This is a genomic window from Lichenifustis flavocetrariae, from assembly GCF_026130545.1.
Lineage (GTDB): Bacteria > Pseudomonadota > Alphaproteobacteria > Rhizobiales > Beijerinckiaceae > Lichenihabitans > Lichenihabitans flavocetrariae.
Map to the genome: position 1 here is coordinate 1 of NZ_JAMOIM010000032.1, position 53042 is coordinate 53042.

Annotated in this window: 40 protein-coding genes and 1 pseudogene; 22 read left to right on the forward strand and 19 right to left on the reverse strand. The window is 62.8% G+C overall.

What is annotated here, in order from left to right:
- Positions 1-609 precede the first annotated feature (609 nt).
- The 9 genes from M8523_RS27690 to M8523_RS27730 form a co-directional block, all read right to left on the reverse strand.
- Positions 610-1734 (reverse strand): ABC-type transport auxiliary lipoprotein family protein, encoded by a 1125-nt coding sequence (locus M8523_RS27690; protein WP_282588118.1) that lies wholly within the window; start codon positions 1732-1734, stop codon positions 610-612.
- Positions 1734-2522, reverse strand: a complete 789-nt coding sequence (locus tag M8523_RS27695; protein WP_282588119.1) for an ABC transporter ATP-binding protein — start codon at positions 2520-2522, stop codon at positions 1734-1736. The genes M8523_RS27690 and M8523_RS27695 overlap by 1 nt, the downstream gene beginning before the upstream one ends.
- A 3-nt stretch (positions 2523-2525) precedes the next feature.
- Entirely contained in the window at positions 2526-3668 is a 1143-nt protein-coding gene (locus tag M8523_RS27700; protein ID WP_282588120.1) for an ABC transporter permease, read from the reverse strand.
- A 72-nt stretch (positions 3669-3740) separates the two neighbouring features.
- On the reverse strand, positions 3741-4754 hold the full coding sequence (cydB, locus tag M8523_RS27705) for a cytochrome d ubiquinol oxidase subunit II (RefSeq protein ID WP_282588121.1): 1014 nt from the start codon (positions 4752-4754) through the stop codon (positions 3741-3743).
- Positions 4751-6142: a cytochrome ubiquinol oxidase subunit I gene (locus M8523_RS27710; RefSeq protein WP_282588122.1), complete on the reverse strand. Its 1392-nt coding sequence runs from the start codon at positions 6140-6142 to the stop codon at positions 4751-4753. Before M8523_RS27710 ends, cydB begins: the two co-directional genes overlap by 4 nt.
- A gap of 73 nt (positions 6143-6215) precedes the next feature.
- A complete protein-coding gene (locus tag M8523_RS27715; protein WP_282588123.1) occupies positions 6216-7850 on the reverse strand; it encodes an oleate hydratase in 1635 nt (544 codons plus the stop codon).
- Positions 7851-7873: 23 nt separating this feature from the next.
- Complete coding sequence (locus M8523_RS27720; protein WP_282588124.1) at positions 7874-8524, reverse strand: BON domain-containing protein; 651 nt, start codon at positions 8522-8524, stop codon at positions 7874-7876.
- A 781-nt stretch (positions 8525-9305) separates the two neighbouring features.
- Complete coding sequence (locus tag M8523_RS27725; protein ID WP_282588125.1) at positions 9306-10289, reverse strand: zinc-dependent alcohol dehydrogenase family protein; 984 nt, start codon at positions 10287-10289, stop codon at positions 9306-9308.
- Between the two features lie 63 nt (positions 10290-10352).
- Positions 10353-11846, reverse strand: a complete 1494-nt coding sequence (locus tag M8523_RS27730; protein WP_282588126.1) for an NAD(P)H-hydrate dehydratase — start codon at positions 11844-11846, stop codon at positions 10353-10355.
- 357 nt (positions 11847-12203) lie between these two features.
- Here M8523_RS27730 and gnd point away from each other — a divergent pair, with 357 nt between their 5' ends.
- Together gnd and M8523_RS27740 are read left to right on the forward strand one after the other, a co-directional pair.
- Positions 12204-13229: a phosphogluconate dehydrogenase (NAD(+)-dependent, decarboxylating) gene (gene gnd, locus M8523_RS27735; protein ID WP_282588156.1), complete on the forward strand. Its 1026-nt coding sequence runs from the start codon at positions 12204-12206 to the stop codon at positions 13227-13229.
- 102 nt (positions 13230-13331) lie between these two features.
- Complete coding sequence (locus tag M8523_RS27740) at positions 13332-14258, forward strand: LysR family transcriptional regulator (RefSeq protein WP_282588127.1); 927 nt, start codon at positions 13332-13334, stop codon at positions 14256-14258.
- A 182-nt stretch (positions 14259-14440) separates the two neighbouring features.
- Here the strand turns inward: M8523_RS27740 and M8523_RS27745 are convergent, their stop codons facing one another.
- Positions 14441-18874 (reverse strand): chemotaxis protein CheB, encoded by a 4434-nt coding sequence (locus M8523_RS27745; protein ID WP_282588128.1) that lies wholly within the window; start codon positions 18872-18874, stop codon positions 14441-14443.
- A gap of 509 nt (positions 18875-19383) precedes the next feature.
- Here M8523_RS27745 and M8523_RS27750 point away from each other — a divergent pair.
- The 9 genes and pseudogenes from M8523_RS27750 (at position 19384) to M8523_RS27790 (ending at position 31961) form a co-directional block, all read left to right on the forward strand.
- Positions 19384-20241 (forward strand): slipin family protein, encoded by an 858-nt coding sequence (locus M8523_RS27750; RefSeq protein ID WP_282588129.1) that lies wholly within the window; start codon positions 19384-19386, stop codon positions 20239-20241.
- A gap of 73 nt (positions 20242-20314) precedes the next feature.
- Positions 20315-21061: pseudogene (gene tpiA / locus M8523_RS27755) on the forward strand (triose-phosphate isomerase).
- A 180-nt stretch (positions 21062-21241) separates the two neighbouring features.
- Positions 21242-24139, forward strand: a complete 2898-nt coding sequence (locus M8523_RS27760) for a plasma-membrane proton-efflux P-type ATPase (RefSeq protein ID WP_282588130.1) — start codon at positions 21242-21244, stop codon at positions 24137-24139.
- Positions 24140-24216: 77 nt separating this feature from the next.
- Positions 24217-25086: an ADP-polyphosphate phosphotransferase gene (locus M8523_RS27765; RefSeq protein WP_282588131.1), complete on the forward strand. Its 870-nt coding sequence runs from the start codon at positions 24217-24219 to the stop codon at positions 25084-25086.
- A 160-nt stretch (positions 25087-25246) separates the two neighbouring features.
- Complete coding sequence (gene tal / locus M8523_RS27770; protein WP_282588132.1) at positions 25247-26329, forward strand: transaldolase; 1083 nt, start codon at positions 25247-25249, stop codon at positions 26327-26329.
- A 15-nt stretch (positions 26330-26344) separates the two neighbouring features.
- On the forward strand, positions 26345-27967 hold the full coding sequence (gene pgi / locus M8523_RS27775) for a glucose-6-phosphate isomerase (RefSeq protein WP_282588133.1): 1623 nt from the start codon (positions 26345-26347) through the stop codon (positions 27965-27967).
- Complete coding sequence (rpiA, locus tag M8523_RS27780; RefSeq protein ID WP_282588134.1) at positions 27964-28680, forward strand: ribose-5-phosphate isomerase RpiA; 717 nt, start codon at positions 27964-27966, stop codon at positions 28678-28680. Before pgi ends, rpiA begins: the two co-directional genes overlap by 4 nt.
- Positions 28681-28920: 240 nt before the next feature.
- Positions 28921-29664, forward strand: coding sequence for an HAD family hydrolase (locus M8523_RS27785; RefSeq protein ID WP_282588135.1), 744 nt, complete (start codon positions 28921-28923; stop codon positions 29662-29664).
- The gene (locus tag M8523_RS27790; RefSeq protein ID WP_282588136.1) at positions 29661-31961 is read left to right on the forward strand and encodes a glycoside hydrolase family 65 protein; all 2301 of its coding nucleotides are present in this window, start codon (positions 29661-29663) and stop codon (positions 31959-31961) included. Before M8523_RS27785 ends, M8523_RS27790 begins: the two co-directional genes overlap by 4 nt.
- On the opposite strand, the gene M8523_RS27795 is transcribed toward M8523_RS27790, so the two are convergent.
- From M8523_RS27795 to M8523_RS27810, 4 genes are all read right to left on the reverse strand, one after another.
- Positions 31954-32985 carry a class I fructose-bisphosphate aldolase gene (locus M8523_RS27795; RefSeq protein WP_282588137.1) on the reverse strand — a complete coding sequence of 344 codons (1032 nt, stop codon included), beginning with the start codon at positions 32983-32985 and terminating at the stop codon, positions 31954-31956. The two genes, M8523_RS27790 and M8523_RS27795, sit on opposite strands and share 8 nt — an antisense overlap.
- Positions 32982-35411, reverse strand: a complete 2430-nt coding sequence (locus M8523_RS27800; RefSeq protein WP_428351466.1) for a phosphoketolase family protein — start codon at positions 35409-35411, stop codon at positions 32982-32984. The genes M8523_RS27795 and M8523_RS27800 overlap by 4 nt, the downstream gene beginning before the upstream one ends.
- A 349-nt stretch (positions 35412-35760) precedes the next feature.
- The gene (locus M8523_RS27805) at positions 35761-36648 is read right to left on the reverse strand and encodes a PRC-barrel domain-containing protein (RefSeq protein WP_282588138.1); all 888 of its coding nucleotides are present in this window, start codon (positions 36646-36648) and stop codon (positions 35761-35763) included.
- Between the two features lie 112 nt (positions 36649-36760).
- Complete coding sequence (locus M8523_RS27810; protein WP_282588139.1) at positions 36761-37297, reverse strand: general stress protein; 537 nt, start codon at positions 37295-37297, stop codon at positions 36761-36763.
- A 397-nt stretch (positions 37298-37694) separates the two neighbouring features.
- On the opposite strand from M8523_RS27810, the gene M8523_RS27815 reads away from it, so the two are divergent.
- The 6 genes from M8523_RS27815 to M8523_RS27840 all read left to right on the forward strand — a co-directional run bounded on the left by M8523_RS27815 (position 37695) and on the right by M8523_RS27840 (position 41407).
- Positions 37695-38195, forward strand: a complete 501-nt coding sequence (locus M8523_RS27815) for a BON domain-containing protein (protein ID WP_282588140.1) — start codon at positions 37695-37697, stop codon at positions 38193-38195.
- Positions 38196-38639 (forward strand): hypothetical protein, encoded by a 444-nt coding sequence (locus M8523_RS27820; protein WP_282588141.1) that lies wholly within the window; start codon positions 38196-38198, stop codon positions 38637-38639.
- Positions 38640-38828: 189 nt separating this feature from the next.
- The gene (locus M8523_RS27825; protein ID WP_282588142.1) at positions 38829-39335 is read left to right on the forward strand and encodes a hypothetical protein; all 507 of its coding nucleotides are present in this window, start codon (positions 38829-38831) and stop codon (positions 39333-39335) included.
- A gap of 28 nt (positions 39336-39363) precedes the next feature.
- Complete coding sequence (locus tag M8523_RS27830) at positions 39364-39633, forward strand: DUF6894 family protein (RefSeq protein ID WP_282588143.1); 270 nt, start codon at positions 39364-39366, stop codon at positions 39631-39633.
- The gene (locus tag M8523_RS27835) at positions 39630-41045 is read left to right on the forward strand and encodes a sugar porter family MFS transporter (protein ID WP_282588144.1); all 1416 of its coding nucleotides are present in this window, start codon (positions 39630-39632) and stop codon (positions 41043-41045) included. The genes M8523_RS27830 and M8523_RS27835 overlap by 4 nt, the downstream gene beginning before the upstream one ends.
- Before the next feature lie 125 nt (positions 41046-41170).
- Entirely contained in the window at positions 41171-41407 is a 237-nt protein-coding gene (locus M8523_RS27840; protein WP_282588145.1) for a hypothetical protein, read from the forward strand.
- Between the two features lie 70 nt (positions 41408-41477).
- Here the strand turns inward: M8523_RS27840 and M8523_RS27845 are convergent, their stop codons facing one another.
- Positions 41478-42302 (reverse strand): Cof-type HAD-IIB family hydrolase, encoded by an 825-nt coding sequence (locus M8523_RS27845; protein WP_282588146.1) that lies wholly within the window; start codon positions 42300-42302, stop codon positions 41478-41480.
- A gap of 123 nt (positions 42303-42425) precedes the next feature.
- Positions 42426-42857 carry a hypothetical protein gene (locus tag M8523_RS27850; RefSeq protein WP_282588147.1) on the reverse strand — a complete coding sequence of 144 codons (432 nt, stop codon included), beginning with the start codon at positions 42855-42857 and terminating at the stop codon, positions 42426-42428.
- A gap of 434 nt (positions 42858-43291) precedes the next feature.
- Here M8523_RS27850 and M8523_RS27855 point away from each other — a divergent pair, with 434 nt between their 5' ends.
- The 4 genes from M8523_RS27855 to M8523_RS27870 all read left to right on the forward strand — a co-directional run bounded on the left by M8523_RS27855 (position 43292) and on the right by M8523_RS27870 (position 47392).
- Complete coding sequence (locus M8523_RS27855; RefSeq protein ID WP_282588148.1) at positions 43292-43564, forward strand: hypothetical protein; 273 nt, start codon at positions 43292-43294, stop codon at positions 43562-43564.
- Positions 43565-43689: 125 nt separating this feature from the next.
- Positions 43690-44457 carry a general stress protein gene (locus M8523_RS27860; protein WP_282588149.1) on the forward strand — a complete coding sequence of 256 codons (768 nt, stop codon included), beginning with the start codon at positions 43690-43692 and terminating at the stop codon, positions 44455-44457.
- 240 nt (positions 44458-44697) lie between these two features.
- Positions 44698-45138 (forward strand): hypothetical protein, encoded by a 441-nt coding sequence (locus M8523_RS27865; protein ID WP_282588150.1) that lies wholly within the window; start codon positions 44698-44700, stop codon positions 45136-45138.
- A gap of 85 nt (positions 45139-45223) precedes the next feature.
- A complete protein-coding gene (locus M8523_RS27870) occupies positions 45224-47392 on the forward strand; it encodes an amylo-alpha-1,6-glucosidase (protein ID WP_282588151.1) in 2169 nt (722 codons plus the stop codon).
- A gap of 49 nt (positions 47393-47441) precedes the next feature.
- Here M8523_RS27870 and M8523_RS27875 read toward each other — a convergent pair whose 3' ends face one another.
- The 3 genes from M8523_RS27875 to M8523_RS27885 all read right to left on the reverse strand — a co-directional run bounded on the left by M8523_RS27875 (position 47442) and on the right by M8523_RS27885 (position 51615).
- Positions 47442-49019, reverse strand: coding sequence for an ATP-binding protein (locus M8523_RS27875; RefSeq protein ID WP_282588152.1), 1578 nt, complete (start codon positions 49017-49019; stop codon positions 47442-47444).
- A 39-nt stretch (positions 49020-49058) separates the two neighbouring features.
- Positions 49059-49817: a PRC-barrel domain-containing protein gene (locus M8523_RS27880; RefSeq protein WP_282588153.1), complete on the reverse strand. Its 759-nt coding sequence runs from the start codon at positions 49815-49817 to the stop codon at positions 49059-49061.
- A 268-nt stretch (positions 49818-50085) separates the two neighbouring features.
- Positions 50086-51615 carry a Do family serine endopeptidase gene (locus M8523_RS27885; protein WP_282588154.1) on the reverse strand — a complete coding sequence of 510 codons (1530 nt, stop codon included), beginning with the start codon at positions 51613-51615 and terminating at the stop codon, positions 50086-50088.
- Between the two features lie 505 nt (positions 51616-52120).
- Between M8523_RS27885 and M8523_RS27890 the strand changes: the two genes are divergently transcribed.
- Positions 52121-52435 (forward strand): hypothetical protein, encoded by a 315-nt coding sequence (locus tag M8523_RS27890; protein WP_282588155.1) that lies wholly within the window; start codon positions 52121-52123, stop codon positions 52433-52435.
- Positions 52436-53042 lie beyond the last annotated feature (607 nt).

The following is a 53042-nucleotide window of genomic DNA, read 5'->3' on the forward strand; positions in this document are numbered from 1 at the left end:
GAAGACGGAAAATGGCAGCGTGGAACAACCAATACATGGAGCAAATCCTCACAGGCGTCTTTCATGCGTAACCCCTGCAGCAGTTCGCAACCGATCGACGGGAGAGCATCATGAGCGTCCGCTGGCCTTGACAAAGTGCCCGTGCCTCGACCCTGCGGAGTCCCGGTAGATGCCGCAGGCCTTGATCTCGGCACCGCATCGACGCTCATTGGTGTCGTCAAGGCCGATTACCAAGGGTCCAGAAGCCGCGAACCGACCGACCAGCGTCAGGAACAGGATGCGGGCGGCCGCCAAGGCGGACCAGTGGCACCGGTTCAGCACGGCATGGTAGAGGGCGAAACCGCATCGGTACTTTTGCCGGTGGCGCGGAGTGCTATACTGATGATGCGCCGATGGGGCGTCAAAATTGCGCCCTCGACCAGAACGCGGACGCGCCGTCATGTCGGATGCGTGAACAGAACAGTACCTGAAAGGGAACCAGCCAGTCCGCTGATCGGATCACAAGCAGGGCCGATCATCGCCGTCACTCCCAGATGAGGTTACCTCTTGGGGAGTCGAAAGCCGTCGGAATCGACTCAGCGACGGTCTTCAAAATGCGCAAAGTCGAGCTCAGGATCCAGCTGAAATCCACAAGGCCAGCTCGCCGACGGTCGTCCCGAATGCGGTATCGAGCGCCTCGACCGAGGTGGCGGCGTCTTCGGACGGACAGGGCACCTTGGCTTCGAAGAGCTTTGTACTCAGGACGCGCCCATCGGCGGACAGAAGCTTGGCCGAAAAGGCGACCTCCGCCATTCCGTCCGGTTTGGGTGTAAGATTGAACGCCCGTAGGTCGATCTGCAGCTGGCGATCATCCTTCCCGAACGTGGCCGGCGCGGTCAGGGTCGCGGCCAACCCTGCATCGTCAAAACTTTGCAGGATCTTGGCCTGAATCAGGGTCGGGAGCGCGTCGCTCCACTGCATCTCGCCGACCGTGGCGAGCTGACCGTCGGGAGAGCGGATGAGGAGCCGTTGCGTTTGCAAGGCGACGACGGCGGTTGGATTGACGACGAAAATTTGGCCCGGCGGCTTTGCGGCCGCCAAGCCTGACAGTTTCGGCGCGCTGAGATCGTAGAGCGGCGGCAGCACCTTGGCGGGACCGCCTCCGGTCATGCGCTCGAGGCCCGCCACCAAGCCGTCGACCTTGCCAGCGTTGCGGGCGAGCGCCCCCGTAAAAGTCTTCAAGCTGTCCATCGTGGATTTGATGGCATCGGCATTGTCGCCGAGGATTGTGTCAACCTGTTTCAGGGTGTCGCGCGCCATGTCGGTAAGGCTGCGGCCGGCTGCGGGGTCGGCGACGAGGGTGCCGAGCTCCGCGCCTTGACGGACCAGCGGCAGCGCCGACGGGCTTCCGCCCTGGAGCGACACGGCTGCCGTTCCCATCAGACCCTGGCTCTCGATACCGGCCACCGTGTCCTGCCGCACAGGCGTGCCTGTTGCGACCGCAATGGTCGCCAGCACGTGCCGGGGATCCTGGGGGTCGAGCGAGACGCGTGACACCGCGCCGACCCGCATGCCGTCGAACAGCACAGCCGCGCCGGGCTGCAGCCCGGACACCGATCCACCGAACCGCACCTGATACGTGTCCTGCACCCCGAAACCGTTCGTGCGATTGAGCCAGAGCACGAAGCCGAAGACCGCCACGATGACGGCAAGCGCGAAGGTGCCGATCGTGAGATAGCGCGCGTTGGTTTCCATCAGGGTTGCTCCGGCGATGGCTGCGGACCGCCGGCTCGCGCCCGCTTGCCGCCGAAATAGGCCTTCACCCAGGGGTGTTCGCAGGCCAGCATGGTGGCCATGGGTCCGAGCGCGACGATTCTGCCGTCCGCCAGCGCCGCAATGCGGTCGCAGACGGCTTCCAGGCTGTCGAGATCGTGCGTGGCCATGAAGACGGTCAGGCCGAGAGTCTTCTGGAGCGTCTTGATCAGGGCATCGAACGCGCCGGCCGCGATCGGGTCGAGCCCGGAGGTGGGCTCGTCCAAAAATACGATGTCGGGTTCGAGCGCCAGCGCGCGAGCCAGAGCCACGCGCTTGGTCATGCCGCCCGAGAGTTCGGCCGGGTATTTCTCCGCATCATCGGGGCTGAGGCCGACCATCCCGAGCTTGGTCAGCGCGACCTCGGTCCGCAGCCGGTCGGGCAGATCAAGATATTCGCGCATGGGAAATTCGACGTTCTGGCAAACCGTCAAGGCGGAGAAGAGCGCGCCTTGCTGGAATAGAACGCCCCAGCGGCGCTCGACGGTGCGCATTGCCTCGGGGCTGATTGCATCGCGATCCGCGCCCAGAATGTCGATACGTCCGCTCGTCTTCGGCAACAGCCCGAGAATGGTCCGCATCAGCACGGATTTGCCGCCCCCAGAGGCGCCGACGAGCCCGAGCACCTCGCCGCGGCGAACATCGAGGCTGAGGTGGTCGAGGACGATCTTGTCGCCGAAGCCGACGACAAGATCGTGGACGCTGATGGCCGGGGTCGTGGGAGCGTCCATCCCCTACATTCCGATCGCGGCGAAGATCATGGCGAACAAGCCGTCGAGGACGATCACCAGGAAGATCGATTCGACCACGGAGGCTGTTGTGCGGAGGCCGAGCGACTCGGCGCTGCCTTGCACCCGCATCCCCTCAGCGCAGGCGACGACGCCGATCACCAGCGCCATGAACGGCGCCTTGAGGAGCCCCACTTCGAGATGCGTGACCGAGACGGCTTCCCGCAGCCGTGCGAGGTAAATGCCCGGATTCATGCCGCCGTAGAACCAAGCCACCAGCCCGCCACCCAGGAGCGCCGCCATGGCGCCGATAAAGGCGAGGCACGGCAGCGCCACCACGAGCGCGATGATGCGCGGCAGGATCAGCACCTCGACGGGATCGAGCCCCATGGTCCGCAAGGCGTCGATCTCCTCGCGCATCTTCATGGACCCGAGCTCGGCCGTGTAGGAGCTGCCGGAGCGACCTGCCACCATGATGGCGACCACCAGCACGCCAAGCTCCCGGAGCACCAGGATGCCGACGAGGTCGACGACATAGCTTTCGGCGCCGAACTTGCGGAAATTGAAGATGCCCTGCTGGGCCACGATGGCGCCGATCAGGAGCGTGATCAGCGCGATGATCGGGATCGCCTGGAACCCGACGCGATCGAGTTGATGGACGGCCGAGGTGAGGCGGAAGCGTCGGGGGTGTCGGATCAGGCGTCCCGCCGCGGCGCTGATCGCGCCGAGCATGGTCAGAAAGACCGTGACATCATGGGCCGTGTTGCTGAGACCGCGGCCGAGCCCTGCGACGGCGGCAAAACGATCGGCATTTTGGGGTGCTGCGGGCTCACGCAGACCGACGCGCTCGACGGCCGCCAACAGGCCGCTGTAGCCCTTAGGCAACCCTGATATGGACACCGTCTGCCCGCGCGCTCTCGCCGTCGCGATCAGTCGGTCCAGAAGACATGCACCGAAGGTATCGACAGTGCTCACCGCATGAAGATCGACCGCAACCGCTCCCGAACGCGACGCATCGCTGGCGGCCTGAACCAGCGGATCGAGGCCAGCCACAGTGGCGACAGTCCAGGATCCCTCCGCCACAATGGACGTCGACCCGCCGGCGAGGGCCGTCCAGCGGAGATGGTCCCCCGATGCTGAGACGGTCACCGGCGATTGATCCGCTGCGGCTTTCCGGCCCTGTCTTTCGTCAGGCCGGACCCGCCGAGCGTTGTCGAACGATTAATGATATCCAATGTCGGCCCGAACCTTTCCGCGGAACACCCAGTAGGACCAGCTGGTGTAGAGCAGGATGACGGGCAGCAGGATGAGCGTGCCGACCAGCAGGAAGGCCTGACTCTTGGGCGAGGAGGCGGCCTCCCACAGCGTGTAGCGGTAGGGCACGATCATCGGCCAGAGACTGATGGCGATCCCGAGATAGGACATCAGGAACAACCCGACCGTGCCCAGGAACGGGCCAAAGCTCGATGCCGCGTGGTCGAGCGATCGCCACACCGTCCAGGCCAGGAGCGCGGTGACGATCGGGATCGGCAGCAGCAGCGCGGTGTTCGGCCACGAGAACCAGCGCTCGGCGATCTGCGCCTGCGCGAGCGGCGTCCAGATGCTGACAGTGGCGATACAGGCCAGCACGCCGATCAGGCACCAGCGGCCATGTCGCCGCGCTGCGCGCTGAAGGTCGCCCTCGAGCTTCATGATCAACCAGCCGGCCCCGAGGAGGCCGTAGCCGAAGACGAGGGCGATGCCGGTGAGGATCGAGAAAGGCGTGAAGCAATCCAGGCTGGTGCCGACGAATTGCCGCCCGTCGATCTTGAACCCCTGGATGAAGGCACCCAGCACGACGCCTTGAGCGAAGGTTGCGACGATCGACCCATAGGCGAAACCGTGGTCCCAGAAGGTTCGGTGCGCCGCGTCCCGATAGCGGAACTCGAAGGCCACGCCGCGAAACACCAGCGCCAGCAACATGATGGCGACCGGGAAATAAACCGCCGGGATGACGATCACGAAGGCGAGCGGGAAAGCGGCCAGCAAGGCGACGCCCCCGAGGATCAGCCACGTCTCGTTGCCGTCCCAGACCGGTGCGATGCTGCTCATCACCAGATTGCGGGATCTCGTGTCGGGCGCCAGACCGTAGAGCATGCCGACTCCGAGATCGAAGCCGTCGAGCAGCACGTAGAGGAACACGCCGACGGCCAGGATCACGGTCCAGATCGGCACAAAGCTTTGGACGAAGGTCATGGCGCACTCCCCTCGGCGAGGGGCAGCGCGGCCACGGGTTGCATCGGCCGACCGCTCTCGATCGTGGCGTCGCCGAGGGCCGCAGGCCCGTGCCGGACGATCTTTGCCATGACCCACAGGCCGCCTGGATAGATGATGAGGTAGACCAGGATGTAGCCGATGAAAGTGACGAGCACGTCCCATCCGGTGAGAGAGGGCGTGACGGAATCCGCGGTTCGCATCAGCCCATAGACCGTCCAGGGCTGGCGGCCGACCTCGGTCGTGGTCCACCCGGCCAGGACGGCGACGAAACCGAGGATCGAGGCGCCCTGACAACTGCGAAGAAACGCGACGCTGGTGACGAACCGATCGCCCCGTCGCAGTACGGTGCCCCAGATCACCAGGGCCAGCATCAACAGGCCGCACCCGACCATGATGCGGAAGGCGAAGAACGGCGGGCCGACCGGTGGCCGCTGATCGACGGGCCAGTCCTTCAGCCCTTTGATCTCGCCGCGGAGGCTATGCGTGAGCAGCAAGCTGCCGAGCCAGGGGACCGCCACCTCGTTGTGCATCACTGCATTCTTGCCGTCCGGGATGCCGAACAGCGTCAGCGGAGCGGGCGAAGCGGTGTCGTAGCGCCCCTCGATCGCGGCCAGTTTCGCGGGCTGATGTTCGAGCGTGTTGAGCCCGTGCAGGTCACCGAGCACGATCTGCAGGGGCACCAGCGCAAGCAGCAGCCACAGCGTGGTCGACAGCATCAGCCGGCCCTCGACCACGAATGTGCGCCGCCGGATCAGCCAGGCCGCCACGCCGAGAACCACGAAGCCGGTTGTGATGTAGAAACCGCAAACCGTGTGGGCGAGCCGATAGGGGAAGGACGGGTTGAAGATGACCTGCCACCAGTCGGCGGGGAAGAACCGGCCGTCGACCACCTCGTAGCCGGCCGGCGTCTGCATCCAGCTGTTGACGGCGAGAATCCAGAACGAGGAGAACAGCGTTCCGAAGGCCACCATCAGGGCGGCGACGAAATGCGCCCAGCGCGGCACGAGGTTCCGGCCGAACAGCAGCACGCCGAGGAAGGCCGCTTCGAGAAAGAAGGCAGTCAAGCCCTCATAGGCCAGCAAAGGTGCGACGACATTTGCGGTCGCATCCGAGAAGCGGCTCCAATTGGTGCCGAACTGGAACGGCATGATGATGCCGGACACGACGCCCATGCCGAAACTGACCGAGAAGAGCTTGATCCAGAAGCCCGAGACCTGGAGGTAGATCTCCCGCTTTGTGACAAAATGCATCCCCTCCATGACGGCGATGAACGAGGCGACGCCGACCGTGAAGGCGGGCAGCAGGATATGCCAGGCGATGACCCACACAAACTGCAGGCGTGACAGGATCAGCGGGTCGAGATGCATGGCTTTTGCCTTCGCACGGAGGTCATCGCGGCGGCAGACATGCCCTGGATGTCGAAACGAAAGTGAAGCGCGCTCACGCGGGAATGTCGTGCAAGGCTAGAAACGCCTTGGCGAGCACGCGCGGGTCGAAGCGGCCCTGATAGACAGGAGGTGGCTCGCGATTAAGACCGAGCAGGGCGTAGGTCGCCGTCTGGGCCGAGCGGATCGAATATTCGACCGTGAACACCACATCGTCGGCTTGCTCGCAGAACTGGCCGATGAAGGCGAAATTCTTGGTGCCTTCGGGAGTGATCTGCGGGCGATCACCTTTTTCACGCCGGAGAAACTGGCTGGTGATGAAAGGCATCATGCAGGGGATGCAAATGCAGCTCTCGATGATTTCATGCGCCTCGGCGGTGATTCCCAGATGCCCGAGGATCTCCATCATGATCTCGCGGCCCGTGCAGTCCGACATCGGCTTGCCGACGAAATCTCCCGGTCGATCGACAACGAGACCGTAGCCCCAGCAGACGCCGACATCGGTCGGCTGACTGATGAAATGCGGCTGATGCGGGATGACGATCGAGGCGAGCCAACTGGATTCGGGAAAAGTGATGAGGCCGCCCTCGCCGGGCACATTGCCGGTGATCTCACGCACCCGCGTCAGAAACGTCTCGCTATGAAGGGTTGTGGTGAAAGACACCCATTTCGACTCGTCGACGTGGCCGGCGAAGACCGAGGGACGACCGAAAGCAGGGCGACCTTCGGCCATGTCCTCCCAAAGCGCCCAGGCGCCGCCGTCGTATTTGCCCTTGAGCTCAGGAACCTGATCCATGCCGCCGAGACTGGAGGCCTCCGTCATGGAGCCGAGCGTCACAAGAACGAGATCGTCCGGGCCGATGGCGATATCCTCGGGTTGCGTCCCGCGGCGGCAGACGATGGCCTCGACTCTCTCGGCGTCGCCATCGTCGCAGAACTTGAGTTTAGTAACCTGAGTGCGAAGTTCGAAGTTCACGCCCCGCTCGACCAGCCATTGCTGCAGCGGGCGGATCATGGAATCGTACTGGTTGTACACCGTCCGCATGATGCCCTCGAGCCGGCTGAAGCCCGAGACCATATGGGCGAACCGGACGAGATAGCGCTTGAACTCGATCGCGCTATGCCAGGGCTGAAACGCGAAGGTGGTGCACCACATGAACCAGAAATTGGTTTTGAAGAACGCCGGATCGAACTGATCCGCAATGCTCGTGCCGTCGAGCATGGCTTCAGGTTCCAAGGCGAGACGCTCGATCGTGAGGATGTGGGTCTCGCTCAATCCGAAGTCGGGCGCCGTTTGCCGTTTCCTATCGCGAACGAGCCGCGATTTCGACGACGTCTTCATCGTCTCGTTCCAGGTGAAGATTTCCTGCGTCACGGTCCGGCAGCCGTCGAGGGTGGGAATCGAGGCGAACAGATCGTAGGTGCAGAGATATTTGCGCTCGATCATGCGCCCGCCACGCAGGACATAGCCATCCCGTGCCGATCCCGCGCCGTCGAGACTGCCGCCGATCTTGTCCGATTCTTCGAGGAGGGTGATCGACTGTCCGAGAATATCGCCGTCGCGGATCATGAAGGCCGCCGCCGCCATGGATGCGATGCCGCCGCCCACCAGGTAGATCTTCGCTGCGTCCGGGTCGGCGCGCCGCCTGAGCGGAGTGTTGACCACCATGTCTCGACTGGAACCTTCCATGCGGCGCCCTTCCTTACAGCTGCTCAGACGATCGACAAATTGTTCTCGACCATGGTGACGCCTGGCGCGGCCCATGCGGTTTGGGCGGCGAGTTTTCTTTCATGAGATGATCGAACCGTCCCATTCAGCCGGATCGTTCCGGCTTCGGCGCTGACGTCGATGGTCTTCGGGTCGAAGAACCAGGAGCGATGCAGCGCATGGGTGATGTCATCGCTGACATTCGACACGATGACCCGCGGCTTGATCGTGATCTGATTGTCCAGGCCCACGACGCCCGGGAGGCGGCGGATCTCGGATTCAGTGGCTTCCTTCTGAAAATGCCACTCGACTTGCCCTGAGAGGGTCATCCAGCCTTTCTCGACCTTGATGGCGACCTTGTATTCAGGGTCCACCACATGCCAGGCGAGCCTGCCAATGGCTTCCCTTGCGATGTCATCGTCGTTGAGGAGACAGTCGGACTTCAGCCGGACTTCGAGCTCTTCCACCACGGCCTTCACGCCCTTGACCCGGCGCGTGGCAGCCTCCGCGGCGTGCTTCTCGCCGTAGCTTTCGACATGTCCGGAAAGCGAGACCACCCCCTGGTCGGCGGTGACGCCGATATGCGCCGCCGTCACGCTGGGGTCCCAGCTCAGTTCGGCGAGAACGGATTTCTGCAAGTCACGATCGTGGATCATGTCACCCTCGTTGAACATCGGCCAATCGTGTCGGGCAAGACCATGTCAGATTTGGAAATGGCGTGCCCGACCGAACAAGCGGACGTAGTCGTACAAACATCGCCAAGCTAGAATTGACCGGGGCGATGCCAAAAGCCGCGTCGACGCTCTTCGTTCTTTTGCTGTTTGGTGTCCCCCAACCCCTTGCAACCTAGTCTACGGACTCAGAACGGGCTTAGAAAGATTCGGAAACTACTCAGGCCATAGTTCGCGAAGGCATTGCGCTGGTTTGTTTGGTGTAAGTCAGTTGACTTGCGGGACCCGGATCGTGATCGTCATGGCATGTCACCCTTCGATCGTTGCTTTTCGCGCCTCCAATCGCTTGTAGAAGGCAAGCATGAGAGTGCCGTCGTGATGGCGGAAAGCTCGCTCGAATAGCTTCTGCAAGCATCGCTCGGCGGCCGCGTAGACTCGGCCCGGATCCGGGGTGAATTATAGTCCCTGCTCCTGTGCCGAACTGTGAGGTGGCTCAGTTTGGCTAAACGACGTGCGACATCGGTTCCGCAACGATGTCGAGGTTCGGAAACTACCTATGGCGCCTGGGCACGCTTGGCGGCATCCGGATAGGACAGCGCCGTCTCCAATCCGGCACGAAAAGCCTCAAAGTTGACCGCCATCACGAACGCCACCAGTCGACCGTCGAGCTCTTCACCCGCGCCGCCTGACTGGGCCGCGATCGGCCAGAGTTGCGATTAGGTCTTTTCGTGTCTCTGGGCAGGCGGGGCGCCACATTTGCGGTTGTTCACGGCACGAGCACTGCGGCGCCATCGAACCGGCCAGCGCGCAGGTCCTCAAGCGCTTTGTTGGCTTGTTCGAGCGGGTAGACCGTCGTTTTGACGACAATGCCGATCTTCGGAACCAGCCCGAGGAAATCGATTCCATCCTGGCGGGTAAGGTTGGCAACTGACAGCAGTTGGCGCTCTTCCCAAAGAATTTGGTACGGAAAGCTTGGGATGTCGCTCATATGGATCCCGGCGCAAACCACGCGCCCGCCCTTGCGGACTGCCTTCAGCGCCTGGGGAACGAGGTCACCCACGGTTGCGTAGATGATTGCCGCGTCGAGCGGCTCCGGGGGCATCTCATCAGAGCCGCCTGCCCAAGTGACGCCCAGGGTGCGAGCAAAGATCTGCGTGCCTGTATCCCCGGGCCGAGTGAAGGCGAAGACCTCCCGGCCCTGCCACTTGGCGACCTGGGCGACGATGTGGCCAGCGGCGCCGAACCCGTAGAGTCCCAACCGCTTACCGTCGCCGGCGATCTTCAGGGAGCGCCAGCCGATCAGGCCGGCGCAAAGTAGCGGCGCCAGTGACACGTCGCTGCCGGTCTCGCCGAGCGGAAAAGCAAAGCGCGCGTCGGCGATGACTGCGGTCGCGAAGCCTCCGTCACGTGTGTAGCCCGTGAACAGCGGCGCGTCGCAAAGATTTTCCCTATTTGCTTCGCAATAGGGGCAGACGCCGCAGGTATGGCCGAGCCAGGGAATTCCCACCCGCTCACCCATGGCGAGCCCTGCAACGCCTGGTCCGATCGCATCGATACGGCCAACGATCTCGTGGCCGGGGATGACCGGTGACTTCGGGTCGGGCAATTCACCGTCCAGAACGTGCAGGTCGGTGCGACAGACGCCGCATGCGAGGACCTTGATCCGCACCTCGCCGTCCCCGGGCTGTCGGTCAGGCAATTCCGTCCATTTGAGCGGGGACCCCGGCCTGTTGAGCACCATCGCCTTCATGGTTTCGTCCTTGGTCTGATTGGGCGAGTGGTCGCTGGCAACAGTGAAATGCTTGTCAGCTGACTATGCATCCAATTGCGCCCTGAGCTTTTGCAGCACCCGTGGCAGAACCCCTTGTAGATCCTCTGCGACGAGCCCCAGCCCGAATTCCGCCGCTGCCGCGCCGTGAATCCAGGCGCCAGCCGCGGCGGCCTCGAACCCGGTCATTCCCTGGGCCAGCAGCCCGCTGATAAAACCAGTCAGGACATCACCGCTCCCGCCGGTCGCGAGCTGCGGCGGCGCATTGGAATTGATGATCGCGCGCCCGTCCGGTGCCGCGATGACGGTATCCGACCCCTTGAGCAGGACAATGGCTCCGCTTTGCCTGGCGGCTGCGCGCGCGCGCTCCAGTTTGTCGCCCTCGAAATGAAACAGGCGCATGAACTCCCCATCGTGCGGGGTCATCACGCAGGGCCCATCGATCGCACGAAACAGATCCTCTGGCGCTTCGGCGAAAGAGGTCAGCGCGTCGGCATCGAGCACTGTCGCCCGTTTCATTGCCAGCGCGGCGGCGACGTAACGACGGGTCAGCGTTCCGACGCCCGCGCCCGGGCCGATTGCGATGACCGTACGACGCTTGTCAGCCAGCAAAGCCTGCCAGCCCGAGACTCCCTCAAAGCTGTCCACCATCACATTGGTCAAGGCCGTGGCGTAGATGCTCCACACCGCCTTTGGCGCCGCCAGCGTCACCATGCCGGCGCCGGCGCGGGACGCGGCCAAGGCGGTCATTCGACTGGCCCCCGTTATCGCCTCTCCACCGAGGACCAGGACCTCGCCGCGCTTATACTTGTAGCTTTCGGGCTCTGGCCATGGATAGCCGCCCAGCCAAAGGCCGGGACCGTTCTCCCAGGTGTTCGGGCCGATGGCGTCAAGCACCGACACTGGAGTGCCGATGTCGGCCACCAAGATGTCGCCGCACAGCGCTCGTCCCGGATAGAGCAGGTGCCCGGGCTTCTTGCGAAAAAAGGTCACCGTCAGGTCAGCCGGCGCCGCCGCACCGCGCACTCTCCCGGAGGCGCCGTCGAGGCCACTCGGGACATCGACAGCACAAATGGGAACACGGCGCGATTTCATGGCCTCAACGAGGATAGCCGCTTGGCCGTCCAAAGCACGAGACAGTCCAGCACCGAAGAGTGCATCGACGATCACCCCAGCGCCATCGAGACTGTCTGGTGTGAATGGCGCCAGCTCGTCTTTCCACATGCTGGCGACCCGAGCAGCGTCTCCAGATAGCTTTTCGCGTGAGCCAAGCAAAGCCACTTTCACCGGCCACCCCGCAGCGCTGAGATGGCGGGCAACGACGAAGCCATCGCCACCATTGTTGCCGGGGCCACACAGAACCGTAACCGGTCGCATCTGCCAGCGCTCGCCAACCGCGACTGCGACAGCGCCGCCGGCCGCCTCCATCATCGCAGCGCCGCTTACGCCGGCCGCCTCAGCTGCGCGGTCGGCGTCACCCATCTGGGTGGGCGTCAGAAGCGAGAGTTCGCTGTGTTCAAACTTAAGTTCGGTGATCATGTCCGTCCGCCAGCGAGAGTCACGATGGGCACCATCGATCCTCGCGGGACAGGATCGGAATTTACTCAGTAGAAGCCGTCTGAGTATTTTCCGATCCTACCGAACAGACATGAAATCGGCATTCTCACCAAGACTACCAGGAGGATCCAGGGGGGCCGATGATTGCTGTAAACGGCAACTTGCATGGGTCAAGGCTCCAGGTGGAACCTGTCACAGCCGTCCTAGCCTCGTCGCAAGGCTCGGCCGTCGCTTGCAGACGTCCTCATCCGCAACCCGCTGGAATTCCTCGCCAGCGTTCAGCCAGTCTCTTGGGTGAGAACACCAACCTGGGCACGCCGCAAAAGGAAGGCGATGACGATGCAAATAGGAATGATAGGCCTTGGACGGATGGGCGGAAAGATGGCCATCCGCTTGGTCAAGGCAGGCCACGACTGCGTCGTCTATGACCATGACAGCAGCGAGATCGCGACCGCTGCCGCCGAAGGCGCAAGGAGTGCGAAGAACCTTCCTGACTTGGTGAAGCTGTTGGAACGACCGCGGGCGGTGTGGCTCATGGTGCCGGCCGCTGCGGTCGATGCGGTGATCTCGACGCTGACGCCGCTTCTTTCGCCGGGTGACGTCGTGCTCGATGGTGGCAATTCCTACTACCATGATGACATCCGGCGCGCGGGCGAGTTGCGCACGAAGGACTTGCACTATGTCGACGTTGGCGTAAGCGGCGGCGTTTGGGGCCTGGAGCGTGGCTTCTGCCACATGATCGGTGGCGATACAGACATCGTGCAGCGGCTCGACCCGATCTTTCGTGCATTGGCGCCAGGCGTCGACGCCGCATCGAGAACCGTCGGCGCGACCGGCAAACCGTCGAATGCAGAGATGGGTTTCCTCCATTGTGGGCCGACCGGCGCCGGGCATTTCGTGAAGATGGTCCACAACGGGATCGAATACGGGATGATGGCCTCTTACGCCGAAGGCTTGAACATCCTCAAACACGCCAATGCCGGGCTTCTTGCCCCGGCGAAGACAGATGCCGAAACCACGCCGTTACGTCGGCCCGATCTCTACAAATACGACATCGACCTGCCGCAGGTTGCCGAGATGTGGCGGCGCGGCAGCGTTATCTCCTCATGGCTGCTGGACCTCGCTGCGGCGGCACTCAGGGAAAGTCCAGCGCTGGATGGCTATGCCGGGCGGGTATCCGATTCTGGTGAAGGCCGGTGGACCCTGCAGGCAGCCATCGACGAGAGCGTGCCGGCGCCGGTGATCTCGGCCGCCCTGTTCGCCCGCTTTGGTTCCCGCGGCGAGGCCGACTACGCCGACCGGGTCCTTTCAGCACTCCGCTTCGGGTTCGGCGGCCATCTGGAAAAGACCGATGAACGACATTGAGGCACGCTTCATCACCCGCGATCTCTACAACGTGACCTTGAGGCTGTGTACCGGGTCGACCGCCATCCGCCGGAGGCCATCGTTCTGCATTGGGAGGGGCCTATGATGGATTGGGACGATCTCCGCTTCTTTCTCGCGATCGCCCGCACCGGCGGCCTGTCCGGAGCCGCCAAGAGCTTGCACGTGGCCCAGTCAACGGTGGGCCGCCGCCTCGCGTCGCTCGAGGCGAACCTCGGCGTTCGCCTCCTGAACCGGACTCCAAACGGCTACGTGCCCACCTTGGCCGGCAGCGACGTTCTCAAGCAGGCCGAACGCGTCGAGGTGGAGGCCCGTGCGCTGGAGCGGCAAGTTGTCGGACGCGACTTGCGCATGGCGGGCTATGTCCGTGTCACCTGCGCGGAGACGATCGCCAGCAACCTCGTCGCGCCCTGCCTCGGGACACTGTACGAAACACAACCCGACATCCTGATCGAATTGATCCCCAACCCGAAGGAACTAAGTCTCGCAATGCGTGAGGCCGACATTTCCATCCGGCTCCGACCGCCCCTCCAGCACGATCTGGTTGTCCGCCGCATCGGGACACTCGCCTTCGGGCTCTACGCCAGCCCCGGCTACTTCGAACGGCACGGCGAATGCGATTACGATGCGGGCTGTCCCGGCCACCGCCTGATCACCCAGCTCGAAGGCATGCAGGACGCGACCCAGACGGACTGGCTGGCAGAGCTTGCGCCCCGGGCACGCATTGCCATGCAGACCACCAGCCACGCCGCAGCACTGGCGGCCGCAAAACAGGGCGGAGGCTTGGCCTGCCTCGTTCGCTTCTGCGCGGACGCCGACGTTGGGCTCGTTCGGCTCAAGTCACCGCCGGTTCCGGTCCCGAGCACCGGCATTTGGCAGGTCGTGCACAAGGACAATCGCGATACCCCTCGCATCCGGGTCGCCCTCGATCACATCACAAAATGGGTCCGCCAACGCGGCGACGAACTCGATCCCGCACAAGACCGACCCCAATGCGCGTCGGCAGCATGACGGCGCGTTATCCGATGTCGATAGAAGGGCTGCCAGATTCTGCATGATAGAAGGGCCGCGCGGCCTTCTCGGGGCGGAGGCAGGGTCGACCAACGTGTGAACAGTTCGCCCCATTCGCTGCTCGGCATGCGAATGGGACTTACGTAAAATGCGAAAAACGGTGGGTGGCCCCGATCGGCGCGCTACTCGGCAGCAATCGGCTCGAAAGGTGGCTCCTCCGCATCGTCCGCCGCCGCCGCCAGGGCCAGGCGCGCGAGGGCTGGCATAGACTTCGAACCCGTTCGCTTCATGATCGACGCCCGGTGGTTTTCGACGGTGCGTTGACTGATGCCAAGGTCCGCAGCGATGTTCTTGCTGGGCTGGCCCCCGAGAACGAGATCCATGATCTGGTGCTGGCGCGGCGTGAGGTCGGCCACTTGGCGGGCGGCCTTTTCCCGCCAGGCGAACAGCTTGCTCTGATCGCGTGATTGGTCGAGGGCGCGGTTGACGGCGGCAAGCAGCTCGTCGCGCCCGACCGGCTTCTCGATGAAGTCCGACGCGCCCGCCTTCATGGCCCTGACCGCCATGGGCACGTCGCTGCGCCCGGTGATCATGATGGCCGGGAGGCGATGTCTCTCGGCCCTCAGCCGCCGCAGGAGTTCAAACCCGTCCATGCCGGGCAGGTAGGCATCGATGAGGAGGCACGTGCCGTGTCCGGGATGGTAGGCTTCGAGAAACGCCTCGCATGAGGCGAATGCCTTAACGCGATGGCCGGCCTCCTCAAGGACGATTTGCACGGCATCGCTCACCGTCTTGTCGTCGTCGACGACGAAGATGGTTGGAGGCGCAGCACCGTTCGCAGGCGCGGAGGTTACTTGCGGGCGTGGAAGCGAGACCAATGGACCATGAGGCAGCAGACGCCGTACGGCTTCCATCAAGGCCTCTAATTTCACCGGCTTTGTGAGCAGGACGCATTTGCTGAGGGAGATGTCCCGCAGGGTTTGCGTCGATATATCCCCGGTCAAAACGATGACCGGGATCTCGCGCTTGAGGACTTCGCCAAGCTTGAGACCGGCTTCGAGCCCGTTAGGCCCGTTCGGAAGATTGTAGTCGGCGAGAAGGAGATCTGGATGGATCTCGCCCCGGGCCACGAGTTCAAGCGCCATGGGGACGTCGGACGCTGTCGTCACCTGGTAACCATCGTCCTTGAGGAACAGGGCTAGGGCGTCCCGGACTGTCGGATCATCTTCGATAACCAGGATCATTGTCTTGCGGACACCATCGGCAGCCTCCTCGCGCCGACGGGGCGGCGGAGCGGACGCCGGCCTGGCCGTTCCGTTAGGCACGATTCGGACTTCGATCATGAAGGCCGATCCCTTGCCGGTCGTGGAGCGGACGCGTACCGGATGACCGAGCATGCTTCCGAGACGCTGCACGATGGAAAGCCCGAGCCCGAGCCCCAGATGACGTTCCCGCGCCTTGTTGTCGATCTGGTGATATTCGTCGAAGATGGCCTGCAGCTCATCTTGGGGGATCCCGATGCCGGTGTCCCAGATCTCGATGGAGAGCGTCGCCCCATGGCGTCGGCATCCGATCAGGACTTTGCCGCGCTTCGTGTATTTCAGAGCGTTTGACAACAGGTTGCGGATCATCTGCTCAAGCAGATGCGGGTCGGTTTCGACCGCGAGGCTGCACGGGACCACGTGAAACCCGAGATCCTGCTCGCCGGCGTGCCAGCTGAACTCCGCCCGCAACCGGTCGAGGAGATCGTTCATGGCAAAGGCCGTGACCGCCGTGTCGACCGTGCCGGCCTCGAGTTGGTTGATGTCGAGCATCGTGTTCAGCATCGTCGACATTGAGGACGCCGTGTCATCGAGCTTGGCGACGAGTTCCAAGGCCTGCTCGGTGCGCCGCTCCAAAATCCGTTTGGCCAGAACCCCGCGGATCAGCTTGAGCGCCTGCAGTGGTTGACGAAGATCGTGACTGGCAGCCGCGAGAAACCGGGATTTCGCGATATTGGCCGTCTCGGCCTGCTGCTGCGAGGCCTCCAGCGACTTGGCCACGCGCTTTCGCTCGGTGATGTCGGTGAAGGTGATCACCACCCCTTCCACTCCTCTGTCCGAGGTGTGGTAAGGCAGAATCCGACGTACAAACCATAACCCTTGCTGCCCCTCGATTTCGCGCTCGAGGGTCGAGCCATCCCGCAGCACCGCATGCGCGTCGGCCACAAGGGCGCCGTCCATGGCCAAAGCATGAAGGTCCGTGAGGGGCCGGCCGACGTCACTGGGGATGATACTGAACAGCGACTTGGTGGCCGGCGTGAAGAAGCGGATGCTCAGCTCGGTGTCGAGGAAGAGCGTCGCGACATCCGTGCTGTAGAGCACGTTCTGGAGATCGTTCGACGTCGTGCGCTGCCGCTCCAGGGTCTCCTGAAGCTGGCTGTTCAGAGCCGTCAGCTCCTCGATGAGCGCCTGCAACTCCTCCTTGGAGGCGAGCAGTTCCTCGTTGGTCGACTGATATTCTTCACGCACCGAGGAGGCTTCCTCGTTGATCGCCTTCTGCTCTTCGGCGGAGGCGTCGAGACTCCGGGTCACATCCTGGAGCTCCTGTCGTGCGGCATCGAGTTCGCGTTCGAGATCGGCGATGCGCGGCGACCCGCTCGCAGCCACGGGATGGCCGTCGTCGTGCCCATGGCGCGGCGTATCGACGAAGCAGACAAGCAGGAGATCTTCGCCCTCGCTGATGAGGGGCTGGACGTCGATGCTGAACGATGTCGTCTGGCCGTCCTGCTTGAGCCGACCGCCTGCCAGGACGACCCTGCCATTCTCGCGCGCGGCCCTCTGGAGGGCCGACCGGAGCTTGGTCCGCACGTCTGGGCGCGCCATGACGAGAAGATCCTGACTTGGCTGACCCAGGGCCACCTGCAGGAATCGATCGATCGGTCCGAGCGAAAACAGACACTCGTGCCGACGGTTCAACAGCACAGTTGCCGGCGCATGCGCATCCAGCACGGTCGTCCGACAGAGTTGCGCAAGGACGCTCTGGCGGGATGGCACTGCCGGCGCTTCGACGCGGGCAATCGATTTCACCCCGTCGCCTGCCCCCCGCAGAAAGGCGAACTCCCCCATCCGGTTGCGGCCGACGCGCCGATAGAGGCGTTCCGTCTTCGCGATCACCTCGAACCGCCCCTCAGCCCTGCCGACCGTCTCGGCGCTGCCGAGCAGCAGGATGCCGCCTGGGCGAAGCGCGAAATGGAGGAGCGCAACCACATTCGCCTGCGCTTCAGGACCGAGATAAATCATCAGGTTTCGGCAGGAGACGACATCGAGCCGCGAGAAAGGCGGATCGGACAGGAGATCCTGGACCGTGAACACCACGAGGGCGCGGAGGTCTGGAAGCACCCGATAGTGACCGTCCTCCTTGGCGAAGAAGCGGGTCAGTCGGCGTCGCGAGACATCCGCCTCGATGGTCTCGGGATAGAGCCCTTCGCGCGCCAGAGCGACGGCATCAGGGTCGACATCGGACGCGAAGATCTGCAGCTTGATCTCCCGCTTCGCGGCCGTGATCGCTTCCCGAAACAGCATGGCGAGCGAATAGGCCTCCTCGCCCGTGCTGCACCCGGCGATCCAGATGCGAAGGAGTTGGTCCGGCGGGTGGGTGCGGAGCATGTCGGGGACCACGTCCTTCGCCAGTTTGGCGAAGACCGCCGGGTCGCGGAAGAAGCTCGTGACGTTGATCAGGAGATCCTTGGCTAGCAGCTCGACCTCGTCAGGATCGACGCGCAGTCGCTCCAGATAGCGGCCCATGTCGAGTGTCTCGATCGAGGCCATGGCCATGCGACGCTCAATCCGCCGCTGTAGCGTTCCCGTCTTGTAGGATGTGAAATCATGCGAGGTCCGCGTTCGCAGGAGTTCGACGATCTCCGGCAGCCGATTGGTCGAAGGCGGCGTCGGCGCCGTCTGCGTCGGCTCATGCATCTCGCTTTGTCGGCTATGCGAGAGAAGAGCTGCGGCGATCTTGGCGACCGGAAGCACGAGATCGACGGCGCCCGTCGCGATGGCGCTCTGCGGCATGCCGTCATAGCCGGCTTCGCGCGGGTCTTGAGCGATGATGAGCCCGCCTTTCTCCTTGATGGTGGCAAGCCCCAGGCTGCCGTCGCTCCCGGTCCCCGACAGGATCACGCAGACCGTGCGTTGACCGCAGTCCTCCGCCAGCGAATGCAGAAGCACGTCGAAGGGCAGGCGCGGGCCGCGTTGGGTCCGTGGCTTGGCGAGGTGCAGAGTGCCCAGGCGCACAGAGAGATATTGCCCAGGCGGAATGACATAGAGGTGGTCGGATTCGAGCCGCACCCCGTCGGCCGCCTCTTGCACGACCATCGACGTATGGGTGGCCAGCAGATCCACCATCATGCTGGCGTGGTTTGGCTCGAGATGCTGGACAAGGATGAAGGCCATGCCGCTTTTGGCCGGCATGGCTTCGATCAGCTTGGTGCAGGCATCGAGCCCGCCCGCGGAAGCCCCGACACCGACGATCGGGAAGTCGCCGGATGATGGGGTCGGCGGCCCGCGCGCCAAGATTGACCGCGGGTTCGACTGAGTTCCGTCCGCTTCGCCGCGCAGAGCACGCTTCTCTGACATGATGGAGGCTTTCGTTCGACGCGCAGCTTCAGCGTAGCATAGGCCAGCGGGCTCGTCGCGATCCATCGCGCCGTCCGGCTTTTCAAATAATATCAAAGCATAGAGGAGTCCTGATCGTGCAATAGACGTTCAGAATAAACTCTTCTCAAGTCTGCCGGTCGGTTATCGTCTTCAACAGCGACAAAGCGACGATGCGGGATCGTGTCCTAAGCTGGCAAGAGCATGATCTCGTGACGGATTGCTCAACCGGTTCCCCGCATGGCGCACCACCAGACCCGACGGGTGGCCGATTGCGACGGAAATCGCTTGCCACCTGATCTCCACGCCGTGGGACGCATAGGTAATTTCCGACCCTACCGCCTCGGCCTTTCGGCGTGCTCTACAAATCAGGAACCGTTTATGAGCGCCTCCCAATCTGCAACGGCAGACCTTGAAGGTGCCAGACCGATCTGCTCGTCGAACTTCAGCACTTACGACGAGCAACTCTTTCCCTTCCGCGGACGAATTCAATGATTACCCTCTCATATTACCTCTTACCCACCCTGGTCGTTGTCGCTTTGATCTTGCTCGGCATGAGCATCAGGATTCTCCGGCAATATGAGCGGGCGGTCGTGTTTACCCTCGGCAAATTCCAGCGCGTCAAAGGGCCGGGCCTCGTCCTGCTGATCCCCTTCGTCCAGGAAATGGTCCGCGTCGATCTGCGCATCCAGGTCGTCGAAATTCCAAGCCAGGATGTGATCTCCCACGACAACGTGTCGATGAAGGTCGATGCGGTGCTGTACTTCAATGTGATCAATCCCGAACGGGCGATCATCCAGGTTCAACGCTATTTGTCGGCGACGACGATGCTGGCCCAGACGACGTTGCGGGCGGTGCTCGGTCAGCACGAGCTCGACGAGATGCTGTCCGAACGCAAGAAGCTGAGCACGGACGTGCAAAGTATCCTCGATACGCAGACGGAAGCCTGGGGCATCAAAGTCAGCAATGTCGAAATTAGAACGGTCGAACTCACCGACAATATGGTGCGGGCCATCGCCAAGCAGGCCGAGGCCGAGCGCGACCGGCGCGCCAAGGTCATTCACGCGGAAGCCGAATTCCAGGCGTCGCAGACCCTCGTCAATGCCGCCAAGATCTTGTCGAGCATTCCGGCTGCCATGCAGTTGCGCTACCTGCAGACCCTGACGGAGATCGGCGCCGAACAGAACTCGACCGTCGTATTTCCAATGCCGATCGACATCATCAAGCCGTTCCTCGACATCGTCGACAAGGTCGCAAAACCCTCCGGCGCGAATGGGGGCCTGACGACCCCGATCAGCCCCAACGCCGGGCTTGTCCTGACGAACGGCAGCGCGAACCACACCAAGTAGAGGCAATCTCCTGGCGGTCGGAGCGCCGGAAGCCGAAAGCATCGAGCGACCCAGTTCGACGACGAGGGACATCATGCGGCGCTTGATTGCGGGAAACTGGAAGATGCATGGCCTGGCCGCACAGCTGGCCGAGATCGAGGCGATCGCCGCTTCCGTCGCTGCCACGCCGCCAAAAGCCGACACGCTGATCTGCGTGCCTGCAACCCTGATCTCTCGCGCTGTGCAGACCGCCTCAGGCCGCGTCCCCCTCGGCGGGGAAGATTGCCACGCGGCGGTCGAGGGGGCGTTTACGGGCGATACCAGTGCCGAGATGCTGAAGGATGCGGGGGCCTCCGCAGTCATCGTCGGCCATTCGGAACGGCGGCATTATCACGGCGAGACCGACGCAGCCGTGGCCGCAAAGGCAACGGCGGCATGACGTGCGGGCCTCCTGGCCATCATCTGCATCGGCGAGAATGAAGCGGAACGGCGGGACGGTCTGGCCTTGTCGGTATGCGGCGATCAGATTGCCGGCAGCGTGCCCGAGACTCTGGTCCACCCCGGCATACTGGCAATCGCTTATGAGCCTCTCTGGGCGATCGGCACCGGGCACATGCCGGCTGCGAACGAGATCGTGGAGATGCACGCACACATCCGCCAATGCCTCGCAAAGCGCTTCGGGGCTGCCACTGGGGAAAAGATACGGATCCTCTATGGCGGATCGGTCAAACCCGCCAATGCGCGGGAGATCCTGGCACTGCCGGACGTTGGCGGCGCTTTGGTCGGCGGGGCAAGCCTGCATGCCGCGGATTTCAACGCGATCATCCGCGCGGCTGAGTAGTTTCCGATCCTGTCCCACGGCAGCAGCCGAAGCGTAGCTTGTCCCGCCTGGAGCGGATTCACGTGCGGGCGTTCTTCTCGGACCGTCGCGAGGGCCCAGGCGGCGTGCCCATCGAGACGGCGTGAGCGCAAACCTTACGCCGCCCAAGCCCTTTTGCCCATGAATATTCGAGGAGCACCCATGGCGACGCCCAACAAAGATGAGGCCATGGCGCGCGATGCCAAATCGGATCCCAAGGTCAAGGCCGCCGACGATCTGAAGACTCTCCCCCTGCCGGAGGTCGAGAAAAGGCTGGGATCGTCGTCGGACGGGCTCACGCAGTCGGAGGCCGAAAAGCGGCTGACCCAATACGGGCAGAATGAGATTGCCGAGAAAAAAACCAATCTCATCTTCAAGTTCCTGTCGTACTTCTGGGGCCCGATCCCTTGGATGATCGAAGTTGCGGTCATCCTCTCGGGGGTCGTCCGGCACTGGCCGGATTTCTTCATCATTCTCCTGTTGCTCGTTGCGAATGCCTGCGTCGGATTTTGGGAAGAACGTCAGGCCGGCAATGCCATCGAGGCGCTGAAGGCGAAGCTCGCGATCAAGGCCAGGGTCAAGCGGGATGGCAAATGGGTCACCCCGGCAGCGCGGGACCTGGTGCCGGGCGACGTCATCCGCCTGCGTCGGGGTGATATCGTGCCGGCTGACGCCCGTTTGCTCGACGGTGATGAGATCTCGGTCGATCAGTCGGCGCTGACGGGAGAATCGCTCCCGGCCACGCGGAAATCCGGCGACGCCGTGTTTTCTGGTTCGATCCTGCGCCGTGGTGAGATCGGCGCGTTGGTCTATGCGACGGGCACAAAGACCTATTTCGGCAAGACGGCGGAACTGGTCGAGACGGCCGTCACGGTCAGTCATTTCCAGAAGGCCGTCCTGAAGATCGGCAATTACCTGATCGTTCTGGCGGTGGTCCTGGTGGCGGTGATCATCGCGGTGGCGCTCTACCGCGGCGACCCAATCCTTTCGACCTTGCAGTTTGCTTTGGTGCTGACGGTCGCGGCGATCCCCGTTGCGATGCCGACCGTTCTGTCCGTTACCATGGCGGTCGGCGCGCGGCTGCTCGCCAAGAAGCAGGCGATCGTGAGCCGCCTCGTCGCCATCGAGGAACTCGCTGGCGTCGATATGCTCTGCGCCGACAAGACCGGGACGCTCACGCAGAACAAGCTGACACTGGGGGACCCGTTCAGCGTCGGCGATATGGCTGCCGATCAGGTGATCCTGAATGCCGCGCTCGCGTCGCGCTCCGACAATGACGACACCATCGATCTTGCCGTCCTGGGCGGCGTCAAGGACGACAAGCTCCTGCACGGCTACAATGTCGTTCATTTCACGCCGTTCGATGCCGTGCACAAGCGGACCGAAGCGACCGTCAAATCCGAGGACGGAAGCACCTTCAAGGTGGCGAAGGGTGCTCCTCAGGTCATTCTGGAGATGTCGGACAATGCCGCAGCCGTGAAGACCGCCGTCGACGCGGCGGTCAATGGGTTTGCGGCACGCGGCTTTCGTGCGCTTGGCGTGGCCCGCACCGACGGCGACGGCAAGTGGCAACTTGTCGGCGTCCTGCCGCTCTTCGATCCGCCGCGCGAGGACGCCAAGGCGACGGTCGCAACCGCGCGCCAGATGGGCGTGAAGATCAAGATGGTGACCGGCGATGCGCTCGCGATTGCCCGCGAGACCGCCAAGACGCTGGACATGGGCGCCGATATCCTCGACGGCGCGGGCCTCGGCGACGCCAAGCATGACGAAACCCCGGCGGTCGCCAAATCCATCGAGGACGCGGACGGCTTCGCCCAGGTGTTCCCCGAGCATAAGTTCCACATCGTGGATGTGTTGCAGAAGCGGGGGCACATCGTCGGCATGACGGGCGACGGCGTGAACGATGCCCCCGCGCTGAAGAAGGCCGACTGCGGGATCGCCGTGTCCGGGGCGACGGATGCGGCGCGAGCGGCAGCTTCGATCGTGCTGCTGACCCCCGGCCTGTCGGTGATCATCGACGCGATCCAGGAGAGCCGCCGGATCTTCCAGCGCATGAACAGCTATGCGATCTACCGGATCGCCGAGACGCTGCGCGTCCTGTTCTTCATGACGCTCGCCATCCTGGTCTTCAACTTCTACCCGCTCACGGCGGTCATGATCGTCATGCTGGCGTTGCTCAACGACGGCGCGATCCTGTCGATCGCCTATGACAACGTCCAGTACAGGAATGCGCCGGAAGCCTGGAACATGCGCCTCGTTCTCGGCGTGTCCACAGTCCTGGGCGTGCTTGGCGTCGTGGCGGCTTTCGGCCTGTTCTACCTCGGCGAGCGCGTGTTTCATCTCGACCGGCCGCACATCCAAACCCTGATGTATTTGAAGCTTTCGGTTGCCGGACATCTGACAATCTTTCTGACGCGGACGCGTGGGCCGTTCTGGTCCATTCGTCCCGCCAAGATCCTTTGGATGGCGGTGCTCGGAACCCAGACCGTCGCGACCTTGATTGCGATCTTCGGGTTTGGTCTGGTGACACCGCTGGGCTGGTATTGGGCGCTGCTGGTTTGGGGCTATGCCCTCGCCTGGGCTCTCGTGAACGACCGCGCGAAATTGCTCACCTACAGGCTTCTCGACGACGTCAAAGCTGAAGAGAAGCCCGCCGCAGAAGAAAAACCGCGCCTGGCTAGCAAGAGTGTCAGCACGCCCGCGGCGTCGGACAAGACGGGACCGAGGGCTACGACCAACGTCTCTTCCGATGCTCACCCCAAGCCGGACCCCGTCGTCAAAGTCGGCGCGCCGCCTGATGTCAAAGCCGAGTCGCACCCAAAGACCGACCTCCTGTCCGAGTTCCAGTCCAAGATAGGAACCCCTGCCAATTCAAACCTGGCCACGCTGATCGACACAAAGCTCGGGGACATCATCTTGGAGGCCGTCCTCAAAGATCCAGACGTCGCAGGGCACATCGTGGCCAAGGCCATTGCCGAGGCTGAGGCATCCGCCGCGGGTCGCTCCCAGGACGCCAAGAGCGGATCGCCGCCGGATGCAACGCCGCAAGCTGCCGAATGAATGCCGATCTATCTGCGCGCATGAGCGACGGGTCACAGACGACGACCGATGCGGCGCGCGCCGCGAAAGGAACGACAATGAAAATCCATTCGAAAGATTTCCGCGTCCGCGAAGGCGACGAAGTTGACCTCAAGAAATGGCCGACGATCACCGATCCGATCTGCAAATCGAGTGAGGAGTACAGACAGCTTCTGGCGGAGCATGTGGATCGGCTGAGCGCTTTGCAGCAATTGCACTACGCCTCGAATCGCTATGCCGTACTCCTGATTTTCCAGGCCATGGATGCGGCCGGAAAGGATGGCGCGATCAGGCACGTCATGTCGGGCGTCAATCCCCAGGGGTGCCAGGTCTTCAGTTTCAAGCACCCGAGCGCGGCCGAATTGGAACACGACTTTCTCTGGCGCACCACCCGCGATCTGCCGGAACGAGGACGGATCGGCATCTTCAACCGCTCCTACTACGAGGAGGTGCTGGTGGTCCGCGTGCACCGTGACATCCTTCTCAGCGAGGGACTGCCCGACGCGCCCCGTCACGACAGCAAGCTCTGGCACGACCGCTACCGCTCCATCGTCGATCTGGAGAAGCACCTGCACGCGAACGGCACCCGCATCGTCAAGTTCTTCCTCCATCTATCGAAGGACGAGCAGTGCCAGCGGTTTCTGGCCCGGATCGACGAGCCGGACAAGAATTGGAAATTCAGCCTCGCTGATGTGGAGGAACGGAAGTTCTGGAAGCAATACCGAACCGCCTATGAGGAATGCCTCAGCGCAACCAGTACCGAGCATTCACCCTGGTATGTCGTGCCAGCGGACGACAAGGAGAACGCCCGGCTGATCGTCTCTCAGATCGTGCTCGACACATTAGACGGGCTCAAGATGAGCTACCCCGAAGTGAGCGTCGAGCGGGAGCAGCAACTCCAGGCCATCCGGCACGAGTTGATCCATTGAGGTATCCCGGAAGCTGGCATTCGGATCGTAGGTGTTTCCGAACCTGGCGCCGCATCAAGGTCGATAATAGCTCCTTGTACGCTGAAGTGACGGCATTCCCATCTGCAGGGCAGCCGACCGCTCACCCACTGTCCCGGCAACGTAATGAAGGAACCGAACGATGACCTCAGGCGCACCCAGGGCCCTTAACGAGCTCGGCCAAAGCCTGTGGCTCGACAACATCACCCGCGATCTGCTCGATAGCGGGAGGCTGCAGGGCTACATCGATGACTTGTCGGTGACCGGGCTGACCTCCAATCCGACGATCTTCGATCACGCCATCTCGCGCAGTGCCGCCTATGACGTGGAGATCCACCGCCAACTGGATGCGGGCCAGTCGGGTGAGGAATTGTTCTTCAACCTCGCCGTTCAAGACCTCACCCGTGCGGCCGACCTGTTCGCACCTGTCCATGCGCGAACCGGCACGGTGGACGGGTTCGTGTCGCTGGAAGTTTCGCCGCTGCTCGCCTACGACACGCGAGCCACCGTCGCGCAAGCCAAGGCGCTGCACGCCCAGGCAAACAGGCCCAATCTATTCATCAAAATCCCCGGCACCACGGAAGGTCTGCAGGCGATCGAGCAAGCGATCTTCGCCGGCGTTCCGGTGAACGTGACCCTGCTGTTCTCCACCGTCCAGTACAAGGCTGCTGCCGATGCCTATCTGAAGGGCTTGGAGCGGCGTGTCGCCGCCGGCCTGTCGCCCGATGTGCGATCGGTCGCGTCGCTGTTCGTCAGCCGGTGGGACCGCGCCGTGACGGCGCAGCTGCCCGCCGCGATGCGCAACACACTCGGCATCGCGGTCAGCCGTCAGGCCTACAAGGCCTATCGCGACGTGCTGGAGAGCGATCGATTCCAGCGCTTGGAGAATGTCGGCGCTCGCGCGCAGCGGCTGCTGTTTGCCAGCACCGGGACGAAGGACAAGCATGCGTCGGACACATTGTACATCTCTGGTCTTGCCGCACCCAATACGGTGAACACGATGCCGGAGGAGACGCTGCTCGCCTTCGCCGATCATGGCGCGGCCCCTCACACGCTCCCGCGCGACGGAGGCGATGCGGACGTGGTGCTGGCCGCTCACGCGAAGGCGGGTATCGACCTGACCGCATTGGCGGCAAAGTTGCAATCCGACGGAGCCAAGGGCTTCGTCGAGTCCTGGTACGAGCTGCACGGCGCAATCGACGCCAAGAGCAGGGTTTTGGCCTGATTTCGGAGACTGCTCATGACCGCTCTTGCCGCTCTCCCGTCCTGGCAGGCGCTCTCCGCCCACTACGCTCGTATCAAGGACGCGCATCTGCGTAGTCTGTTCGCTGACGACCCCGGGCGGGCAGAGCGCTTCTCGGCTGAGGGTGCTGGCCTGTTCCTCGACTACTCAAAGAACCGCCTCACCGACGAGACGCTGCGGCTCCTGCTTGCGCTGGCGGCTGAGCGCGGCGTGGCCGAGCGGCGCGATGCGATGTTTGCGGGCGAAACGATCAACACGACCGAACGTCGTGCCGTGCTGCACGTGGCGCTGCGCGCCCCGCGCGGAACCCGTATCGAGGTCGACGGCACCGATGTCGTGCCTGAGGTGCACAAGGTGCTCGACGCGATGGCTGATTTCGCCAACCGCCTGCGGAGCGGGGCATCAACCGGGCACACTGGCAAACGCATCCGCAACGTCATCAATATCGGCATCGGCGGGTCCTTTTTGGGTCCCGAAATGGCCTATCGCGCGCTACGGCCGTTCAGCGACCGGTCGATGACCTTCCGCTTCGTCGCCAACGTGGATGGGGCGGATTTGACGGAAGCCACCCAGGACCTGGACGCGGCGGAGACGCTGTTCATCGTGGCGTCCAAAACCTTCACCACGCTGGAAACGATGACCAACGCGGCCGCGGCACGCGAATGGCTGGTGCGAAAGCTCGGCACGGACGCGGCCGTTGCAAAACATTTCGCCGCGGTCTCCACCAACATCGGATCCGCTACCGAGTTCGGCATCACGCCGGCCAATATCTTCGGCTTCTGGGACTGGGTGGGCGGCCGCTACTCGATGGACAGCGCGATCGGCCTGTCCACCATGATCGCGGTCGGGCCCGATCACTTCCGAGCCATGCTCGGCGGCTTCCACGCCATGGACGAACATTTCCGCCGCGCCCCCGCCGCAAGCAACCTGCCGATGCTGCTTGGACTTCTAACGATATGGTACGACAACTTCTTCGGCGCGCAGACGATCGGCATTATGCCCTACGCGGCGCACCTCGCCCGCTTTCCCGCTTATCTCCAGCAGTTGCAGATGGAGAGCAACGGCAAGCACGTCGGCTTCGATGGCGGCGTCGTGGATTACCAAACCGGCCCCATCATCTGGGGCGAGCCCGGCACGGACGGCCAGCACTCATTCTACCAGCTTCTGCATCAGGGCACGAAGCTGGTCCCCTGCGACATGATCGGGTTCTGCCAGCCGCTGAGCCCGCTCACTGACCAGCACGATCTTTTGATGGCGAACCTGTTCGCGCAGGCAGAGGCGCTCGGCTTCGGCAAGACCGCGGAAGAGCTGAAGGCGGAAGGCTCGCCCGACTTCCAGACGCCGTTCCGCGTGACGGAGGGCAACCGGCCGACCAACATGATTCTGGCCGATAGGCTCGATCCCGCCTCGCTCGGCAGCCTGGTGGCGCTCTATGAGCACAGCGTGTTCACGCAAGGGGCGATCTGGGCAATCGACAGCTTCGACCAATGGGGTGTCGAACTGGGCAAGGTCTTGGCCAGCCACATCATCCCGGAATTGGATCGCGACGTTCAGCCAACGCTGAGCCACGACTCCTCCACCAACGCGCTGATCAATCGCTACAGGCGGATGCGCAGATGACCGACGACGCGGTTCGCTTCAAACAGCAGGCTGGGATCGAGGCCGCGGCGCTGGTCGAATCCGGCATGGTGGTCGGACTGGGCACCGGTTCTACGGCGATTTTCGCCACTCGCCGTGTCGCAGAGCGACTGCATTCGGGCGAACTCTGCAACATCGTCGCGATCGCCACCTCCCACGCCACCGACGCTGCGGCGCGAGAACTTGGCATTCCGATGCTGACAGACGACATCCCCCGCGAGATCGACATCACCATCGACGGTGCCGATGAAGTTGACCCTTCGCTGGACCTCATCAAAGGCGGTGGTGGCGCGTTGCTTCGCGAGAAGATCGTGGCACAGGCCAGTCGGCGGCAGGTGATCGTGGTCGATGAGAGCAAGCTATCGCCCAGGCTCGGCACGCATTGGCCGCTGCCGGTGGAGGTCTTGGAGTTCGGCTGGCGTTCGCAAAAACGGTTCCTTGAACGCCTCGGCGCGGTTGTCACCCCGCGCAAAAACAATGGCGACCTCTATCGTACCGATCAAGGCAACATGATCCTCGACAGCCGCTTTGGCCCTTTCATTCACGATGTCCCTGTCCTCGCCCAGGGACTCGGTGCAAGGGCCGGCATCATCGAACACGGCCTTTTTATTGGCATCGCGCAAGACCTGATCGTGGCAGGCGTGAGCGGGGTGCGACACATGCGGCGCGGCTCGAGTGCCGCGGTGCATGTTTGACGTCACTGTCCTGGATTGCCGCCTCGGCGTGTCGCCCGTCTTGGCGAGGGTCCATTGCGGTGCCGATTAACAGCCTGCCGCCGCACCTGAGTAGTTTCCGAGCCTATCCGCTCAGAACAACTGCCGCATAACTGGGTGAATTCCTCCGCCTGGGCAAACCTCCATTCCGACCTCATTCAACTCAATGCGCATAGGGCAAGCTCAGACGCGGCGACCTGAACACAGCCAAGGTGCCGATCCATGATAACCCAGAGGCAGTCCGCCGCCCACACCGAGCGCCCCAGGACGCTGACTGCGGTCATCTTCGACGTCGATGGCGTCCTGCTCGCATCGCCTCATGAGCAAGCCTGGCGTGAGGCGCTTGAGGGATTCGCGGAGCCGGACCGTTTCACAACGGCCATGTACCAGGCTCAGGTCGCGGGCAAGCCGCGCCTCGCCGGCGCTCTGGCGGCCCTGGAGGCCCTCGGGGTGCCAGATGCGGCGCGGCAGGTCGCCGTCTACGCCGAGCGGAAGCAGAAGCGCTTGGAGGCGTTGATCGCCGCCGGACACGTGAAGGCGTTCCCCGATGCGCTGCGTTTCGTTGTGGCGATCCGCGCGTTGGGATGGCCCATGGCGGTCGCCTCCTCCTCGAAGAACGCCAACGGTATGATGCGGACGATCCGTCTACCGTCCGGCGAGAGCCTGTTCGACGTGTTCGGCGCCAATGTCTGCGGGCGCGATCTGAAAAAGGGCAAGCCGGACCCGGAGATCTTCCTCCTGGCGGCCGAGGCGCTGCACATCGCCCCGGCGCACTGTGTCGTCATTGAGGATGCGCCCGCCGGGATCGCGGCGGCCAGGGCCGGCGCGATGGGGGCGCTCGGGGTCGCCCGCCACGACGACGCGGCCCTGCTCCACGCGGCGGGTGCCGATCTCGTGGTGACGAGCCTCGACGCCGTTGCGGTCGACGCCTTGGCCGGCGGGCGGCTCTGCCAGGTGCCGGCATGACCCAGCCGAAAACCCTTGAACAGCTGCTCGCGCCGACGGGCGACCCTGCCTGGGTGTTGATCGAGGAGGGCTTCGATCCGCTACGCGAAACCAGCGTCGAATCACGGTTCGCAATCAGCAACGGGTTCCTCGGCGTCAGAGGTGTGCGGGCGACGACCCGCGGCACCCGCTGGGTGGCGCCGGCCCGCACCTATGTGGCGGGCCTGTTCGATACGCCCGACACCACCTACGCGACGCCAGGGCTCGTTCCCGCCGCGGATTGGTTGCAGATCCGTCTTCTGGTGAATGGCGAACCGCTGGTGCAGCACCCCGGCGAGGTTCGCTCCCACCGGATGACGCTCGACCTGCGGCGAGGCGCCCTGCTCAGCGAAAGCAGCGGGTTGACGAGGGCGGACCTCAACGTGCATCTCAAGACCTTGCGTCTGGTCTCGATGAGCGAGCGCGCGCTTGGACTGCAACTGATTGAGATGACTGTCGAGGCCGGCGTGGTCGATGTCACGGTCGAGGCCTCGTTCGAAGGCGTTGGGTTGGGATTGTTGAGCGACCGTTTGGATCAGGATCTCGGCGTGTGGCATACCGCCCATTCCGGCAAAGGGCTCGCGATGGCAACCGCGGCGGCGCTCCAGATCGACGGCCGCGATGTTCCGGCCACGGCGCTCGGCCCGTTCAAATTGACCTGGTCATGGACGACGCAGCCCGGTCAGGCCGTGAGTTTTCAGCGCTCGGTTGCCATCGCGCGCGGCGACGTCAAAGATGTCGATCCGGGCCACGAAGCTCGGGACCAGCTCGACCGTGGGCAACGGATCGGCTGGCGCGGCGTGCTCGTCGCTCACGAGGCGGCCTGGTCCTCTCGCTGGCAGCGCAGCGACGTCACGGTCGAGGGTGATGCCAAGGCGCAGAAGGCGCTCCGCTTTGCGCTCTACCACCTGAACAGCGCGGCCAATCCCGGTGACGAGCGCGTCTCCATCGGGGCGCGCGCGCTGACCGGCGACGACTATCGTGGTCATGTGTTCTGGGACACCGAGATCTTCCTCCTCCCGTTCTACACCCTGACCTGGCCCGAGGCGGCACGCGCGCTGCTGATGTATCGCTTTCACACCCTCGACGCGGCGCGCGCGAAGGCCACCGGAATGGGCTATCGCGGCGCCTTCTACGCCTGGGAATCGGCCGACACCGGGGACGAGATGACGCCGACGCAGGCGGTGGGTCCGGATCGTAAGATCATCAAGATCCTGTGTGGCACGCAAGAACAGCACATCAGCGCCGACGTCGCCTATGCGGTCTGGTATTATTGGCAGGCGACCGGCGACGAGGCGTTCCTGCTCGACGCCGGCGCCGAGATCGTCCTGGAAACCGGGCGGTTCTGGGCGAGCCGTGCTCAGCCCGAGGCGGACGGATTGTGCCACATCCGCGGCGTCATCGGTCCCGACGAGTATCACGAACACATCGACGACAATGCCTTCACCAACGTCATGGCGCGCTGGACGATCCGCCGCGCGCTCGATGTCGCAGCCTTGCTGCGGAAGCATTGGCCGGATCGCTGGGCCAGCCTGGCCCAACGCCTGAAGCTCAACGAGGTCGAGCTCAAGCAGTGGCAGAACGTGGCGGACGTGATCGCAACCGGGCTCGATCCGACAACCGGTCTGTTCGAGCAGTTCGCCGGCTATTTCGCCCTTGAGGACATCGATCTCGCGCTTTACGCGGGTCGCTCGGTGCCGATGGACGTGGTGCTCGGGCGCGAGCGGACGCAGCAATCACAGGTGGTCAAGCAGGCCGACGTCGTCGCGCTTCTGGGGTTGCTGCCGGAGGAGTTCGCAGGCACCAGCGGGGTAGCGAACTTTCGCTACTACGACCAACGATGCAGCCACGGCAGCTCTCTCAGCCGGGCCATGCACGGGCTCGCGGCGGCTCGGCTGGGGCAGTCCGATGTGGCGCTGCGCTACTTTCTGGAGACCGCCGACATCGATCTCTCGGACACGAAGGTGGCGATCGACGGCGGCGTGCATATCGCGGCGCTTGGGGGAATCTGGATGGTGGCGGTCTTCGGTTTCGGAGGGCTGACAATCCGTGACGACGGCATCGCCATCGATCCGCACTTGCCGGCGAGCTGGCTCAGACTCGCCTTCAGCCTCCAGTGGCGTCGCAGCCACCTGAAGGTCAGAATCGAACAGGCCAGGACGTTGATCGAGGCGACACTGGAGAGTGGCGAGCCAATGACGATTTTTATTGGCGGGGAGCCTTATGAGCTCCGACCTGGCAGTCCGGTGCGCAGAAGCGCCGAGGCAGCCCTCAATTGACGTCCATCGACGAAGCGTAGTCGCCGCGTCGCGCCGCTACGTTGCAGTGTGCCCGGTGGTACAGGGCGCGCTGCGCCGGGACGACATTCGACGCCTCGCCGCGCCAGATCTTTAGTGCCGGCTGCTGGATGGCGCGGGCGTAAGAGAAGGCGAGAGCCCAGGGTAACGGCGTTGCCCATTCCTTGGAGCGGCGGTTCATTGCGTTGAGACGCGCCGATGCGAGTTTCGCGGACTGGCCGCCCGACAGGAAGGCAATTCCGGGAACGGCGGCCGGAACCGTATGCAATAGGACGCGAACCGTCGCGTCAGCCACCTCTTCCACGGATTTCTGCTGAACACTGCTTAACCCCGGAAGGACCATGTTCGGCTTGAGGATCAGGCCCTCCAGCATCACGCCTTGCAGGTGAAGCTGCGCGAACACCGTCAGCAGAACCTGCTCGGTCGTGGCACCGCATCGCTCCATCGTATGATCGCCGGCCATCAGCACCTCCGGCTCCACGATCGGGACCAGTCCGACCTCCTGGCATAGGGCCGCATAGCGGGCTAAAGCCTGCGCATTGGTCTCGATGCAGGCCTGGGTCGGCAGGCCGTCCCCGAGCGCAATGACGGCGCGCCACTTGGCGAAGCGGGCGCCCATATCGAAATACGCCTTGAGTCGGTCGCGTAAACCGTCGAGCCCTTCGGTGATCGTCTCGCCGAGATGACCCGCCAGATCCTTGGCGCCGATGTCGACCTTGATGCCGGGAATGATGCCGGCCTCTTGGATGACTTCGAGAAAGGGCGTGCCATTCTTTTTGCTCTGCCGGATGGTCTCGTCGTAGAGGATCACGCCGCTGATGCATTCGCCGAGATGGGGCGTCGTCACGATCAGTTCGCGATAGGCGCGCCGCGCCTCCTCGGTCTGAGGAATACCCTGCTGGGCGAAGCGCTTGTTGCAGGTGCCGTTGCTCTCGTCCATCGCCAGCAGGCCCTTGTCGCCTGCCACCAAGGCTCGTGCCGTGTCTGCCAGAGTTCGCGCGCTCATGTGGCAGTGCCCCACGTCCAGTTCACGATCTCCGGCATGTCCTTGCCGTGCCGGTCGATGTAGTGCTTGTGCGCGATCAACCTGTCCTTGACGAACTGCTTGAGATAGGCCCCGCGACTACCCAAATGCGGTAGACGATCCACCACATCCTGCACGAGGTGATAGCGGTCGAGGTCGTTCTGCACCCGCATGTCGAAGGGCGTCGTGATCGTGCCCTCTTCCTTGTAGCCGCGCACATGCAGGTTGCGGTTGGCGCGGCGGTAGGTCAGCCGGTGGATGAGCCACGGATAGCCGTGGTAGCCGAAGATGATGTGCTTATCCTTGGTGAACAACGAATCGTAGTCCGTGTCGCTCAGCCCGTGCGGATGCTCGCTTTCGGGCTGCAGGCGCATCAGGTCGACGACGTTGATCACCCGGATCTTCAGCTCGGGGAGATGCTCACGCAGGATCGAGACGGCCGCCAGGATTTCCAGCGTTGGCGTGTCGCCGCAGCAAGCCATCACCACATCGGGTTCACCGTCCTGATCGTTGCTGGCCCATTGCCAGATGCCGAGCCCTTGCGTGCAATGCACGACGGCCGCTTCCATGGTGAGCCATTGCGGCAGCGCGTGCTTGCCGGCTACCACAACGTTGACGTAGTGCCGGCTGCGAAGGCAGTGGTCGAAGACCGACAGTAGGCAGTTGGCGTCCGGCGGCAGGTAGACCCGCACGATGTCCGCCTTCTTGTTCACCACGTGGTCGATGAAGCCGGGGTCCTGGTGCGTGAACCCGTTGTGGTCCTGTTGCCAGACGTGGGAGGCAAGCAGGTAGTTCAGCGAGGCGATATCGCGGCGCCAGGGCAGCTCCTTCGTCACCTTCAGCCATTTGGCGTGCTGGCTGAACATCGAGTCGACGATGCGAATGAAGGCCTCGTAGCTGTTGAAAAGCCCATGCCGTCCAGTTAGAAGGTAGCCCTCCAGAAACCCTTCGCACTGGTGCTCGCTCAGCATGGAATCGACGACCCGGCCGTCGGGCGCGAGGAACTCGTCCATGCTCTCCGTTCGGGCGTCCCACTGCCGGTCGGTGACCTCGAAGACGGCCCCGAGCAGGTTCGAGAGCGTCTCGTCCGGGCCGAAGATGCGGAAGTTCCGTTTCTCCTGGTTCAGCTTGGCGACATCGCGCAGGAAATGACCCAGCACGAGCGTGTCCTGGCCCATGACGGCACCGGGCGCAGGAACAGTTACGGCATGATCGCGAAAGTCCGGCATGCGCAGGTCGCGCAGGAGCAGGCCGCCGTTGGCGTGCGGATTGGCGCCCATGCGGCGGTCACGCTTCGGCGCCAAGTCGGCCAGTTCGGGGATGAGGCGTCCGGATTGGTCGAACAGTTCCTCGGCCTTGTAGCTCTGCATCCAGCTTTCGAGCAAGGCCACGTGCTCCGGATGCTGCTCGTCGACGAGGAGCGGCACCTGGTGAGCGCGCGAAGTCCCTTCGATCCTCAGCCCGTCGACGACCTTTGGGCCGGTCCAACCCTTCGGCGAACGAAGCACGATCATGGGCCAGCGCGGTCGGGCGGTGGATGCGTCGGCGCGTGCAGTCTTCTGAATAAGTCGGATCTGCTCGACGGCCTTCTCAACTGTAGTGGCCATCAGTTCATGCATCGTGTCCGGGTCGTCGCCCTCCACGAAGAGCGGGGTCCAGCCGCAGCCTCGAAAGAACTGTTCCAGTTCCTCGTGCTCGATGCGGGCAAGGATCGTCGGATTGTTGATCTTGAAGCCGTTGAGATGAAGGATTGGCAGCACCGCCCCGTCCGACACCGGGTTGAGCAGCTTGTTCGACTGCCAGGCCGTGGCCAGCGGGCCGGTCTCGGCTTCGCCGTCGCCGACCACGCAGGCGACGATCAGGTCGGGATTGTCGAAGACGGCCCCGAAGGCGTGGCTTAACGAATAGCCGAGTTCGCCTCCTTCGTGAATGGACCCCGGCGTTGTCGGCGCGACGTGGCTCGAGATTCCACCCGGAAACGAGAACTGCGTGAACAGCTTCTTCATCCCGGCCTCGTCCTGGCTGATGTCGGGGTAGATCTCGCTGTAGGTGCCTTCGAGATAGGTGTTGCCGACCAGCGCCGGGCCGCCGTGACCGGGTCCCGCGATGTAGAACATGTCGAGGTCGTATTTCTTGATCACCCGGTTCAAGTGCACGTAGATGAAGTTCTGCCCCGGGGTCGTGCCCCAATGGCCGACCACGAGAGGTTTCACATGCGCCAGCGTCAGAGGCTCGCGCAGCAACGGGTTGTCGTAGAGGTAGATCTGCCCCACCGAGAGGTAGTTGGCGGCACGCCAGTAGGCGTTCATCTTGCGCATTTCGCCGGAACCCAATGTCCCGCGCTTGTCCGGAATTCGATCACCGGCGGTGCTGACCGGCGGCTCACGCGTGAGGGTTGGTGCGTCCATGTCGGGTGGATCCTTAAGGGGTTCGGCGCGCTCGCCGCGTGTCATGTTTGGGGTGAAGCGCGCGCACGAGGATGGCTGGCGCTTCGAATCGAGATGCGGCTCACGCCCTGATCGCGACGTTCTGACCGAAGGTTGGCGTTCTGCGATCGAAGCCGAGCTCATCTATTTCGGCTTAAACGGCGATCGCACCGAAGGTCCGGAGCACAGGGTCGGCCTTGACCCCGGCAAAGGCAAGTTCGGAAACTACTCACATGTCCCGTGACGCCGGACGGACATCCGTAAAGATGCCCACCCGGCAGAGTTGCAGATGCCTCTCATGCAAACAGCAATGACAGCCCCAGCGGCGGGTTTAGTTTGCCGCGAGATGGGTTTTCCAATAACCATCCACCTTCTGGCTGGCTGCGGTATATTGCTCAGGCGTGAGGAACTGATTGTGCTTAACCTGCGGGGCGCCATCCATGGTGCTCTTGGCACTGTCGAGGACCAGAATACTCATGTTCGGGCTTGCCTTGATGTCCGTCCAAGGAACCGGAACGTAGTTCTGGTCGATGCCGAAAATCCCGCCCCGTGCGATGATCAGATAGGCGATCTTTCCAGTGGTCGGGCTCAGGATCAGGTCATCGACACTGCCGAGCTCCTCATCTTTTTTGTTGCGGAGCTCCGTGCCGATCAACTCGTCCGAACGCATGGCGGAGGTCTTGTCCGTCACCGGCTGCGCAGCATCAATCTGCTGCCGCATCCAGCCCTTGCCGTCGACCATCTCGGATTTGCCGTTACGCATGTCCAAAGCATATTGGTTGTAGATCACGTTGGTCGTCGAGAGAAGATCCTCGCAGCGCTGTTGCTGACCTTGCCGGGCAAGGATATTGGCGGAGGCTAGAAGATTTCGGACCTCGTATCCCGGCCTTGCGTTCTGGTAGCCGATGCCGACAGGCGGTCGGTAGCCACCCATCCCGTAGCCGTCGTAGCCATAACCAAGTCCCCATCCACCGGCAGGGTATCCGTATCCGTAACCGGCGCCGCCCAGCTGAAAGCCATCCTTGTCGATCTTGGCGTTGAAGGCGCGGAGGTCCTGTAGGCACGCGTCTGCCGGCTTCGCCGCGGAAGCATTGTTTTGATCGGCCGCGGGAGTTGCCGCCGCGGTACTACTTGCGATCGCCTCAGCCGCGAGCGTGGGATCGGGAAGGCCGAGAGAAAGGCATCCCACAATGGAACTGAACAGAACAATATGTTTCATGGCTTTCACTCTGGTTGTTGGACCAAGGAATTCGATCTTCCTCAAGCTGGATCTCGCGGCATCGAGGAAACAGGTTCGGAAACTACTCAGACGTCCGCCTCAGCATCGACCATCAGACGGGTTCGAGGACTTCGGCCTGGTGATGCAGATCGACTTGCGACGATCCTGCGGTCCCGAGGATCACCTTGGCCCGGGACATCTCCTCCTTGGTTCCGCGCGCCATCACCAGGAAGCTGTCCGCCGCCAATGCCGCCTCATAGCTGAGGACGCTGTCCTTCGGGATGCCGGCGCTGTAGAGCGCTGCGCCAAGCGCACTGAGCCCGCCGACGACTGCGGCGGTCTCGACGGCTGAGACTGCGGCAGTGGCAAGATATCCAAGCACGACGACGTGACCCACGACCGGAATGGTCAAGAAGAGGCCACCGAAGAAGAGGCCCCAGAGCCCGCCCCAATAGGCCCCGCGCGTGCCCCAGAACCGGACGCGGTCGCCCATGTTGTAGAAGCCTGTCACCTTCTCGTCGGTGTGATACCCCTTGCCGACGATGCTCAGGTCTTTCATCGGAAAGCCGGCCGCGGCCAGTTTCTTCACAGCGCCTTCTGCCGCGAGATGATCGGCAAAGACGCCGACAGCCGCATCATAGTGGTCCATAGTCCTGACTTTCGAACGAGAGGAGGGAACGTGCCGTTGCCTTGCTGGCGATCACGCGGCCGAGAAGGCCCGCATTGCTCAGCCTTCACGTGGAGCGCACTGCCGGATCCACGTTAAGGAGTTTGAGCCTTGCCCGGCAGGTTCGGGATCTACTCAAGCCGTGCCCTGAGCGATCACGACGAACGCCGCTCGTCGCCGAAGACTCAACCGCAACCATCGGTCCATCGGCCGGCATGGCCGAGCGGTCCGGATCTGGAGCCATGGGTGTCACGTGGGGAGATAGGCAAGCGGTTGAGTAGTTTCCGAGCCTCTATTCCGTATCATCCAGCGCCTATCGTTGGACGCCGACAATCGGGTCGTTTTTTTCGCAACATCGAGGTGTCCCTTGTCCCATTCCATGAGACTCAACCAGGTCTCGGCTGGTGAAGACGTGCTGGAACCAGGCGTTGCAGGTGCGACACGGCTGGAAGGCGCGCTGAGTTTCCGGATCCCCTTCGAATTGTTGTTCGATGCGTCCGCAGAAGATGCAGACCTCCTCCGGATCGATCGGGAGAAGACCGGAGCTGGATCCGCCAAGAGTCACCGCGCTTCCTGTCCGGGAGGGGATGACGCGGACATCGCGGCGGCGGCGGCCGTGCGTTTCGCCTGGCATGACGTGGACCCTGGCTATGCGGTTCTGATGAAGGTCGACAAGGGATGGGTCACCCTGAGCGGGCGTGTCGATCAGACCTTCAAAAAGGTTGCCGCCGAAATGGATGTCCTCCGGGTGCCCGGCGTGGCCGGCGTGACAAACACGATCGTTGGTCCGGCGGACGTTGTCGCTCGGCGCTGTCGCGATGTGATCCCGCATGACGCGGGCCGTGATGTCGGCCAAAACTTTGTCCGGGCCGGAGCATAAGTGGCGCTGGTGCGCTATTTCCTCGATGCCGAGTTCAACGGTTTCGGCGGCCAGCTCATCTCCATAGCGCTCGTGCCCCAGGATCCGCACTCAGCAGTCTTCTACGAAGCGCTGCCGTGCGCAGCGCCTGAGCCCTGGGTTGCAGCGCATGTCCTCCCGGTCCTCCGGACGACACCAACCTCGCGTCCCGCGATGATCGCCAAGCTGGCCGCGTATCTCAGCAGCGATCCGGAACCGGTGGTGGTGGCAGACTGGCCCGAAGACATTGCCCATCTGGCGCTGCTGATGGTCACAGGTCCGGGGTATCGCTTGGCCTCGCCCCGGCTGATGTTCGAATTGCTCGACCTGCCGCTCTTCAATTCCGAGGCGCTCAGCGAGGTGCCGCACAACGCCCGTCACGACGCAGCCGCGTTGCGGACCTACGTTCTGGCGGAACAGCGCTGACGCCTCGTTCGCGATGGACGAGCCGTTCGCCCGGCACCCCTTGGCGTCTCGGGCCCGGGTGGGTACGAACGGGTCCGTCCTGAGGCGACGATTGAGTAGTTTCCGAGCCTGACGGCCTCAGTCGCCGGGCCATATCTTGGGTCCAACAGGCGCTGGCAAGGGCCTCCGCCTCCTGCTCGGTGACCCGCCATGAGCTTCCCCATAGTCAAGACGAAACGCCCTGTCGCATTGCTTGGGCCTGAGTTCGGACCCTTCCTCTACGCTCCAATCGGCCACGAAGAAAACGGGATGACGCTCAGCCTTCTGTCCACGCTGGCACGACGGAACCTCGATCCTTGGCAAGAGGCCGCCGAACTCGCGGCTTTGCCGGTCGAGGTCGCAACGAACCGACTTGCAGCAGTCATTTCGGGAATGCCTGGTGTGGCTCAGCGACTTGATGCCGGTATGACTGCCCATCGCCTGATGAAGCTTCTCCCGCAGCTGACCAGTTCGACGGCATCCCGCAGCGCGACAGTCCACGACGCCGTTGGGCTGACAACCTCCTGGCTCGTCATATGGGCGATCACGATGGGTTTAATCATGGGCGTGCAGGCTATTGCCGGGAGCCAACAGCCGTCCGTGCAAACAGCCGGCTCCCAGGCTTCAACGACGGTTGCGGTCCCGCCACTCAAGCAGCCGCTTGCCTCCGGCCAATGAGCGTCCGTTAGCCTGATCGAGAGCGCCCATGCCCCGCTACCATTTCAACACCCATGACGGTCAGACCACGCTGGATCGGGAGGGAACCGTCCTGTCGGGTCTACGTGCCGCGCGACGCCGGGCGATCAGGCTCTCCGGTGCCCTGATCGAGTCCGACTTCGCCCGCATGCAACTCGGAGAGGATTGGCGGATGGAGGTCACAGACGATCACGGCCGTCTTCTGTTCCGGCTCGACTTCACCGTTCTCGAGTTTCGAGAGCCAAGCGACGCCATTGAACTCCAGGGCGCCGGGGCGTGACCCCGCGATCAGCGGCCACCTCCCGTGTCAAGCCTGATTCTGCCACGTCAAACGGAGGGCCGGAGCGCCAGCGCCTTGTCTACCTCGCGACCGCCATCTCGGCGCTTGGCGGCATGCTGTTCGGCTATGACATCGGCGTCATCTCCGGGGCCATCCTGTTCATCAAGACGGAATTCGCGCTCTCCTCCAGCGCCGAGGAGGTCGTCGTCAGCGCGGTCTTGCTGGGATCGCTTGTCGGAGCGATCGCGGGTGGGATGATCGCCGACAGGCTGGGACGCCGCAAACTGTCGATCGTGACCGCGGCTGTCTTCGGTGTGGGGGCGATCGGTGCGGCCCTGGCGCCGGGAACGGGGTGGCTGATCGCGGCCCGGCTCTTGGCCGGCACCGCGATCGGCGTCGCCTCGTTCGTCGCGCCACTCTACATATCCGAGATCGCGCCGGTCGCTATTCGGGGAAAGCTTGTTTCCGTCAATCAGGTCGCGCTAACGAGCGGCATCGTCATCTCGTACCTCGTCGACTACGCGTTCGCGGGCGCGCAAGCGTGGCGCTGGATGTTCGCGCTTGCTGTGATCCCCGCGGCGGCCTTCGGCATCGGATTGATGTTCATTCCCGACAGTCCGCGATGGCTCGTCGGGCGCGGCCGGGTCGACGAGGCCCGGGCGGTGCTGAAGCGCATCCGAAGTCCGGACCAGGCGGAACGCGAGCTGAAGGAGATCCAATCCGGCGCGGCGCAGCAGAAGGGACGTTGGTCCGAACTGCTCAGCCCGACGTTGCGGCCGGCGATGATCGTTGGCGTCGGCCTCGCGATCGCGCAGCAGATCACCGGCATCAACACGGTCATCTATTATGCGCCGACGATCTTTAAATTCGCCGGCCTGTCCTCCGCCTCGGGAGCGATCCTGGCCAGTGTCGGCGTCGGGGTCATCAATGTCGCCTTCACCCTCGTGGCCATGCAGTTGATCGACAAGGTCGGGCGGCGGCCTCTTCTTCTGGTCAGCCTGGCCGGCATGGCACTCGGCCTCATCGTGTTGGGGCTGGCCTTCGCGCTTCCGCAACTATCTGGCAGCCTGGGATGGATCGCGGTTGGAAGCCTCATGGTCTATGTCGGCGCGTTCGCGGTCGGCTTGGGTCCGGTTTTCTGGCTCATGTTGTCAGAGATCTACCCGCTGCGCATTCGCGGCCGCGCCATGAGCGTCGGCACCGTCGCGAACTGGGCAGCCAACCTGGTGGTGGCCCTCTCGTTCCTGACGCTCACCCAGGTGCTGGGCAAGCCGGCGACATTCTGGCTCTATGGCGCCGTCACGCTTGGGTCGTGGGTCTTCGCCTATCTCCTGGTGCCCGAAACCAAGGGCAAGACCCTCGAACAGATCGAAGCGCATTGGCGCGACGGAAAGCCCGCGCGCGACCTGTGACGGTCGTGACGGACCCTTTACCGTCATGGTCCGCTATGGGCGACCGCCCAACGGGGATTGATGACCCGCGATGCTGGGCGGCACGGCTCGACGTAGGATGGTAGGCAGGCGAGTGAGAAAGTCGAATGTTTGAATCACGCATCATTGAAGAGAGCGGACGCACCTTGACGGTCGCGAACGATGACGGCGATCGTTTCACGTTCGAGTTTCCGACAGCTCACGTGGTCGACATTCGCCTGGCAGGACCACCGATTTGGAAGAGCGGCACCGAGCCCGATGTGGCGGCCATCTGGATCGACGACGCGAGGCACGTCGCGACCCAGGCGGCGCGCGACAGGGGCTGGTTGCCGCACGCAAGCTGACACATCCGCTCTCACGCACAACCGAGATTCGGCTGTGGTTACGCCGTGCCCGCTACATCATCGGAAATACTCAGGCGGTTGCCGGCTGCAAAATGAAGCGCCTCACCGCCTTGGCGAAACCCTCGTGCTCGGTGTTATCCGTCACAGCGTGCGCCTGCTCTTTCACGTCGTCGCTCGCGTTCCCCATGGCGATAGAAAAGCCGCTCTTGCGGAACATCGGGATGTCGTTCGGCATGTCGCCAATCGTCGCGATTTCGGTGAGCGGGATGTGGTGCAGCCTGGACAAGGCAACGGCGACGGCACCCTTGTTGGCCTCCGGGTGGGTCACGTCGAGATAGAACGGCTGCGAGCGCTCCGCGCTGACCGTCGCGCCCAGCGTCTCCTGCGCTGCCTTCTCGCAGGCCGCCACCAGGGCGAGGTTGTCTGAAATCCCGACGATCTTTACGACCTGCGCCAGATGCTCGGGCGTGAAGGATGGCACGATCGTGGCGCCGAACCTGACGTTGGACGTCTCGTGCGTGACGTGCGGCGCCTTGGGATCGCGGATCAACCAGTCGTTGGTCGTATAAATCCACACGTCGAGGCCACGGCCCAGGATTAAGTCGACGGTCTGCCGGGCCGTTGCGGGATCGAGACGATGGCTCTCGATGACGGACATGTCGGGATTGAACAGAACGCCGCCATTGAAGCCGGCGATGGCCCCGTCGAGCCCAAGGGGCTCGATCAGCATCCGCATGCCGCGCGGGGGCCGGCCGCTGGTGATCGCAAAGACGATGCCGGCTCGCCGTAGTTCGTGGACGGCCGCTTTTGCGTCCTCAGTCAGCACTTTGTCGCGGGTCAACAAGGTCCCATCGACATCGGCGAGGAGGAGGCGGATTTTAGAATGTATGGTCAAGACGCGGTAACCCAGTTTCGCATATTGTCTCAGTACATCTTCGGCAATCGATGCAAATCTCAGATAGGTGATCTTCGAAAGACGGCTTCTTACTCATCAGATGACATTCGAAAGGACTTTGTCTCACTTTTGGTTCTCGCCGGCATGAACGACGTTGGCGATGGCTGCAGACACGACCACACTTTCAAGAAGCTCCCTCGCGCGTTCGATGGCCGGCAACGCGCCGATTTCGGCGCCAAGTTCGCTTCCATGGTAGAGGACGAGGACGCGCGATTGACACCCTGTTCCGATGACCTGCATGCGCCCGCAATGTGTCTCTCCGGAATGGACGCAGGAGACACTCAGAACGGACGATGTAGCTTCGCCCGTCTCGCGATCAGCGAAAATGGCGCTGCCGGATACCCGATGGGCGCTCCCCAGACCCTGTATGCGTGATTGCAGTCTTTTATCGGTCATCATTGGCGCAGCCGAGCCGTTGCGGGACTGCTCCATTTTGTCATCGTGTTGCATTGCTCTGACCTCGCCAAAATCAATGTTCGTGACAGGGAAGGACATTCACGAGCCGGCAGATAGCATCGGAAACTACTTATCGATGGAAGTGCGCGGGGCTTCGGTTCTGGTTCTCCGGCGAGAGTGACCGCCATAAAGGCGAGGTTGGCCGCGCCGCCCGACCCACGACTCCTGCATTCGCCGGCTGCTGAATAAACCGCCGCACAGCTTATTACCTGCATCCTGGCGCTAACGTCACCGCATTCATCCCGATATCGGAACGTACCCATGTGACCCATAGGTATTTTCCGAAGCTAGGATTCGGTGGTTGCTTTCCTATCCTCTTGATCAGCGAGAGCTGATCAAGAGGTGTGAAAATGAAATGTCTCCTAATTTTGGCAAGTTGTGCTGTTTTTCTCTCAGTCGCTCCTGTTGCTGCAGACGCAGCGACGACCCCAGCGGCGAAGGATGCCGGTCCGGTTATCCAAAATAGCCAGGCCATGGCCGCCGCCGATCAGATGGGTCGCCCTATGAACATGCGGCAGCAGATCCAGGACCAGCTCACCAAGGACGGCTACTCGACCATCTCAGTAACGCCGTCGTCCTTCTTTGTGCGCGCCAAAGACAAGGCAGGCAATCCGGTCGCAATGGTGATCGGCCCCGATAGTTTTACCGAAGTCACGGACGTGATGCCCAAGGCCGCGGCCAACGGCGCACCCTCACCAAAGGCCGGTGGGACGGACGATCCAACCCCGGTTGCTGCCCAGAAGTAAGGATCGGGTTTCAGTACGTGGTTTCGCCGAGAAGACCTCCTCGACCATCAGCGGGGCCGGGCGGCCGGGGGGATAAGTTCCGGAACTCGGCATTGTTCGAAATCCCGCGCCCAATGGAGCTGAAGATGATGGCGGAAACCAAGCCTGATGAGGGGACGGAGGGCTATGCCGCCCGAGAAGTCGTGGGGGTCTTCGATACCCCCGAAGCTTTGGAGGCGGCCGTCGATCGGCTGCAAATATCGGGCTTCGACCGTGCCGCCATTTCGGTTCTCGCGAGCGACAAGATTGTTAAGGAGCGCTTGGGTCGTCTCTATGACTCGGTCGCTGAGATCGTCGACGATCCGCGAGCGCCTCTGGCCGCGTTCGTGTCCCAGGACTCGCGGATGGAGGGCAAGGCGGCTGCTGTGGGTGCCCCTCTCTTCATCGGCGGGATCGCGGGGGGGCTTGCCGTCGTCGCATCTGGGGGCGCACTTGCGGCGGCAATTGTCGCGGCCATGGCCGCCGGTGCCGTCGGAGCCGGCATTGGTGGGCTGCTCGCGCGCCTGATGTCGCACCACCACATCGACCGTGTCGAGCAGCAACTGGCCCAAGGCGGCTTGGTCCTCTGGGTGTCCGTCCGTGACGACGCGGCGGGGGCAAATGCGCTCGAGATCTTGATCCATGGAGGCGCTCGCGACGCTCATTTACATGAGATCCAAAGGGAATGGCACCTGAAGGATTGGTCCTCCACCCTGGGAGGACCCGATCCGTTCCTCGAAAGCGATCCTGCCACGCCTTTACGAGGAACGTCGTTGCCAAACGGAAGGATCGAACGCTTCGGGACGCGGCTGGCTGTCGAATGGCAAACTGCCGCCGTTTCACTCACGGCCGATATCGATAGCGAGGGCCATTAAGGTGAAACTCTGTTCGATGGTCACTCATTACATGGCGACAAACACCCGTGCCTCAAACCGAATGTGCGGCATAGGTCATTCCCGAGCCTGCCATGGGCTGCAATGAGCAAATTGGCTACGACGGGGCGTCGGCAACCTCGGTTGGCTCGTTCTCCTTGCGTCCAGCTCACACGACGAGAGGGTCCCTTGTTCAAATCCTGTGAGTTCGCTCCGCTGTTCGCTTTCACGGCGCTCTTGACATTGAGCGATCCTTCGTCTGCGGCGTTTCAATGCCCTGCAACAAACCCGTCGTCGGAGAGCGGATCAAGCGTCGCTGCTGATGCGGTTCTCCAGAACGATCCAAGTGTCAGCAGTTCTGTGATGACCGCTATCGATCGGTTGCGGGCGAAAGGCCTGAAGAGCGGCGAGATCGTGGATCAGCTCGTGACCAGCTATTGTTCGCGCATCGGTTCGGAGGCTGGACTTTCGGATGAGAGCAAAGCTGAACAGGTCCGGCAATTCGCCTCCAGTCTGGCCAGTGTTGTCTTTCGCTCGCCCGGAAGTTCCCCGGAGGACACTCTGATAAACGTCCCGGTTCCCACCAAGCTCTATGATCAGTTGCGACAAGCGGCCAAGACTGCAAAGGTCAGCGAGAGCGCGTGGATGCTCGGTGCCATCAGAAATCGCCTTGCCGCCCCGTGACGAGCAGCTCTGTTTGGACAGTCCACCAAGGGCGCGGATCGTCCCTGAAGTTGATGTGGCGGGTGATTGTGCCTGAAGGACTGACATGACGCTCGAGATCAAAGTCGGTCCGCCCCAGCTCGCGGTTCATCAGGGCTACACCGTGATGGTCAGCGATCCGGATGGGCAGATCAGCGTCGAAGGGGACAAGGGTCTCTATTTTCTCGACACGCGGCTCATCAGTGCCTGGGCCATGTTCGCCGATGGCGTACCCTGGAAGCTGCTCAACGGCGGTGCGCTGTCGGCCTCCGCGGCCCGGATCTATTGCACCAACCTGCCGATCCTCACGGCTGGCGGAACGATCGCGGAAAACACCCTTGGGCTCGTGTTCGGGCGGCATATCGACGGCGGCATGCATGAAGACGTCGATATTATCAACTATGGCGCCACGCCGGTGTGCTTCAGTCTCGAACTCGCGATCCGAAGCGACTTCGCTGATCTTTTCGAGGTGAAGGGCAAGACGGTCACACGCCGGGGCCAGATCCGAACCGACTGGTCTCCGGAGAAACAGGCCTTGACGACCACCTACAGCCATGAAGATTTTTCGAGAGCGCTGAAGGTGACGGCCATCAACCAGCACACGGCGATGACCTATGCGAACGGCCGCTTGAACTTCACCGTTGACATTGAGCCGGGCGCCTCGTGGCATACCGGTCTGCTCTACGATTTCGCCAGTGGCGAGACGTGGAGCAAGGCCCCCAAGCAGGCCGTTGCCGACTACATGAGTTCGGACGCGATGAAGGCGCAAAAGCGCTGGGCGGACAGCGTGCTCAAGGTGGAGACCGAGAACCAGACCTTTGCCACGGCTTTCGCGCAGGCGATCGACGACATGTCCGCATTGCGCCTGCCGATCGAGGGCACGGATCACCTGCAGTTCGTACCGGCGGCCGGCCTGCCGTGGTTCGTCGCGCTGTTCGGTCGCGACAGCCTGATCATCTCGCTGCAGAACGCCATCGTGCATCCCGAATTTGCGCGCGGTGCGTTGCTGGTTATGGCGCAATGGCAGGCAACCGAACGCGACGACTACCGCGACGCCGAACCGGGCAAGATCCATCATGAGCTGCGGCGGGGCGAACTCGCCCATTTCAAGCTCATCCCGCACACGCCCTATTACGGAACAGCGGACGCGACCCCGCTCTACCTGATCACGCTGCACACCGCCTGGACCTGCACGGGCGACCGGACGCTGCTCGCCAAGCACCTCGATACGGCGGAGCGATGCCTCGCGTGGATCGACCGCTATGGCGATCGCGACGGCGACGGCTTTCAGGAATATGAAACCCGCTCGCCCGTCGGCTACGCCAATCAGGGCTGGAAGGATTCGGGCGACGCCGTCATGAACGTCGACGGCTCGCTGGTCCAGGGGCCAAAGGCGCTTTGCGAGCTGCAGGGCTACGTCTACGACGCCTGGCTGCGCATGGCCCAGATCTACGATGCCTTGGAAAACCGCCAACGTGCCGGCGAACTCCGCCGGAAGGCGGCTGTGCTGTTCGACCAGTTCAACGCCACCTTCTGGAACGAGGCGGAGGGGTTCTACGCCTTTGCGCTGGATGGCGACAAGAAGCCGGTCATGTCGATCGCGTCTAACCCCGGGCAATGCCTCTGGTCGGGCATCGTGCCGCCGGATCGGGCGCGTCGGGTCGCGGATCGTCTCATGCAGCCGGACATGTGGAGTGGCTGGGGTATCCGGACCCTCTCGGCTGGTCACAAGGGCTTCAATCCCTATAACTATCAGACTGGCGCGGTCTGGCCACATGACAATGGCTTCATCGCGCAGGGCATGAAGCGCTACGGCTTCCACGACGAGACCTGCCGCGTCGCCGAAGCCATCACGCGCGCGGCCGGCTATTTCGCCATGGACCAGATGCCGGAACTCTACGCCGGCACGCAGCGCGACGATTCGAATTTTCCCGTGCAGTACATCGGCGCCAACGTTCCGCAAGGCTGGGCCGCCGGGTCGATCTTCTCGCTACTCCAGGCCATGCTCGGGTTTCAACCGGACGCGCCAAACGGGAAGCTTTACGTCGATCCGGCGCTGCCGGACTGGATGTCGAGCCTCACGGTTCGCGACCTGCGGGTCGGGGCGATGAGCTTCAACATCCGCTTCGAGCGGAAGGGCGGTCGAACCGATTTTGCGGTGATCGAGGGCCCACAGGACGCCGTCGTCCGTCGATCGATGGCCGACTGGGCAAGGGGGTTGCGCAGCGGGTCCTGACCGAAAGACTGGTCACGTGCCCGTAGTTCGGCGTTGGGTCGGACCTTGATCAGACAGCGCTCTCCGCTACGGTCGGCCCGATACGGATCATGTCTCCGATGAGGCTCGTCAGGGCCTCTGCCGAATAGGGTTTCCGCAGGATCCGGAAATCGCCAGACAGCTCCTCCTGTCTGGCCAGGACGTTGCTGTAGCCGGTTGTCAGAAGCACCGGCAGTCCCGGCCATCGGCGGTTCAGTTCGTGCGCAAGATCGACGCCGTTCATGTGTCCCGGCATCAGCACGTCGCTGAAGACGAGATCGAAGTCCCGCTCGCTGCCTTCGATCGCCGCCAAAGCCGCAGCGGCGTTGGTAACAGAGCGGACCTCATAACCGAGATCCTCCAGGATTTCAGAGGTGATTTCTGCAATCTGAACGTGGTGCTCGACCATGAGAAGTCGTCGCTGTCCTGTTGGTCTCGCTTGAATTCGCGCCATCGTGGCCATCGGCTCCGCTTGGGCATAGGGCAGGAAAAGGGTAAACGTCGTGCCGCGGTCGACCTCGCTCTCCACACGCACCTCCCCGCCCATCTGTGTGACGAAACCCTGGACCTGCGAAAGGCCGAGACCGGTCCCAGCGCCCACCGCCTTGGTCGTGTAAAGCGGCTGAAAGATCTGATCGAGTTGTCCGGACGGGATGCCCGTGCCCGTGTCGCTCACGGCCACGGCGATGACGTCGCGGGATACTGCCACGTGTCCTCCCCACTCAGGAACATCGGACATCTGTCTGACCGAGATCGTGAGATGCCCCTGGCCATTCATCGCATCGCGCCCGTTCACGGCCAAATTGACCAGAGCCGTTTCGAACTGGCTGATGTCGCCTCTGACAAAGCAACGATCCGATGTGAGTTCGGTGGTGATTTCGATCTGCGAGCCCACGATCGTTTGCAGCATGTCGGCCGTGCGACGCACCTGAACTGCTGCGTCGAAGACGGTTGGCTCGACGGGTTGCTTGCGGGCAAAGGCGAGAAGCTGTCCGGTCAGTCTCGCAGCCCGGTCGGCTGTCGTGCCGATCGCGTCGATATAGCGGCTCCGGCTCTCCTGGGAGAGACTTTTTCGCCGAAGCGCCTCGACGCTGCCCATGATGACCGTCAGGAGATTGTTGAAGTCGTGTGCCACGCCACCCGTGAGCTGCCCGATCGCTTCCATCTTCTGCAATTGGTGCAGCGCTTGCTCGGCGGTCCGCCGCTGGCTGACGTCGACCTGATTGCCGACGAAATGCCGAAGTTCGCCGTCCGCGTCGAAGACCGGTCCGAGGCAGAGAGCGTTCCAGAACAAGGTGCCGTCGCGCTTCCTGTTGAGGATTTCGATCGAGATCGGACGCCGTGTGGCAAGGGCCTCGCGGAGAGTGCGGATCGCTGCAGGATCGGTCTCGGGAGCTTGAAGGAACCGGCAATTGCGCCCGATGATCTCATCGGACGCAAAGCCCGTAAGCTTGGAAAACGCCTCGTTCGCAAAGACGATCGGATGATCCGGGCGGTGAGGATCGGTCAGCACCGTGGCGATCCCCGACGTGTTCATCGCCGCGAGAAAGATGTCGGCCCCGCTCCTCCGTTCAACCTCAGGCTCAGGCTGTATGGGCTGGCTGAGCATGGAGGGATCGCTCCGATCGACTGTTCGTTCCGAACCGATCTAGAATCCGTAACCCCGCCAACCGTAGTGGTTGTGAAGACTTTTTTCGTAGACCTGATCGATCATGGCGATCGGGTCCCAGGCCGGACTTGTTTTGACCCGATCGCGGGTGACGTCGAGCCGGATCGTGTGCTCCGACCACGCGATCCCTTTAACGGCGTAAGGCGAGATCAGGACGTGCTTTCCGAACCACCAGTTCTTGGTGTCGACGATGAGATAGCGAATGTCCCAGCTCGCATCGTCGATCAACATGTTCTCGACATGGCCGATCTCGCCATCGGTCGCCTGAAGGTGCGAACCGGTCACGGTGGTGATGCTGCGCAAATGCGGATCACCCTCGTCCGAGGCATGCCGGTTCGGCATTCGAGGCGCTCCCATGTCGGAATAGCCCAAAGAGCCCACCATGCCGAGCCCGCCTCCGAAATAGCCACTGCCACCCCAGACAGGGTCCCAGCCGTAATAGTCGTAAAGCTGACTTTGCATCTGGAGCGAGACAGGCCGGTCTCGGGCGAGGTCGGGACTGCGCTCGATCTGCGCCTTCGACATCCGAACCGGCAATTCCTGCGCGCGGTGATCGACCTGGCCGATGGCTGACGGGTGAACCAGGACTTTACGCTCTGACAACCAGGTTCCGGTGTCGACGACCAGCCATCGAAGCCTCCACGATTCGTCATCGAACAGAACGTCGCTGACACTGCCGATGCGGCCGTCAGTGGCGAGGATGGCATAACCCTTCAAGGCTGAAACAGCGATAAGCATGGGATGATCCTCTTTGGTTCGGCGCGCTTCAGTCTTCGTCGGTGCTATGGCGGGACACGCCAAGGGGGGGCGGCGCCAGCGGCAAATCACGCTCTTGATGACGGAAGACTAGATTTGTTTGCCGCGGACGAAGAGGCTCGGAAACTACCTATGCTCTGCGTGGCGCGCGAGGACACTCGCGCTTTTCGAAAGCGGCTCGCCGATGTCCAACTCACCTTCGGGCTGAAGTAGGGACGGCTCCGGACAGCGGAGCCGCATCACCGCTTCCTCAGCCGAAGGCATTGGCGCCGAGCGCGAGGTAATGCACGTTATCTCCGGACTTTACGCGCAGCAGAACGGGTTTGCGCTCCTGCTTGGCCGCGCTGAAGGCGGTCGTAAGATCCGCCGGTCGCGAGACGGTCTTGCCATTCGCTTGCAGGATGACGTCGCCGACACTCAGGCCGTTCTGGGCCGCGATGCCGTCCTGGTCGACGGCAGCGATCGTCACGCCGTCCTTTGCCCCACCCGGCACCACAGAAGACGGGACGAGCGTCATGCCGAGCGAAGACAGTTCGGTCTTGTCCGTTTCAGCCGAGGCATCCGCCTTCGCCTCCTTGTCCCCCGGTAGCTTGCCGAGCGTGATCGGGATCATCTTGTCTGCACCATCGCGCCACACGGTGAGCGTGACCTGCTTGTCCGGGCCAAAGGCGGCGATGCTGCGCGACAGGTCACGCGGGCCTTCGACGGCCGTTCCATTCACGGCTTCGACGACATCGCCGGACTTCACACCCGCGTCAGCAGCGGGCGAACCCTTCTGCGGCTCGGAAACCAACGCGCCCTTCGTGCTCTTCAAGCCCAGGCTGTCGGCGATGTCGGCACTGACGGGTTGAATCTGCAGCCCGAGCCAGCCGCGCGATACGACGCCGTTGGCCTTCAATTCCGCAATAACGCCCTTTGCGACCTCGGCCGGAATGGCGAACCCGATGCCGACGCTGCCGCCAGACGGCGAGAAGATGGCGGTGTTGATGCCAACGACTTGGCCCTGCGTATTGAAGGTCGGTCCCCCGGAATTCCCTTTGTTCACAGGAGCGTCAATCTGCAGAAAATCGTCATAGGGTCCCGCGCCGATGTCGCGTCCCCGCGCCGAAACGATGCCGGCTGTCACCGTACCACCGAGGCCGAACGGATTGCCGACCGCCATGACCCAGTCGCCGACCCGAGGGGTGCTGTTGCCCCACGGCACGAATGGGTAGTTGTCGCCGGTTTTGGTCTTGAGCAGGGCGAGATCCGTCTTCTTATCCGTGCCGACGACGGTCGCGGGTACGGTACGACCATCCTGCAACGTCAGTTCGACGGTCGTTGCGTGTTCGACGACGTGGTTGTTGGTGACGACGTAGCCGTCCTTGGAGATGAAGAAGCCCGAGCCGAGCGCCATGCCGACGCGCGAGTTCGGATGGACCGGTCCGTTGTTTTCGCCGAACTGCTTGAAGAAGCGGTACATCGGATCATCCTTGGGGACGCTCGGCATGCTGGGCGGCTGCTGGCCAGCACCATTTCCATCCTGGCTCGCGGCGACATCGTCCTCAGTAATCTTCACCTTGACGGACACGACGGCCGGGCTAACCCGAGCCACAATGTCAGCAAAGGAGCCGGGTGCGATCTCGGCGGGGGCCGGCTCGCTGGCGATCTGGGCGGCGTGCGAGGGCGTGGTGCCGAGAAGCGTGGTTTCCGTGGCGACGCCACCGACCGCAACGATGGCGACGGCACCGAGTAACGCAGCGCGAAGCCGGGACGGGTTACGGATATTGATGATGTTCATCTGATTGCCTCGGTGGTCGCCTTGTCGCACGGCTCGATCAGCGTGCTGATGAACGTAGGGTGCATGAACCCATGTTACGAGACGATGTCCGCCGCGTTAGTATTTATTAATTACTTGATATTGACGAAAATTTACATTGCATAACTTTAAGCCAAAATCTCACAGAAATCGTATGACTTCTACTTATGTGCCGGGCTCAATCCCTAGCATAGGGCAAAACAAGATCGAGAACTTTTCTATAAACTGAAATTTCAAGCTGATTGCTATGCGCCTCGACAAAATCGACAAAAGCCTTGGCGCTATCATGTATGTCGTCGCCGTCATATTCATTCCCGCTCAATCCCAGCAGACTTTTCAACCAGCGATGTGACATGCGGAGCGTAGGTAGATTCCGAGCCTGTTGGGATCCCACGATCAAGTGTTATTGACGTCACTCGGCAGGGCGGCGCTTCGAGCCATACCGGCTACAGGCCGCCCTTCACATATGGCGGAACTGGAGACGCTCATGGCGACGGAAGCCGAGGCCCGCTTCAAGGAACAGGCGGCTTCGCTGGCTAAGCCCGTCATGGTGGCGGGCCCTGGCACCAAACGTGCGGCGATGTTTGCCATCCGTCGCATTATCGCTCGGACCCGCGCCATCGATCTCACCGACATCCTGACCGACGGCACGGCAGTGGGGCGCCCGGTCACGGTTTTGATCAATGCTAAAGCTCACGACGGCCATTTGCACGAATTCGAAAAGGACTTGGCTTCGAAAAATCACCACTCCAGAGAGGCGCAAGCTGACCCATTCCTCAAAGCGGAACCCGTCGAGCGTTGACCAAAAGCTCAATCACGGAGCGGCCCGTGCGGGACTGGCGGCGCGTCCATCATTCGCCGTGGTTTTGGGTTGGTGTCACGATGTTTCTAACCGCGATCCTGACCTACGTCTTTTCGGAAGACCTCTCAATTCGTCCGCATCGCCAAGGATCGGTGGAGCGGGTCGAGGGTCGATCCCTGGCTATTCCACAGAGCCCATGATGCGCTTTGCGTTCATTCGAGCGCGAATGGGAAGGTCAAGGCGCCGGACTTCATTCATCCGCGGTCGATGCATCGACCAGGGACAGGTTTGTAGGTTTCTCAGACTTTCGGGAAGACAACGCCAATAAGCAGGGCGTGCGAATTTGGAAGACGCCGGCTCAGCGCCCCGATGAATACCAGCCGTTGTGGTTGCGCAGAAATGGATATCGAAGCAAGTCCGATCCGCCGAACCCTGCTCGCGCTCCCGTCGTGCCGTCCGTTAGCCTGCCCACGCCAATCGCCGTCTCGGGCCAGCGGGAGGCCGTCCTCAGCGCATTGCGCCGTGCCATCGCAGCGTGAGGAGCTGTTCAGGATGGCGGCGATGTCGGTGCGGCGCTGGAGGACGTGATGGGTTCGAGCGTGAGGGG

Coding starts and splice junctions, on each gene's coding strand:
- M8523_RS27690 (WP_282588118.1), bottom strand. CDS start 1,734: ATGGAAACCAACGCGCGCTATCTCACGATCGGCACCTTCGCGCTTGCC.
- M8523_RS27695 (WP_282588119.1), bottom strand. CDS start 2,522: ATGGACGCTCCCACGACCCCGGCCATCAGCGTCCACGATCTTGTCGTC.
- cydB (WP_282588121.1), bottom strand. CDS start 4,754: ATGACCTTCGTCCAAAGCTTTGTGCCGATCTGGACCGTGATCCTGGCC.
- M8523_RS27710 (WP_282588122.1), bottom strand. CDS start 6,142: ATGCATCTCGACCCGCTGATCCTGTCACGCCTGCAGTTTGTGTGGGTC.
- M8523_RS27715 (WP_282588123.1), bottom strand. CDS start 7,850: ATGGAAGGTTCCAGTCGAGACATGGTGGTCAACACTCCGCTCAGGCGG.
- M8523_RS27720 (WP_282588124.1), bottom strand. CDS start 8,524: ATGATCCACGATCGTGACTTGCAGAAATCCGTTCTCGCCGAACTGAGC.
- M8523_RS27725 (WP_282588125.1), bottom strand. CDS start 10,289: ATGAAGGCGATGGTGCTCAACAGGCCGGGGTCCCCGCTCAAATGGACG.
- M8523_RS27730 (WP_282588126.1), bottom strand. CDS start 11,846: ATGATCACCGAACTTAAGTTTGAACACAGCGAACTCTCGCTTCTGACG.
- gnd (WP_282588156.1), top strand. CDS start 12,204: ATGCAAATAGGAATGATAGGCCTTGGACGGATGGGCGGAAAGATGGCC.
- M8523_RS27740 (WP_282588127.1), top strand. CDS start 13,332: ATGATGGATTGGGACGATCTCCGCTTCTTTCTCGCGATCGCCCGCACC.
- M8523_RS27745 (WP_282588128.1), bottom strand. CDS start 18,874: ATGTCAGAGAAGCGTGCTCTGCGCGGCGAAGCGGACGGAACTCAGTCG.
- M8523_RS27750 (WP_282588129.1), top strand. CDS start 19,384: ATGATTACCCTCTCATATTACCTCTTACCCACCCTGGTCGTTGTCGCT.
- M8523_RS27760 (WP_282588130.1), top strand. CDS start 21,242: ATGGCGACGCCCAACAAAGATGAGGCCATGGCGCGCGATGCCAAATCG.
- M8523_RS27765 (WP_282588131.1), top strand. CDS start 24,217: ATGAAAATCCATTCGAAAGATTTCCGCGTCCGCGAAGGCGACGAAGTT.
- tal (WP_282588132.1), top strand. CDS start 25,247: ATGACCTCAGGCGCACCCAGGGCCCTTAACGAGCTCGGCCAAAGCCTG.
- pgi (WP_282588133.1), top strand. CDS start 26,345: ATGACCGCTCTTGCCGCTCTCCCGTCCTGGCAGGCGCTCTCCGCCCAC.
- rpiA (WP_282588134.1), top strand. CDS start 27,964: ATGACCGACGACGCGGTTCGCTTCAAACAGCAGGCTGGGATCGAGGCC.
- M8523_RS27785 (WP_282588135.1), top strand. CDS start 28,921: ATGATAACCCAGAGGCAGTCCGCCGCCCACACCGAGCGCCCCAGGACG.
- M8523_RS27790 (WP_282588136.1), top strand. CDS start 29,661: ATGACCCAGCCGAAAACCCTTGAACAGCTGCTCGCGCCGACGGGCGAC.
- M8523_RS27795 (WP_282588137.1), bottom strand. CDS start 32,985: ATGAGCGCGCGAACTCTGGCAGACACGGCACGAGCCTTGGTGGCAGGC.
- M8523_RS27800 (WP_428351466.1), bottom strand. CDS start 35,411: ATGGACGCACCAACCCTCACGCGTGAGCCGCCGGTCAGCACCGCCGGT.
- M8523_RS27805 (WP_282588138.1), bottom strand. CDS start 36,648: ATGAAACATATTGTTCTGTTCAGTTCCATTGTGGGATGCCTTTCTCTC.
- M8523_RS27810 (WP_282588139.1), bottom strand. CDS start 37,297: ATGGACCACTATGATGCGGCTGTCGGCGTCTTTGCCGATCATCTCGCG.
- M8523_RS27815 (WP_282588140.1), top strand. CDS start 37,695: ATGAGACTCAACCAGGTCTCGGCTGGTGAAGACGTGCTGGAACCAGGC.
- M8523_RS27825 (WP_282588142.1), top strand. CDS start 38,829: ATGAGCTTCCCCATAGTCAAGACGAAACGCCCTGTCGCATTGCTTGGG.
- M8523_RS27830 (WP_282588143.1), top strand. CDS start 39,364: ATGCCCCGCTACCATTTCAACACCCATGACGGTCAGACCACGCTGGAT.
- M8523_RS27840 (WP_282588145.1), top strand. CDS start 41,171: ATGTTTGAATCACGCATCATTGAAGAGAGCGGACGCACCTTGACGGTC.
- M8523_RS27850 (WP_282588147.1), bottom strand. CDS start 42,857: ATGTCCTTCCCTGTCACGAACATTGATTTTGGCGAGGTCAGAGCAATG.
- M8523_RS27855 (WP_282588148.1), top strand. CDS start 43,292: ATGGCCGCCGCCGATCAGATGGGTCGCCCTATGAACATGCGGCAGCAG.
- M8523_RS27860 (WP_282588149.1), top strand. CDS start 43,690: ATGATGGCGGAAACCAAGCCTGATGAGGGGACGGAGGGCTATGCCGCC.
- M8523_RS27870 (WP_282588151.1), top strand. CDS start 45,224: ATGACGCTCGAGATCAAAGTCGGTCCGCCCCAGCTCGCGGTTCATCAG.
- M8523_RS27875 (WP_282588152.1), bottom strand. CDS start 49,019: ATGCTCAGCCAGCCCATACAGCCTGAGCCTGAGGTTGAACGGAGGAGC.
- M8523_RS27880 (WP_282588153.1), bottom strand. CDS start 49,817: ATGCTTATCGCTGTTTCAGCCTTGAAGGGTTATGCCATCCTCGCCACT.
- M8523_RS27885 (WP_282588154.1), bottom strand. CDS start 51,615: ATGAACATCATCAATATCCGTAACCCGTCCCGGCTTCGCGCTGCGTTA.
- M8523_RS27890 (WP_282588155.1), top strand. CDS start 52,121: ATGGCGACGGAAGCCGAGGCCCGCTTCAAGGAACAGGCGGCTTCGCTG.